Genomic DNA, 56,614 nt, shown 5'->3' on the forward strand with positions numbered 1-56,614 from the left:
GGGCGAATCCACCGCGCCCAGCATGTCGCGCATCTCGATGCGGTAGCGCAGCGTGCGGTAGAGGAAGTCGGTGGCGAGGCGGGAGCGGTCCAGGCCATCGCGCTCGACCACGAGCGCCTGCTTGTCGATGCTCATCGCCTTGATCCCGATGAACACGGCGGCGGCGCCGAACAGCAGCAGCACAAGGCCGAAAGCCAGCAGCAATCTCTTGCCGATCATGATGTTCTTCAAGCTGTTTTCCTTTTTTCCGTTAGGGGGGCCACCGGCGGCCGGCCTTGTCTTTTTGTGTCTCCTGCCCGGAAAACAGACCATGGCGCCAATCGGCAATCCGCGGCATGCCTCCTAAAGCGGGAAGAAGCTTCAAGTGTGAAGTATTAGCGGCAATTTGTGGCGTGAATTAAATCGCCATGAGCGGAAGATGGGCGGATATCCGGGGGGATGCCTTGGGGCGTGCAGCAAGGGTGTGGAGGAGCGGGCGGGCCAGCCTCGGCTATCCGGTGCCGGTGGGGGACGCGCCGCCGTCCGGCGCAGGCGCACAATGGCCGCAAAGGAGGAATCACCATGGCTCTCGTCCTGCGCGCTCTGCACGCCGACATCACCACGCTGGAAGTCCGCGCCATCGTCAATGCCGCCAACAGCTCGCTGCTGGGCGGCGGTGGTGTGGACGGCGCCATCCACCGCGCGGCCGGGCCGCAACTGCTGGAGGCCTGCCGCCAGATCGGCGGCTGCCCCACCGGCGAGGCCCGCATCACTGCCGGCTTCCGTCTGCCGGCGGACTATGTGATCCACACGGTAGGCCCGGTGTGGCGCGGCGGCCGCTCCGGCGAGGCCGCGCTGCTCGCCGCCTGCTACCGCAATGCGCTGGAACTGGCGGCCGCGCATGGCGCGGAGAGTATCGCCTTTCCCTCCATCAGCACCGGCGTCTACGGCTATCCGCCTGAACTGGCGGCGCCGTTGGCGATCGCCACCGTGCGCGAGCATGCAGCCCGGCAGCAGCAGGTGCGGGAAGTATGGTTCTGCTGCTTTTCAGCGGCGGATCACCAGCGCTATCTCGCGCTGCTCGACGCGGCGGACGGCGGCTGAGGCACCTTGTCGAAGCCGGCTTTCCGCCGTCCTGGCCCCTGGACCTGGCACGGATGCTGCTCCGCAACATCCAGCTGCCGACGGGCGATGGGGCGCAGACCCCGCAATCCCGCGGCGCGGGTGGCGGCCCGCTGAAGGCCGCCGGCGGGTATCGCACTCCGCCGGGGCATGGCCGCCGCGATTTGCGCGCTGATGGTGCCCGCCATCCGCCGACAACAGACGAGAGCGAGGTGCGAAATGCGGTTCGAGATCCTGGAAAAAGTGGAGCGCTGGCTGCTGGGCAGCGCGGGCGAGAGCGATCAGGCCCTGCAGGCGCGCGAGGCGGAAGACGACGAGCGTACCGCCCGCGAGCCGGAAGAACTGGACCCGGTGTACTGGCTGCCGCCGTTTCCGCCCTGCTGAGCTTCCAGCACCTGCGGCCGGCGTCGCCCCCGAGCCGCCGCGCTCCTCAGCCGCGCGGCAGCGCACTTTCCTGCGCGGCCCAGATAAAACCCCAGCCCGGGCCCCCGGTGCTTGCCCGGACTGCGTAGCCGCGCCTGCTCGGGTGGCGGCGTGCGCGATGCGGCCACGCCCATGTCGAAGGCTGGCCGCATCGGCAGGAAGGGCGCGGCGGTGCTCGCCGCGCCGCCAGCAGGCCGGGCCGCTGGCGGCGCGGCATGCCGGTTCTCCGGATTGCTTGCTGCGCGAGGGAGCAGGCATCCTGTGGCTTCAAGTCGACTTGAGGCCAAGCATGGCTACGCTGGACATCGGTGAGGTCGCCCGCCGCGCCGGGCTGCCGACCTCCACCCTGCGCTTCTACGAAGAACGCGGCCTGATCGCCGCCACCGGCCGCAACGGCCTGCGCCGCCAGTTCGATGCTGGGGTGCTGCAGCGGCTCGCCCTCATCAGCCTCGGCCGCGCCGCCGGCTTCTCGCTGGACGAGATCGCCGCCATGCTGGGCAGCGACGGCCAGCCCACCATAGACCGCGCCCAGCTCGCCGCCCGCGCCGACGAGCTGGACCACAGCATCCGCCGCCTCACCGCCCTGCGCGACAGCCTTCGCCACGCGGCGGTGTGCCCGGCGGCCAGCCACCTGGAATGTCCGTCGTTCCAGAAGCTGCTGCGGGTGGCGGAGCGCTATCGGCCCAGGAGAAAGAGCAGGAGCTAGCGGGAGTTGCGCTGTGTCTCGCCGGAGGAACGGGCATTCGCGCGGTGGATGTGCTGACGACTCCATTGCTCGATACCCTTCTGACCACCGGAAAAGGCCGGCTCTTACCTGTTGCCCCACAGTGCCGTGAAATCGAACGACAGCTGCCGCTGATGCCGGATGGAGAGCAGATAGACCGTCTGTTTGCCGTGGGTATACAGCAGCAAATAGTTCGCCATCACGTATTCACGGATCTCGCCGTCCGTCGCGATTCCCTTCAGCTGCGCGGTGAGACGCTCCTGGAGTGTCACCGCTTCCACCGAGTTGCCCGGACGTTGCAGAAAAGAGCGTCCCATGGCCGGAAAGCGCTTCAAATTGGGAATGACGGTGCCGCCCAGTTCGTCCAGCAAGGTATCGAAGGCCTGGGGCGCTTCGGCGTCGGCAAGGAAGCGCTCTATTTCCTCCAGATTGCGCTCGAAGTTCGCGGTGAGTTCGACGCGGAGTACGGCGGTCATGGGGCGGGAGGCTGTTCAGCCGGCCGACTTGTTTGCGCGGCGCCGCTTCAGTGCGGCAATTGCCGTCTCCGCATCCTTTGTGCGACCTGCGGCGACGTCGGCCAAGCCCTTGCTGGCCTCGTCGAGAAGAAGCAGGTGAATGCGCTCGCGCTCGAGGCGGTGGTAGTAGTCCAGCCGCTCGGCGTCGATCAGCGCGACATAGCTCTCGCCATTCTTGGTGATGATCTTCTCGGCACCAGCCTTCACTTGGTCGGCCAGGTCGGAGAGGTTCGCCCGGGCCTGGGAAAGCGGGATGACATCGCGGGCCGAAATGGCCATGGAGATCTCTCCGATGTACAGAATTCTGCACATATTACGCGCTTGAGGGACGGCCTAACAGCCCTATGATCTCGTCGACCACCGCGGCAATAGGCCGATCCGTCAGGACCTTGCGCGTGGGCAGCCCGGCATGGACAGGGAAGCGCACCCGGATGACTTCCTCTTCGCGTTGAGGGCTGCGTGCAAAAGGACGCTGCAATTGCCGGCGGACAACTTCGGCAACGCAGGTTTCCTGATCGAGCGAGGGCAGCAACACGAAGGTAAGTGGGCTGGCCAGGATCTGTTGGCGCAAGACGACGTAGTCAGGATGGACTTCTTCGCGGTAGGTCATGAACCCGGAAGAGAGTGTCATGACCTGTAGGGAGGAGGCATCGTCGAGCAGTGCCCGGTAGGAGGTCACGTTCTGTCTCGCATAGGTATCGTAGCCATGGCTGGCGATGAAGATCGAGAGGTCGCCATTTCTGGCGATGAACTCGGTGTCCAGATCGACGAATGCGGTATTGAGACGTTGCGCCAAGGCAAGGCCGGTGGCGCTTTTTCCCGCGCCGCCAGGGCCTGTCAGCTGGATCATTCCTGCTCCCGGTATATGGCGGGGGCGCTCTGTGAGTCTTTTTTCCTTGTCCAACTTTGCTGACCTCAGGCAGGCGCGATCATGTCCATGCGCACGGCATGGTGCCCCGCTTTCCCTCGCCCCTGGAAGGCGTTCAGTGCATCCGTAAGCTCATCTGTCGCCCAGGGCCTTCAGAACGTATTCGATGAAGACGCGCACTTTCAATGGCATGTGTCGGTTGCCGGGGTAGATCAACGAGAAGGGGCGCGAGCGCCCGGCAAATGGCGTGAGCAATTCGACGAGCGCGCCGCTCCGCAGGTCGTCCTCGACGATGAAGCGGTAGGTCTGCACCAGGCCGGCTCCCGCACGCGCCAGGGTGGCGACACCCAGCAGATCTTCGGAACAGGTGTAGCTGCCATCGGTGACGACATCGAGGTCCTGCCCGTCCTGGCGGAATGCCCAAGGCACGCGCTGGCCAGTGCTGGGCAAGACGAACTGTATGCACTCATGCCGCGCCAGATCCTCCAGGGCAGCGGGTGTCCCGGCATGGGCCAGGTATCCCGGCGCGGCCACCACCACCAGTGGGGCATCCATCAGCTTGCGCGCGACCAGGCCCGAGTCGGGCTGCGCGCGAGCGCGCACCGCCAGGTCGAAGCCCTCCGCGGTGAAGTCGATATTGCGATTGCTCAGCTGCACGTCGATCCGCACCTGCGGGTATTGCTTGCGAAAGCCCGGAAGCAGGCGCAGCAATCCATGGTGCCCCAGCGTGGTGGGGACGCTGATGCGAACCACGCCTGCCGGCGCGGCCTGCCGCCCTGTCAGTTCGCGTTCGGCCTCAAGCAACTGGTCGAGGGCTTGCTTGCACTGCGCGAAATAGGCGCGCCCGCCGTCCGTCAGGCGGACCTTGCGCGTGTTGCGCACGAACAGCCGCACTTGCAGACGCTCCTCCAGCCGGCCGATTGCCCGGCTGACGGCTGCCGGTGTCAGGCCCGCCTGGGCCGCGGCGCCGGTGAAGCTCTCCAGCTCCGCTGCCAGGCAGAACAGCTCGATGCTGCCGATCATCACATCGCTGAATTGCCTGGCCATTTTTACCTTGTGTAATTTATGAAGTTCATCCCGCTCAGTTTATCAATCAAGGTGACGTAAATATCCTCTGACTCCTGCCAGTTCAATCAGGAGTCCATCCAAATGACATCTTCCGTTTCGATCGTCTTTCATAGTGGCCATGGTCATACGGCGAAAGTCGCCCAGGCCGTAGCCGAAGGCTGCGACGCCACGCTGCTCGCCATAGACGAGCATGGCTGCCTGCCACCCGCAGGCTGGGAGCAACTGGCCGCGGCGCGCGCCATCGTGTTCGGCTCGCCCACCTACATGGGCAGCGTGAGCTGGCAGTTCAAGAAATTCATGGACGCCAGTTCGTCCGTCTGGGCAAGGCAAGGCTGGAAGGACAAGCTCGCCGCGGGTTTCACCAACAGTGCGGGCATCAACGGCGACAAGCTCGCCACGCTGCACACGTTTTTCACCCTGTCGCAGCAGCACGGCATGCTTTGGGCGGGCACCGGCATGATGCCGAGCAACGCGAAGGCGGCGCGGCGGGGTGACGTCAATTACCTGGCTTCATTTGCGGGATTGATGACCGCCACTCCGGTGGACGCCACGCCTGACGAGATGATCGCTGGCGACCTGGACACCGCGCGGCTGTTTGGCCGGCGGATTGCCGACGTTGTCCGTCGCATGAACTGACGAAAGCGCCATGCCCTACGTGAACATCAAAGTGACGCGAGAAGGCGTCACGCGCGAGCAGAAGGCGGCGCTGATAGCCGGCGTGACGGAGCTGCTGCTCCAGGTGCTGGGAAAGAGCCCCGCGCTGACGCATGTCGTGATCGAGGAGGTGGAACTCGACAACTGGGGACTGGGCGGTTTGTCCGTTACAGCGTTCCGGGAGCAAAACCGATGACGACCAGAAGCGATTTTGCCGATGTGGCTGCGGTGCTCGGCGATTACTTCGCCGGCCTGCACCACAGCGACACCGCCCTCCTGAAACGTGCGTTTCACCCCGAGGCACACTATTTCTGCGCCACCACGGGGACTTTGCAGCATCTGGACATGGCCCGGTATTTCCCCATCGTCGACAACCGGCCCTCACCGGCCAGCCAGGGGCACCCGCCGGCTGACCGCATCCTCGCCATCGAGTTTGCGGGTCCGGTCACCGCCTTCGTGAAGGCGGAATGCGCCATCCCGCCCAGGTTCTTCACCGACTTTCTGACCTTGGTCAAGCTCGGTGGCCGCTGGCAGATCATCAGCAAGGTCTTCCACTACGAGCTTGAAAACGGCTAGGAGGCGCGGAAAGCGTCCGTGCGTCAAGCGCGCAGGTTTGAGCTTGTTTCAGGGCCCTCCATCCGGGCGTCGAAGAGCGGGGGGCTGGGCGACTTCCCGCTTCACACCCCCCGGGTGCCACCGTTCAGTGGACGCCGCCTTTCCGCAAGCGCGCCACCGTTTCCGCCAGCCCCTGCCAGGCCGGCTTGTCCGGCGCGAAGCGGGCGCGCAGGTAGGCGCTGAGGTCGGCGATCTGGCGGTCGTCCAGGCTGGCGGCGAAGCCGGGCATGTAGCCGAGGTCGCCGTGGGCGGGGGACTGGATGCCGTGCAGGATGATCTGCACCAGGTTGTCCGGGTGCGGGCTGTGCAGGTTGCTGTTGAGCGCCAGCTCGGGTTTCACGCCGAACAGGTCCGGGCCGTTCTCCTGGTGGCAGGCGGCGCAGGCGCCGTCATAGAGGCTCTCGGCCGGGCCGGCGAGGGTGAGGGCGGCGGCCTGGGCGCGTTGTTGCAGGGCGTTGGCGTAGCCGCTGGCGGTGGCCGGGGTGGGCGCGGCCTTGGCGTGTGAGGCGAGGTAGGTGGCGATGGCGCGGATGTCGCTGTCCGGCAGGGCGGCGAGGGATTCGACCACCGGCGCCATCGGGCCGGAGGCGACGCCGTGCTGCGGCGAGTAGCCGTGGCGCAGGTAGTCGTAGAGCGCGCTCTCGGTCCACGGCACCGGGGCGTGGGAGAGGGCGTTGAGCGGCGGTGCTTCCCAGCCTTCGGCGAAGGCGCCGGCGTAGCGGTGTTCGCCGCTTTTCTCGGCGCCGAGGGCGTTGCGCGGGGTGTGGCAGGCGCCGCAGTGGCCTGCGCCTTCGACCAGGTAGGCGCCGCGGTTCCATTCGGCGGAGCGCGCCGGGTCGGGCTGGAAGGGGCTGGGGTCGTGGTACAGCAGCTTCCAGCCGGCCAGCGCCGGGCGCAGGCTGTAGGGGAAGGCCAGCCTGGTTTCCGGCGCCTTGGCCTTCACCGCCGGCTGCGCCATCAGCCAGGCGTAGAGCGCCTGCATGTCGTCGGCGCTGAGTTTGGCGTAGGCGGTGTAGGGGAAGGCGGGGTAGAGGTGGCGGCCATCACGGTGGATGCCGTGGCGCATGGCGCGCTCGAAGGCGGCGTAGGACCAGTTGCCGATGCCGGTTTCCGGGTCGGGGGTGATGTTGGTGGTGTAGATGATGCCGAAGGGCGTCTCCAGCGCCAGGCCGCCGGCCAGCGGCGCGCCGTCTGCGGTGGTGTGGCAGACGGCGCAGTCGCCGGCGGCGGCGACCAGTTCGCCACGGGCGAGGGTGGCGGCGGAGTAGAGATCGGCCGCCGGTGGCGCCACCGGGGCGATGGGCGCGCGCCAGGGCAGGGCGGTGGCAAGGGTGGCGGCGGCTGCCGCAGCGGCGGCGCCCAGCCAGCCCAGCTTGCGCTTGTTGCTCGCCTTGACGGCGGCACCGTTGCGCGCTTCCAGCGCGAGGCGGATGCGCTCGGCGGTGAAGGGCGGCGCATCCAGGCGCACGCCGGTGGCGTCGTGAATGGCGTTGGCGACGGCGGCGGCGGCCGGCAGCAGGGTGGCGCCGGTGCCGGCGAGGCGGGGTTCCGGCATGGCGGGCAGGGACTGGGCGGCGGGCGGCTCGGTGCCGAGCAGGGCGGCGTTGAGCAGCGCGATTTCGCCGGGCGCGGCGGGTACGGCGGTGGCCGGCCAGTCGTCGAAAGCGGTGGCTGGCTCGGCGCTGAGCAGGCGGCCGGTGGTGTCGGCGATGGCTTGGCGCATGCCGCCGTGGTCCAGCGCGCCGGCATCGCTGCCGACGAGGACGCGGCTGACGGCGACTTCGCCGCTGCGGGGATCGACGGCGACTTCGGCCATCCAGGCGGCCCAGGCGTCCTTGTGGGCGTCGATGGCGGCGGCGTCCAGCGTGTGCTGCGGATCGTTCTCCCAGGCGGCTTCGCTGACATGGGCGCAGGCATAGCCGCGGCCGCGCAGCAGGGCATCGTCGCTGGCGGGGGCCGGGCCGGCCTGCTCGCCGAGGCGGCGCAGCAGGGTGGCGCCGCGCTCGTCCTCCAGCCGCTGCAGGCGGTATGCCAGCGGATCGGCGCCAGCGGCGCGGGCGGCTTCGTCGATGAAGGATTCCTGGGCGAAGACCTGGCCGGGCAGGCCGGGGTCGTGGGCGGCGGGCGGGCGCGGGCTGACCACGGCCGCGGTGCTGGCGAGGCGCAGGGCGGCGGCGCGGTAGGGCGGCGGCAGCACCGTGGCGGGCTGGGCGGCTTCGGCGGTCGGCGAGCCGACGCCGGCCAGGCGCAGAGCCGGCAGCAGCGGAGTCTGCGCGGGCGGCAGGGTGGTGTGGCGGTAGCTGGCGAAGCGGGCGGCGGCGTCGGGGCCGGCTTCGTCCGCTGCTTCGATGCGGCTTTCCTGCGCGCCGGCGAGGGCGGCGCTCCAGCGCAGTTCGGCTTGGCCCAGCGTGACCAGCACCGGCCGGCCCAGGCGCTGGGCGAGCAGGGCGGCGTCGGCGGCGGCGTGTTCGGTCCAGGGGCTGCGGCCGGCGGGGGCGGGCAGGCCTTGGGGGGCGAGCGCGGCGGGGTCCAGCACCTGCACCCGTGCCGGCGGCAGGCCGGTGAGGGCGGCGATCTCCAGCGTCAGGGCGCGCGGCGCGCGGGCGCGGGCCCAGAGGTGGAGTTCGCCATCCACCAGCGCGGCACAGGCGTTGGCGCTTTCTTCCGCCAGCGGCGGCAGCGCCGGCCAGCGGTAGCTGCGGCTGAGCTTGTTCGCCGCGCTGGCGGCGGCGGTGTCGCCGTGTTCGTAGACCACGTTTTCCCGCGCCGGCAGCGGCTGCGGCGCCGGGCGGCTTTCCCAGCGCGCCTTGAGCTGGCGGGCGGCGCGGGTGGCGGCCTCGGTGGTGGTGGCGACCACGGCGACGAAATCGCCGCGCGCCACCACGTCGACCACGCCTTCAATGGCGGCGACCGAGGCCGCCTCCACCGCCAGCAGGCGGCGCGGCCGCAGGCTGGCGCCTTCGCCATCCAGTGGTGGGCGGACGACGCGGGCATGGAGCAGGCCGCTTCCGCCGACGTGCTCCGCGCTCCCGCCGGCAAAGGGGATGGCCGCAATGGCGGCGCCGGGGCTGCCGGCAACGAGGGCGGATGCGGCGGTGCCCGCGTTCGCGGCGGATTCGTCCGGGGGGCTGGCCGTGGCGGGGGGCGGGGTGGTCACGGGGCGGGTTCTCTCGTCGGCGGCCGGGCGGCGTCTTTGCGCCGCGCCATTATCGTTGGGGTGTGCGGGGCTTGCTGTTGCAGGCGGGATGCGCTGCTGGCGCGGTCATCGCGGGGAACGGTATTACGCGCGCCATCGCCGGTTCAACCGCGGATCAGGGGGCCCGCCAGCACGGTATCCACCGTGGCTGTCGTTGCCGTTTCCGGCACTGGCGCGCGGGCTGCGTCCGCCGTCGCACAGCCGGTGGAGGCAGGGCTAGGCGCGGCGGCGGACGCACGGGCGGCGCGGCGCTGGCCTTCCAGTTCCACCGCGCGGCGGGCGGAGGCGAGGATTTCGAGGTGGGTGCCGCAGCGGCACAGGTTGCCGCGCAGCTCGCGGCGGATGTCGGCTTCGTCCGCCTCGGGTTTGCGGTTGAGCAGGGCGCGCACCGTCATGATCATGCCGTTGAGGCAGTAGCCGCACTGGGCGCCCTGGCATTCGATGAAGGCTTGCTGCACCGGGTCGGGCGCGGCGAGGTCGCCCAGGCCTTCCAGGGTGGTGATCTCGCGCTGGCCGAGGCCGCCCACCGGCAGGATGCAGGCACGCGCGGCGCGGCCATCCACCAGCACGGTACAGGCGCCGCATTCACCCAGGCCACAGCCGTACTTCGGGCCGTTGAGGCCAAGGTCGTTACGCAGGGCGTAGAGCAGCGGGGCGTCCGGGCTCAGCAGCAACTGGTGTTCGCTGCCGTTGACCCGCAGGGCGATCTGCTTTGGGGCGGACATGCGGATGCGTCTCCCGGTAGAAACGAAGGCCGGCGGCCGGTGGGCGGGCGCCGGCGTGCAGCGGGCGGCCGGCGCATCCGCCGGCCGGGCCAGGAGGCGGATCAGGCGGCCTTGGTGCTTGCCTTGGCGGGGATGTCGACCAGCGGCACGGTGAAGACATCGTACCCGAAGCACCATTCCGGATCTTCGTTGCTCATCAGCCAGGTGTTGTCGTGCGACACCTTCTGCACCTTGCTGGCGCGCTCGGTACGGTTGGCTTCGTAGAGGGCGAAGGCGGTGTGGTAGTCATCCAGGCCGACGGCGTCGAAGCAGCGCAGCATCATCGCCGCGTCCTCGATCGCCATGGCGGCGCCCTGGGCCATGTGCGGCTTCATCGGGTGGCAGGCGTCGCCCAGCATCACCAGGCGGCCGCGGCTCCACAGCGGCAGCGGGTCGCGTTCCAGCAGCGACCACTTGGTGACTTCCACGGTGTTGTCGATCAGCGCCTGCACGGCGGGGTGCCAGCCGGCGAAGGCTTCGCGCATCTCGTCCTTGCTGCTGGGCAGCCAGCGGTGGTTGAGGTCCCAGGTCTGCTGCGGCACGCCGGTGACGTAGTAGATCTCCTTCTTCGCCCGGTCGAGGTAATACACCATCATGTGGCGGTCGTCGGACCACCACTTGCAGCACAGGTCCTGCGCGTACTTCAGGGTGTCGGCATTGGCCACCGCGCGGTGGGCGATGAAGCCGGTGTAGATGGGCAGCTCGGCGCCCAGCAGCACTTCGCGCACCTTGGAGTTCACGCCGTCGGCGCCGATCACGATGTCGGCGGTGGCGGTGCTGCCGTCGGCGAAGCTCAGCACCACTTCGCTGCCGGTGTCTTCGACGTTGGTGAGGTTCTTGCCGTATTCCAGGGTGCCGGCCTGGATGCCCTGCACCATCAGCGCGTGCAGGTCGCCGCGGTGCACCGTGAGGTAGGGCGCGCCGTAGCGCTTCTCGGCGTAGTCGGCCAGCGGAATGCGGGCCATCTCGGCGCCGGTGTTCCATTCGCGGCTGTACCAGGCGTCAGGGTAGCAGCCGATGTCGCACAGCGCCTTTTCCAGGCCGACCTTGCGCAGCACCTTCATCAGGTTGGGGCCCAGGTGGATGCCCGCGCCCAGGCGGGAGAACTCCGGCGCCTGCTCGTACACGCGCACCTTGTAGCCCGCTTGCTGCAGCAGCAGCGCCGCGGCCGCGCCGCCCAGGCCCGCGCCTATCACTGCAATTCTCTGTTGTGCTTTCACCTTGCTTCTCCTGACGCTGGGGGTTGGATTGAACGACGTCGCCGTCGTCTTGTTCATTAGAGTGCATACACTATAAAAATAAATCTGGAGGCGATGTCAACAGATGTTGCATGAAAGGCAGTCATGGTACCCGGAGTTCATTGTTAAATTCAGTGTTTACAAGGGATTCATGCACCAATTGAGGGGCGCGCCGCACGCATTCGGTGCATCTTTCGGGTGCCAGCATTTCTGCTGCAAAAAATAATGTATGCACTATAATCAGTCCTGCCTGGGGGATGCTTTTGCGGCATGCCCGGGCATGGAGATCGGGGCACGTTCCGGTGATTCGCGGCTGTGGCCGGCGGATGGCGGAGACGATGTAATCAGCTGTCATCCCCTGGTGGATGGCGCCAAAACCCCCGGCCCGGCGCCTGAAGCGCACTCAACCCAACAGACGGAGTCCGCAGTGAAGAAGACCAGCTATCGCATCGGCCAGATCGTGCCGAGCTCCAACACCACCATGGAAACCGAGATCCCGGCGATGCTGATGGCGCGCCAGGCCGTGCGCCCGGAGCGCTTCACCTTCCACTCCAGCCGCATGCGGATGAAGACGGTGAAGAAGGAAGAGTTGGCGGCGATGGATGCCGAGTCCGACCGCTGCGCAGTGGAGCTTTCCGACGCCCGCGTCGACGTGCTGGGCTACGCCTGCCTGGTGGCCATCATGTCCATGGGCAAGGGCTACCACTGCGTGTCCGAAAAGCGTTTGAAGGAACGCACCGCCGACAACGGCGGCCTGGCCCCGGTGGTGACCAGCGCCGGGGCGCTGGTGGATGCGCTGAAGGTGATGGGCGCGAAGAAGATCGCGCTGGTGGCGCCCTACATGAAGCCGCTCACCGAACTGGTGGTGGATTACATCGCCGACCAGGGCTTCGAGGTGATCGACTACCGCGCGCTGGAAATCGCCGACAACCTGGAAGTCGGTCTGCACGACCCGGCCAGGCTGCCGGACATCGTCGCTGGCATGAACTACCAGGATGCGGACGTGATCGTGCTCTCCGCCTGCGTGCAGATGCCCTCGCTGCCGGCGGTGCCCAAGGTGGAAGCGATGACTGGCAAGCCGGTGGTCACCGCCGCCATCGCCACCACCTACGCCATGCTGAACAAGCTGGAGCTGGAGCCCTTCGTGCCGGGCGCCGGCGCGCTGCTCTCCGGCGCCTACTGAGCGGGGGCGCAACGATGAGCACCTTCCAGTACGGCGGCAACGTGTTCGCCAATGGCATCCGCCAGCACTACCTGCGCTACGGCGGCGCCGGCGAGGGCAGGGCGGCGCGTCCGCCGGTCATCATCATCCCCGGCATCACCAGCCCGGCCATCACCTGGGGCTTCGTCGGCGAGCGCTTCGGCCGGACCTACGACACCTACATCCTCGACGTGCGCGGCCGCGGCCTGTCCGAAGCCTCGGCCACGCTGAACTACAGCCTGGACGCCCAGGCCGACGACGTGCTCGCCTTCGCCGCCGCGCTCGGCCTCAGCAACTACATCCTGGTCGGCCACTCCATGGGCGGGCGCATCGCCTTCCGCGCCGCCCGCAGCCGGCCGGCGGCGCTGGCCAAGGTGGTGGCGGTGGATCCGCCGGTGTCCGGCCCCGGCCGCCGCGCCTACCCGGCCAAGCTGCCGTGGTACGTGGATTCCATCGCGCTGGCCAGCCGCGGCACCGACAAGGAAGGCATGCGCGCCTTCTGCCCGACCTGGACCGACGAGCAACTGCAGCTGCGCGCCGAGTGGCTGCACACCTGCGACGAGCGTGCCATCCGCGAGAGCTTCGACGGCTTCCACACCGACGACATCCACCAGGATCTGCCGGAGATCACCGTGCCGGTGCTGCTGCTGCTCGCCGGCCGCGGCGACGTGGTGCTGGATGCCGACGTGGAAGAGATCCGCGGCCTGCTGCCGGACGTGCAGGCTGTGCGCGTGCCCAACGCCGGCCACATGATTCCCTGGGACGACGAAGAAGGCTTCTACCGCGCCTTCGGCGACTTCCTCGGCCAGCCGCTGTAAGGCCAGGGGCGCGGCGGCGCCTGTCTGCGCCGCGCCCCGCCGCTCGCCCACAAGCAAGCTCCAACTCCACCCGCCTTCCTCCAACCCCAACGGAGAACCGCCATGGCAATCAGCGACCACGAACTGATCCAGGCCTGGAAAGAAGTGCTGACGCTGTCGAAGCTGGAACCCGGCCAGACCGTCACCGTGCTCACCAGCGCCGCTACCCACCCGCAGACGCTGTCCACCGCGCTTACCGCCGCCGCCATGCTGGGCGCGGTGGTCAACCGGCTGGACCTGCAACCGGTCAACGGCGAAAAGGCGCTGAGCCGCGATTCCCTCGCCTACCTCGGCACCACCCCGCTCACCGGCAACAAGGCGGCCATCGCCGCGCTCAAGGCCAGCGACCTGGTGCTGGACCTGATGACCCTGCTGTTCTCGCCGGAGCAGCACGAAATCCTCGCCGCTGGCACCAAGATCCTGCTCGCCGTCGAGCCGCCGGAAGTGCTCGCCCGCATGGTGCCCACGCTGGCCGACCGCGCCCGCGTGCTGCGCGCCACCGCGAAGATCGAGAAGGCGAAGACGATGCGGGTGGTTTCCGCCGCCGGCACCGAGCTCACCTGCCCCATGGGCGAATTCCCCGCCATCGCCGAATACGGCTTCTGCGACACCCCGGGGCGCTGGGACCACTGGCCCAGCGGCTTCGCCCTCACTTGGCCGAACGAGAAGCAGACCCAGGGGACCATCGTCATCGACCGCGGCGACATCCTGCTGCCGATGAAGCGCTACGTCGCCGAGCCCATCACCATCACGGTGAAGGACGGCTTCGCCCAATCCATCACCGGCGGTGTGGATGCCGAGCTGCTGGCCGAGTACATGGAGTCCTTCAAGGATCCCGAGGCCTACGCCATTTCCCACATCGGCTGGGGCCTGCAGCCGCGTGCCAGCTGGACCACGCTGGCGCTGTACGACCGCGAAGCCACCATAGGCATGGACGCGCGCGCCTTCGAGGGCAACTTCCTGTTCTCGCTCGGCCCCAACAACGAGGCCGGCGGCAGCCGCAGCACCACCTGCCACATCGACATCCCGCTGCGCAAATGCACCGTGAGCCTGGACGGCGAAGAGGTGGTGCGCGTCGGCAAGGTGCTGGACCAGGGCCAGGAGTAAGAGCATGAGCGACGAAATCCGCACCTACGAGAAGCAGGGCTTTGGCAACACCCTGGAGCCCAAGCCGCCCTACGGCCTGCTCATCATCGACTTCGTGAATGGCTTCGCCGACCCGGAGGTGTTCGGCGGCGGCAACATTCCGCAGGCCATAGAACGCACCAAGGAGGCGCTGGCGCTGGCGCGCGAGCGCGGCTGGCCGGTGGCGCACAGCCGCATCGTCTTCGCCGACGACGCCGCCGACCGCAACATCTTCGCCCTCAAGGTGCCGGGCATGGCCACGCTGTCGGAAGACAACCCCAATAGCGCCATCGTCCCCGAACTGGCGCCGGCCGCCGGTGAGCTGGTGGTGCGCAAGACCGTGCCCTCCGCCTTCTTCGCCACCGGCCTTGCGCCCTGGCTCACCCAGAAGGGCGTGCAGACCCTGCTGGTGGCCGGCTGCGTCACCAGCGGCTGCGTGCGCGCCAGCGTGGTGGATGCCATGTGCTGGGGCTTCCGCCCGCTGGTGCTGGAAGACTGCGTGGGCGACCGCGCCCTCGGCCCGCACGAAGCCAACCTGTTCGACATGCGGCAGAAGTACGCCGCGGTGATGACGCTGGACGAGGCGCGGCGGGCGATTGGGTGAGTTTCGGGCTGGGGCGCCGCCTGGGTCTGGCTAACGGTTTCAGCAAACAGGGGTCGAGTTCACCTTACCGTTCGGGCTGAGCGTGTCGAAGCCTCGTCGCCGGTAACGCTTCAGGTTTTCTGCCGCCGGGCGGCAGAAAACGCCCCGCCCGAAACCAGCTACCCGGCTCAGGCCCGGCACTACCGCCCGGCTTCACCCCTAGAATGATCTCCCGGCCGGCTCGTTCCGGCCGCTCCTCCGGATCGCAAGCGACATGATCGAACACGGCCCCACGCCCAAGGATTTCCGCCAGGCCCTGCTGGACTCGGACGACAGCCTGCTGGTGCTGCGTCCGCCCCAGGCGGCGGCGCGGCCTGCGCCCGGGCAACCCGGCGTGGTGTCGGACTACGTGCCCGCCCTGCCGGACATCTTCATCGCGGTGCGCGGCGATGGCAGCGTGCTGGCCTTCAACGGCCACGTCGATCTCGGCACCGGCATCCGCACCGCCCTCGGCCAGCTGGTGGCGGAGGAGCTGGACGCGGAGCTCGGCCGCGTCAGCGTCATGCTCGGCCATACGGAGGCGGCGCCCAACCAGGGGCCGACCATCGCCAGCTCCACCATACAGATCAGCGCCATGCCGCTGCGCCGCGCCGCCGCCCAGGCGCGCGCCTGGCTGCTGGCGCGCGCGGCGCAGCGCCTGGGCGTGGCGGAAGAAGCGGTGGCGGTGGCGGACGGCGCCTTCTTCTGCCCGGCCGAGCCCGGCCGCCGCCTGGGCTACGCCGAGCTGCTGGCCGGCGAGCGGGTGCGGCTGGAGGTGGCGGCGGAATTCCCGCTCAAGCCCGCCAGCGCCCACAAGCTGGTCGGCCGCAGCACGCCGCGGGTGGACATCCCGGCCAAGGCCACCGGCGCGCTTACCTTCGTGCATGACATGCGCCTGCCCGGCATGCTGCACGGCCGGGTGGTGCGACCGCCCTATGCCGGCATCGACTGCGGCGATTTCGTCGGCCGCAGCCTGGTGAAGGTGGACCGCGACTCGGTGCGCGGCCTGCCGGGGCTGGTGGACGTGGTGGTGATCGGCGACTTCGTCGGCGTCGTCGCCGAGCGCGAGGAGCAGGCCATCGCCGCGATGAAGGCGCTGAAGGTGGAATGGCGGCTGCCGGCGCTGCCGGCGCTGGACGACGTCGAAGCCGCCATCCGCGCCATTCCGGCGGTGCGCCGGCCGCTGCGGGAAGAGGGCGACACCGATGCCGCCCTCGCCGCCGCGCCGGCGGTGCTGGCGCGCAGCTACGTCTGGCCCTACCAGATGCACGGCTCCATCGGCCCCTCCTGTGCGCTGGCCGACTACCGCGAGGGCGGGCTCACCGTCTGGTCCGGCACGCAGAACCCGCACATGCTGCGGGTGGACCTCGCCCGCCTGCTGCAGGTGGACGAGGGCGGCATCGAGGTGGTGCGGATGGAAGCCGCCGGCTGCTACGGCCGCAACTGCGCCGACGACGTGGGGGCCGACGCCGCGCTGCTGTCGCGCGCGGTCGGCCGGCCGGTGCGGGTGCAGCTGAGCCGCGAGCAGGAGCACGCCTGGGAACCCAAGGGCGCCGGCCAGCTGATGGACGTGAAGGGCGCGGTGGATGCCGCCGGCAATCTCGCCGCCTATGACTTCGTTGCCCGCTACCCCTCCAACGATGCGCCGCTGCTGGCGCTGCTGCTCACCGGCGCCCTGGACCCCGCGCCACGCATGCTGGAGATGGGCGACCGCACCGCGGTGCCGCCCTACGCCTATCCCAACATGCGCATCGCCTGCGACGACGTGCCCGCCATCGTCCGCGCCGGCTGGCTGCGCGGCGTCTCCGCGCTGCCCAATTCCTTCGCCCACGACTCTTTCATCGACGAACTGGCGGTGGCGGCCGGCGCCGACCGGGTGGAATTCCGCCTGCGCCACCTGCCGGACAGCCGCGCCGCCGACCTGCTGCGCGCGGTGGCCGAACAGGCCGGCTGGCAGCCCGGCTGCCGCGGCAGCCGCGGCACGCCGGACGCCGACGGCCTGCTGCGCGGCCGTGGCGCTTCCTACGCGCGTTATGTGCACAGCAAGTTCCCCGGCTTCGGCGCGGCGTGGTCGGCCTGGATCATCGACCTCGCCGTCGATCCCGCCAGCGGCGCGGTCACCGTGGAGCGGCTGGTGGTGGGCCAGGACACCGGGATGATGGTGAACCCGGACGGCGTGCGCCACCAGATCCACGGCAACGTGCTGCAGACCCTGAGCCGCATGTTCAAGGAAGAAGTGCGCTTCGCCGACGGCCGCGTCGCCGCGCTGGAGTGGGGCGCCTACCCCATCCTCGGCTTCGCCGAAGTGCCACCGGTGGAAGTGCTGCTGATGCCCCGGCAGGACGAGCCGCCGCTGGGCGCCGGCGAGTCCGCCTCGGTACCGGGCGCGGCGGCGGTGGCGAATGCGCTGTTCGATGCCACCGGCCTGCGCTTCCGCCGGCCGCCGTTCACCCGGGCGCGTATCGGTGAGGCGCTGGCCGGGGTTTGTGACGTGGTGGGGTGAGGGGCTGCGGCGGGTGGGTGCGCATGAGTGGCACGCGAGGGCCGCCCGCCGGCTGGCCGCAATGCGGTTCAGGTAGCCGGATGCGGCTCAGCTGGTCGAGCGCGGTTCAGTCAGTCGGATGCGGCTTCAGGTAGCCGGATGCGCTTCAGATAGTCGAGCAGCGTGGTTTTCTCCCCTCTCCCCTCGCGGGAGAGGGAGAGACCGCGGTGCCTGCGGTGTGATCGAGTTACCTGAACCGTCTGCCTGGCGGCTGTGGCGGCTTCAGCCCCTCACTCCGCCGCCACACTCTCCTCCGCATCCAGCAGATCCGAGTGCCACCCCCCGCCCAGCGCCACCACCAGCTGGGCGCTGGCGATGAGGCGGCTTTGCAGCAGGGTGAGGGCGCTGCGTTCGTTGCTGAGCGCGGTGGCCTGCACGCTCACCACGTCCAGGTAGCTGATGAGCCCGGCCTTGTACTGGTTGGTGGTCAGGCGCAGGGATTCGCGGGCGGCATCCAGGGCCTCGCGCTGCACCGCGGCTTCTTCCTCCAGCACTTTCAGCTGCACCAGGTAGTCCTCCACTTCGCGGAAGCCGTCCAGCACGGTCTGGCGGTACTGGGCGACGGTCTGGTCGTAGGCGGCGACGCGGCGGTCCACTTCGGCGCTGCGCTGGCCGGCGTCGAACAGGGTGAGGGCCAGCTGCGGGCCCAGGGACCAGAAGCGGTTGGGCACGCTGATCCAGTCGCGGAAGGAATTGCTGCTGTAGCCGCCGCTGGCGCTCAGGGTGAGATCGGGGAACCAGGCGGCTTCGGCGACGCCGATCTCGGCGTTGGCGGCGATCACCGAGCGCTCGGCGCTGGCGATGTCAGGCCGCCGTTCCAGCAGCTGCGAGGGCAGGGCGAGCGGGATGTCCGGCAGCGGCGGCACCGCCTCGCGCACCGCCAGCGAGAAGTCCGCCGGCGGCACGCCCAGCAGCACCGCGATGGCGTTTTCCAGCTGGGCGCGCTGCCAGCGCAGGTCCACCAGGCTGGCCTCGGTGCTCTTCAGTTGCGTCTGCGCCTGGGCGACGTCGGCGCGGGCGGCGACGCCGGCCTTGTACTGGTTCTGCGTCATCTGCAGCGAGCGGCGGTAGGCCTCCACCGTGGCCTGCAGCAGGCGCTGCTGTTCGTCCATCACCCGCAGCTGCAGGTAGTTCTGCACCAGTTCGGATTGCAGGCTGAGGCGGATGGCGGCGAGCTCGGCCAGGCTGGCGGCGGTGCTGGCGTTTTCCGCTTCCACGGTGCGGCGCAGCTTGCCCCACAGGTCCAGCTCCCAGCTGGCGCTGAGCTGGGCATCGTAGTTGTTGCGCACGCTGCCGGCGCCGGTGCTGCTGCTGGAGCTGCCGGAGCGGGTGCGGCCGACGCTGGCGTTGACGCTGGGGAAGAGGGCGCCGCGTGCACTGCGCGCCAGGGCGCGGGCCTGGCGGTACTGGGCTTCGTACTGGGCGACGGTCTGGTTGGCGCCGTTCAGGCGGTCTACCAGGGCGTTGAGTTCGGCGTCGCCGTACAGCTCCCACCAGGCGCCGCGGGCCAGCGCGTCGGCCGGCGCGGCCTGGCGCCAGCCGTCGGCCTGCTTGAACTGGGCCGGAGTGGCGATTTCCGGGCGGCGGTAGTCGGGGCCGATGGCGCAGCCGGCGAGGACGGTGCCGGCGAGCAGGGCGAGGGCGAGGGGCCGCAGGCGGCGGACGGGGTGGCTGGCGTGGGGTGAAGCGAAGGCGGTCATAGATGCTCCAGCGGGGCGTCGGTGGTGACGCCGCGGCGGCGGTTCGTCCAGTGGCGCAGGCGGTCGAGGTAGAGATAGACCACCGGCGTGGTGTAGAGGGTGAGCAGTTGGCTGACGGCCAGGCCGCCGACGATGGCGATGCCCAGCGGCCGCCGCAGCGGCGCGTCGCCGCCGGTGCCCAGCAGCAGCGGCAGCGCGCCCAGCAGGGCGGCCAGCGTGGTCATCATGATGGGGCGGAAGCGCTTCACGCCGGCATCGAGGATGGCTTCGCGCGGCGCCATGCCGAGGCGGCGCTCGGCGTCCAGCGCGAAGTCGATCATCAGGATGGCGTTCTTCTTCACGATGCCGATGAGCAGGATGATGCCGATGAGCGCGATCAGGCTCAGCTCGGTCTTGCACGCCATCAGCGCCAGCAGCGCGCCGACGCCGGCCGAGGGCAGGGTGGAGAGGATGGTGAGCGGGTGGATGTAGCTCTCGTACAGCATGCCGAGCACGATGTAGACCGCCACCAGCGCCGCCAGGATGAGCAGCGGCTGCTGGGCCACCACCTTCTGCAGCTCGCCGGCGGTGCCGGCGAAGCCGGCCTGCACGTTGAGCGGCAGGTTCACCGTGCGCAGCGCCTCGCGGATGGCCTGCTGGCCCTGCTCCAGGGTGACGCCGTCCGGCAGGCTGAAGGAGACGGTGGTGGAGGCGAACTGGCCGTCGTGGTTCACCTGCAGCGGCGCGTTGTTGTAGCTGACCGAGGCGATGGACGACAGCGGCACCCGCTCGCCCGCCGAGGTGACCACCTGCAGGCTGCGCAGGGCGTCGGCGCTCTGGCGATAGGCGTCGGCAACGACGAGGACGACGTGGTACTGGTTCTGCGCCTCGTAGATGGTGGACACCTGGCGCTGGGTGTAGGAGTTATTCAGCACCGCGGTGATGGTCTGCACGTTTATGCCCAGGCGGCGGGCGGCGTCGCGGTCGATATGGATGTAGACCTGGATGGCCTTGGCCTGGGAGTCGCTGTTCACATCGGTGATCTGCGACACGTCGCGCATCGCCGCTTCCACCTTGGGCGCCCAGGCGCGCAGGGCGTCGAGGTCGTCGCTCTTCAGCGTCAGCTGGTAGGTGGCGTTGCCGGAGCGGGCGCCGATGCGCAGGTCCTGCATGTTCACCAGGAACATGTTGGCGCCCGGCACATTGCCCAGCTGCATGCGCAGCCGCGTCAGCACCAGGTTCACCGGCTCGCGCTCGGAGAGATCCTTGAGGATGACGATGAACTGGCCGGTGTTGGTGGAGGCGCCGGGGCCGCGGCTGCCGCCGGAAAAGCCCATCACATGTTTCACCGCCGGGTCGGCCATGAGGATGCGGCGGTAGCTTTCCAGCTTCTCCTGCAGCGCCGGGAAGGAGATGCCCTGGTCGGCAATGGCGAAGCCCATCAGGCGGCCGGAATCCTGCTCCGGGAAGAAGCCCTTGGGCACCACCGTGTAGAGGTAGACGTTGAGGCCTATGGTGGCGAGCAGGATCAGCATCATCAGCGGCGAGTGCGCCAGCGCCCAGGCCAGGCTGGCGCGGTAGCGCAGCATGAAGCGGCCGATGAAGCGGTCCGCCGCGTCGTCCGCCACCGCGTCCGGCTTGTGCTTGAGCGGCTTGAGCAGGCGGGCGCACATCATCGGCGTGAGCGTCAGCGACACCACCATGGACACCAGGATGGCGGCCGACAGGGTGACGGAGAACTCGCGGAACAGCCGCCCCATGACGCCGCCCATCAGCAGGATGGGGATGAATACCGCCACCAGCGACAGGCTCATGGACACCACGGTGAAGCCGACATCCCGCGCGCCGGCGAGCGCCGCCTGGAAGGGCGGCTCGCCATCCTCGATGCGGCTGGCGATGTGCTCGACGACGACGATGGCGTCATCCACCACGAAGCCGGTGGCGATGATGAGCGCCATCAGCGACAGGTTGTTGAGCGAGAAGCCGGCGAGATACATCACCGCGAAGGTGCCCACCAGCGAGATCGGCACCGCCAGGCTGGGAATCAGCGTGGCGCGGCCGTTGCGCAGGAACAGGAACACCACCAGGATCACCAGGCCGATGGAGATCACGAGGGTGAACTCGGCCTCGTGCAGCGAGGCGCGCACGCTGGGGCTGCGGTCTTCCACCACCGTCAGCGCCACCTCGTCGCCGAGCGCCGCTTGCAGCGCCGGCACCGCGGCGCGGACGCCGTCGGTGGTCTCGATGATGTTGGCACCGGCCTGGCGCGACACCAGCAGCAGGATGGCGCGCTTGTCGTTGTGGAAGCCGACGTTGCGGGTGTTCTCCACGCCGTCGGTGACGCGGGCGACGTCGCGCAGCCGCACCACGGCGCCATCCTGGTGGCGCACGATCAGCGGCGCGTAGTCGGCGGCCTTGCGGATGCGGTCGTTGGCGTCCACCTGCCAGCTCTGCTCGCCGCGCTCCAGCGTGCCCTTGGGCGTGTTGGCGTTGGCGGCGTCGATGGCGCTGCGCACGTCGTCCAGCGCCAGGCCGTAGTGGGCCAGCGCATCCGGATTCAGCGCCACCCGCACCGCCGGCAGCGAGCTGCCGCCCACCGACACCTGGCCCACGCCCTTCACCTGCGCCAGCTTGCGCGCCACGGTATTGGAGGCGAGGTCGTAGAGTTCGCTCTGGGCGTGCTTGTCGGAGGTGAGGGTGAGCACCATCACCGGCATGTCCGACGGGTTCATCTTGCGGTAGGTGGGGTTGCTGGGCATGCCGCTGGGCAGCATGCTCATCGCCGCGTTGATCGCCGCCTGCACCTCGCGGGCGGCGGTGTCGATGTTCTTTTCCAGCTCGAACTGCAGCATCACCGAGGTGCTGCCCTGCGAGCTGCTGGAGCTCATCTCGGTGATGCCGGCGATGCGGCCCAGCGCGCGCTCCAGCGGCGTCGCCACCGAGGAGGCCATGGTCTCCGGGCTGGCGCCGGGCAGGCTGGCGCTGACGACGATGGTGGGGAAATCCACCTGCGGCAGCGGCGCCACCGGCAGCAGCCGGTAGGACAGCCAGCCGGCCAGCACCAGGGCCAGCGTCAGCAGCACGGTGGCGACCGGGCGGCGGACGAAGGGGGTGGAGATGTTCATCGCCTTCAGCCCGCCTCAACCCCGGTGGAGCCTGCCGGCGCCGCCGGCCGCCAGCGCCGGGCGAGGCGGTCGAAGCAGAGGTAGATCACCGGCGTGGTGAACAGCGTCAGCACCTGGCTGAGCAGCAGGCCGCCGACCATGGCGATGCCCAGCGGCTGGCGCAGTTCGGCGCCGGCGCCGCCGGCCAGCATCAGCGGCAGCGCGCCCAGCAGGGCGGCCATGGTGGTCATCAGGATGGGGCGGAAGCGCAGCAGGCAGGCCTGGTAGATGGCTTCGCGCGGGGGCTTGCCCTCGCTGCGTTCGGCCTCCAGCGCGAAGTCGATCATCATGATGGCGTTCTTCTTGACGATGCCGATCAGCAGGATGATGCCGATCACCGCCACCATGCCGATCTCCTCGCCCGCCACCATCAGCGCCAGCAGCGCGCCGACCGCCGCCGAGGGCAGGGTGGAGAGGATGGTGATGGGGTGGATGAAGCTCTCGTAGAGGATGCCGAGCACGATGTACATCGTCACCACCGCCGCCAGGATCAGCAGCAGGGTGTTGGACAGCGAGGCCTCGAAGGCCATGGCCGCGCCCTGGAAGCGGGTCTGCAGGCTGCCGGGCAACTGCATCTCCGCCTCCACCTTGCGGATGGCCTCGGTGGCCTCGCCCAGCGCCACGCCGGAGGCGAGGTTGAAGGACACGGTGGCGGCGGGGAACTGGCCGACGTGGTTGATCGCCAGCAGGGTGTTGCGCTCTTCCACCGTGGCTACCGCGGACAGCGGCACCTGCACGCCGTCGCTGCCCGGCACGTGCAGCAGCGCCAGCGCATCCGGCCCGGCCTTGAACTGCGCCGGCACCTCCAGCACCACCCGGTACTGGGTGGCCTGGGTGTAGATGGTGGAGATGAGGCGCTGACCATAGGCGTTGTACAGCGCGGCGTCGATGGCCGAGAGCGTCACCCCCAGGCGGGAGGCGGCGTCGCGGTCCACCTTAATGTAGGCCTGGCCGCCCTTGTCCTGCAGGTCGCTGGCGACGTCTTCCAGCTGCGGCAGCTGCTGCAGGCGCTCGACCAGCTGCGGCGTCCATTTGCGCAGCACGTCCACATCCGGGTCGGTGAGCATGAAGCGGTACTGGGTGCGGCTGGTCTTGTCCTCGATGGTGAGGTCCTGCACCGGCTGCAGGTAGAGCTTGATGCCTTGCAGCTCCGCCAGCCGCGGCTTGAGCCGGGCGATGACTTCGCTGGCGCTGGCGTCGCGCTGGCCGTGGGGCTTGAGGTTGATCAGCATGCGGCCGGTGTTGAGCGCCTCGTTGCTGCCATCCACGCCGATGAAGGAGGACAGGCTGTCCACTGCCGGGTCGGCCAGCACCGCGTCGGCCAGCCTTTGCTGGCGTTCCGACATGGCCTGGAAGGAGATGCTCTGCGGCGCTTCGGAAATACCCTGGATCATCCCGGTGTCCTGGACCGGGAAGAAGCCCTTGGGCATCACGATGTAGAGCAGGGCGGTGAGGCCCAGCGTGGCGATGGCCACCAGCAGGGTCAGCGGCTGGTGGTCCAGCACCCAGCTGAGGCCCTTGGCGTAGCGGGCGATGAGGCCATCGATGAAGCCGCCGGCGGCACGGCCGAAGCGGCTCTGCTTTTCTTCCGGGATGTGGCGCAGCAGGCGCGCGGCCATCATCGGCGTCAGCGTCAGCGACACCAGCATGGACACCAGGATGGCGACCGCCAGGGTGATGGCGAACTCGCGGAACAGACGGCCGGCGATGTCGCCCATGAACAGCAGCGGAATCAGCACCGCGATCAGGGAGAAGGTGAGCGAGATGATGGTGAAGCCGATCTGCGCCGAGCCCTTCAGCGCCGCCTGCAGCGGCGATTCGCCTTCCTCCAGGTAGCGGGCGATGTTCTCCACCATGACGATGGCGTCATCCACCACGAAGCCGGTGGCGATGGTGAGCGCCATCAGGCTGAGGTTGTTGATGGAGAAGCCGGCGAGGTACATGACGCCGAAGGTGCCGACCAGCGACAGCGGCACCGCCACGCTGGGAATCACGGTGGCGGAGAAGTTGCGCAGGAACAGGAAGGTGACCATGACCACCAGCGCCACCGCCAGCGCCAGCTCGAACTGCACGTCCTTCACCGAGGCTCGGATGGTGACGGTGCGGTCGCTGAGGATGCGCAGGTCCACGTTCTCCGGCAGGCTTTCCTCCAGCCTGGGCAGCAGCGCCTTGATGCGGTTCACCACCTCGATGACGTTGGCGCCGGGCTGGCGCTGCACGTTGAGGATGACCGCCGGGCTGCGGTCCGCCCAGGCGGCGAGCTTGTCGTTCTCCCCCGCGTCGGTGGCGGTGGCGACATCGCGCAGGCGCACCGGGGCGCCGTTCTTCCAGGCGACGATGAGCTCGCGGTATTCCTCCGCCGACTTCATCTGGTCATTGGCGTCGATGGTGGTGGAGCGGGTGGGGCCGTCGAAGCTGCCCTTGGAGCCGTTGAGGTTGTTGGCGGCGATGGTGGCGCGCAGGTCGTCCAGGCTGAGGCCGTAGGCGGCCAGCGCAGTGGGATTGGCGGCGATGCGCACCGCCGGCTTCTGGCCGCCGCCTAGGCTCACCATGCCGACGCCGGACACCTGGGCGATCTTCTGTGCCAGCCGGGTATCGACCAGGTCCTGGATCTTGGGCAGTGGCAGGCTGCTGGAGGACACCGCCAGGGTGAGAATGGGCACGTCCGCCGGATTCACCTTGCTGTACACCGGCTGGCTGGGCAGGTCATTGGGCAGCAGGCTGGAGGCGGCGTTGATCGCCGCCTGCACTTCCTGCTCGGCGGTGGCGAGGCTGGAGTCCAGGCTGAAGCGCAGGGTGATCACCGAGGCGCCGCCGGCGCTGCTGGCGGAGATTTCGTCCAGCCCGGCGATCTCGCCCAGCTTGCTCTCCAGCGGCGCGGTGATGGAAGAGTTGATGATCTCCGGGCTGGCGCCGGGGTAGAGCGTGCTGACCTGGATGGTGGGGTAGTCCACCTCCGGCAGCGCCGAGATGGCGAGCAGCCGGTAGGCGATGATGCCGGCGATCAGGATGGCCACCATCAGCAAGGTGGTGGCCACCGGCCGCAGGATGAAGGGGCGGGATGGATTCATCGCTCAGGGCCGGGCGGCGGGGGCGTTCTGGCCGGCGGCGGGTGAGGCCGCGGCGTCGTCCGGCCGGCGGCCGGCAGGCGCCGTGCCGTTGGCGGGCGCGCCATTCATCGCCGGCGCGTTGGCGGGCGAACCTGCCGGCGCCGCGCCGGGGGCGCCTTGAGTGTTCGGTGCGCCCGGGGCGCCTGGCGCACTGGCGGCGCCGGGCTTGCCGTTGGCGCCGGCCTCGCCCGACACCCGCACCGCCATGCCGTCGCGCAGGCGGTCGGTGCCTTCGGTGACCACCCGCTCGCCGGCGGCCACGCCTTCGCGCAGCTCCACCTTCTCGCCTTGGCTCTCGCCCACCTTCACCGCGCGCTTGGCCACCTTGTTGCCTTCGCCCAGCACGTACACATAGGTGCCGCTGTCGTCGCGCTGCAGCGCGCTGGTGGGAACCACGATGGCGTCCTTCAGCTGCAGGGCGTGCAGGCGCACGTTGACGAACTGGTTGGGGAAGAGGGCGTTGTCGGCGTTGTCGAACACCGCTTTCAGCTTGAAGGTGCCGGTGGTGGTGTCGATCTGGTTGTCCAGGGTGGCGAGGCGGCCGGTGGCCAGCTTGTTCTGGCGGTTGCGGTCGAAGGCCTGCACCGCCACCTGGCCGCCTTGGTCCAGGCGCCGGCGCACCGTCTGCAATTGGTACTCCGGCAGGCTGAAGACCACGGTGATCGGCTTCGTCTGGGTGATGACCACCAGCGGATCGGTGTCGCTGCTGGTGACCAGGTTGCCGACGTCCACCTTGCGCAGGCCGAGGCGGCCGGAGATGGGGGCGCGCACCTCGGTGAATTCCAGGTTGAGGCGGGCGTCATCCACCTGGGCGCGGCTGTTCTCCACCGTGCCCTGGCGCTGGCGCACCAGCGCCTCCTGGGTGTCCAGCGTCTGCCTGGCCACCGAGTCCTCGGCGTAGAGGCTGCGGTAGCGTTCCACGTCCAGTTGGGCGTTGCGCAGCTGGGCCTCGTTCTCTTTCAGCGTGCCCTCGGCCTGGGCCAGCGCGGCGCGGTAGGGGCGTGGGTCGATCTGCGCCAGCACCTCGCCGGCCTTCACCTCCTGGCCTTCCTCGAACAGCACCTTGGCGAGCTGGCCGCTGACGCGGGTGCGTACGTCCACCGTGTTGTAGGCGGTGACGGTGCCCAGTGCGTCGAAATAGAGGTTGAGGTCGGTCTTCTCGGCGGCGGTCGCGCTCACCAGGAAGCTCATGCCCATCATGCCCATCGGCGGACCGCTGCGGGGGCCACCGGGTCCGCCCGGGCCACCAGGCCCCATCATCTGTGCGCCGCCTCCGGTGGAGCGGGTCACGATCAGGGCGACGGCTAGGGCGACGATGATCAGGATCAGCACGGCGATGAGCCAGCCGCGGCGGGAGGTGCTGGGCGAAGCGGGGATATTCATGGATGGGGAGGCTGGAAAGGCGGCAAAGGGATGGAGGCTGAGGTCGGCGGCCACGTTAATTGGGCTTTTGGCGCCGCGCCAAGCGGATTAACTGTTATTTACCCGGCGCCGCATGGTACTGCCGCCCGCAGCTGCATGACACCGCGGCCTTGTACCGCTGTGTAGCGGTATCATGGAGACCGCATTGCAACATAGGCGGGCGACAGCCCCGCCCGACGGAGAGCAATTCATGGGCGAGATCGATTCCCGGCGGCAGGCCTTCCGCAACGCCATGGCGCGTCTGGCGGCGGCGGTGAACGTGGTCGTCACCAACGGCCCGGCCGGCCGCTGCGGGCTGACCGCCACCGCGGTGTGCTCGGTCAGCGACGATCCTCCCACGCTGCTGGTGTGCATCAACCGCGACAGCGCGCTCAACGCGGTGTTCAAGGCCAACGGCGTGGTGGGGGTGAACGTGCTGAGCCACGAGCATGAACAGACCGCCAAGGTCTTCGCCGGCATGACCGGCGTGCCGATGGAGGAGCGCTTCGACCGCGCCCACTGGAGCGAGGACGTGGAAGCCGGCCTGCCGGTGCTGCGCGGCGCGCTGGCGACGCTGGAAGGCCGGGTGTCGCAGGTGGCCGAGGTGGGCACCCACTCGGTGCTGTTCATCGAGATCGAGCGCATAGACACCGGCCCGGCCGGCGACGCGCTGGTGTATTTCGAACGCAGCTTCCTGTCGCCCCAGCCCATCGTGCTGGCGGCCTGAGCGAGAACCGCCGCGGCGGATCCAGCGGCGCACGCAGTACGAGACGTATCCCGGGGAAGCGGGGCCATGCTTTGACTGCAGCCGGAGCAGCGGCACCGCGCGGTCCCCGCCGCTTCCCCGGCAGCCCCCAATACCAATAACGCCGGCGGCCCCAGGCCGCAGCGGCTTGAGCAGGAGACAGCTTGGCTTCCCCGCCCCCCGATGCTTCCCTCGCCGGCACCCGCCCCTGGCCGGCGCCTGTGCGTGCGCTCGCCCACCCGAATTTCCGCTTCTACTTTTTCGGCCAGGCGATCTCCATCCTCGGCTCCTGGATACAGCAGGTGGCGCTGGCCTGGCTGGTCTACCGGCTGACCGGCTCGGCTGCGCTGCTGGGCCTCACCACCTTCGCCGCGCTGGTGCCGCAGTTGGTCGTCGGGCCTTTCGCCGGCGCCTGGATAGACCGCCACGACAAGCGCCGGGTGCTGATCGCGGTGCAGGGCATCCTCGGCCTGCAGGCGCTGGTGCTGGCGGTGCTGACGGCGATGGACGCCATCGGCCCGACGCTGATCATCGCCATGTCGGTCGCGCTCGGGGTACTCAACGCCTTCGACACGCCGCTGCGGCAGTCGTTGATCAACAGCTTCGTCGGCAGCAAGGCGGACCTGCCCAACGCGCTGGCGCTCAACGCCATGCTGTTCAACTCCGGCCGCTTCATCGGCCCGCCGGTGGCCGGCCTGCTGCTGGCGTTGAGCTCCGAAGCGGTGTGCTTTGCCCTCAACGGCGTCTCCTTCCTGGCGCTGATGGCCGGCGTGGCGGCGACGCGGCCGGCGCCCACCGCTCGCGCCAGCGGTTCGGTCGGCCGGGTGTTCCGCGAGGGGCTGGAGTACGCCTGGAGCAACTGGTCGGTGCGCATGCTGATCTTCGCGCTGGCGATGGTGAATCTCACCGCCTCCAGCTACGCGGTGCTGCTGCCCATCTTCGCCAAGGACGTGTTCGGCGGCGACGCCCAGACCCTGGGCTGGCTATGGGGCGCGGCCGGCGCCGGCGCCTTCGCTGCTACCTTGTTCATGGCGGTGCGGCGCAGCGTGCCGGGGCTGGTCAAGGTCATCATCGTCGGCGGCGCCGGCCTGAGTGCGCTGGCGGTGCTGGCCTTCGCCTGGAACCGGGAGGTGCCGCTGGCGATGCTGGCGATGGCGGGCGTCGGCTTCGGCATCTCGCTGTGCAACGTCGGTGTAAACGTCTTGCTGCAGAGTCGGGCGCCGGACCATCTGCGCGGCCGGGTGGTGTCCTTCTTCAGCTCCACCCGCTACGGCGCGGATGCCATCGGCGGCCTGCTGGCCGGCCTGCTGGCGGCCCAGGTCGGCGCGCGGGCGACGATGCTGGTGGAGGGCGTGGTGCTGGTGTTGTTCTTCCTGTGGGCGCTGCGCTTAATCCCGCGGCTGCGCAGCGAGGTGGCCGCCAGCCTGCCGGTGCACTGAACGCGCACTCGCGGTAGCATCGACCCGGTGTGCCTGATGCCGGGCATGCCGCCACGAGGCCCACGAAGCCTTCCCGTTTTTCCTTTTCACCCCGATACCGGAGCTCCGCATGAAGTACGGCGAATTCGATTCCGCCTCCCTGATGTACATCACCAACCGCCCCGAGATCCTGTTCGAGCGAGGCGAGGGATCCTGGCTGTTCGATTCGCAGGGCAAGGCCTATCTCGACTTCGTGCAGGGCTGGGCGGTGAACTGCCTGGGCCACTCGCCGGCGGTGATCCGCGACGCGGTGGTGAAGCAGGTGAATACCCTGATCAACCCCAGCCCGGCCTTCTACAACGGCCCAATGATAGAGCTGGCCGGCCTGCTGACCGCCCATTGCTCGCTGGACCGGGTGTTCTTCGCCAACAGCGGCGCCGAGGCCAATGAGGGGGCGATCAAGCTGGCGCGCAAGTGGGGCCGGCTGCACCGCGACGGCGCCTACGAGATCATCACCTTCGACCACGCCTTCCACGGCCGCACGCTGGCGACCATGTCCGCCTCCGGCAAGGCCGGCTGGGACACGCTGTTCGCGCCGCAGGTGCCGGGCTTCCCGAAGGCGGCGCTGAACGATATCGACTCGGTGGCGGCGCTGATCGGCCCGAACACGGTGGCGGTGATGCTGGAGCCGGTGCAGGGCGAGGGCGGTGTGATTCCGGCGACGCCGGAATTCCTGCAGGCGCTGCGCAAGCTCACCCGCGAGAACAACATCCTGCTGATCGTGGACGAGGTGCAGTCCGGCATGGGCCGCACCGGCCGCCTGTTCGCCCATCAGCATGCCGGCATCGAGCCGGACATCATGACGCTGGGCAAGGGCATAGGCGGCGGCGTGCCGCTGTCCGCGCTGCTCGCCACCGAGGCGGTGAGCTGCTTCGAGCCCGGCGACCAGGGCGGCACCTACAACGGCAACCCGTTGATGAGCGCGGCCGGCGTGGCGGTGATGCGTACGCTGATCGCTCCGGGTTTCATGGACGAAGTGCTGGCCCGCGGCGAGTACCTGGCCGCCCGCCTGCGCGAACTGGTGGCCCGCCACGGCCTGGCGGGCGAGCGGGGTTTTGGCCTGCTGCGTGCCTTGGTGCTGGACAGCGACCGCGCCCCGGCCATCGTCAAGGCGGCGTTGGAAGGTTCGCCCACCGGCCTGCTGCTGAACGCGCCGCGTCCCAACCTGCTGCGCTTCATGCCTTCGCTGACGGTGAGCGAGGCGGAGATCGACCAGATGACTGCCATGCTGGATGCGCTGCTGAAGGCCTGAGGCGCTGCGACCGTCGCTCGCGGACGGGCGAAGAAAGAAAAAGCCCCGCGGACCATCACGGTCCGCGGGGCTTTTTGCCTGGGTGCCGGCAGGACTCAGTCCTGCAGCGCGGCGGCGTGGTGCCGCAGGTGGTCCTCGATGAAGCTGGCGATGAAGTAGTAGCTGTGGTCGTAGCCCGGCTGCAGCCGCAGCGTCAGCGGATGGCCGGCTTCGGCGCAGGCGGCTTCGAGATCGGCCGGCTTCAGCTGTTCGGCGAGGAAGCCGTCCGCTTCGCCCTGGTCCACCAGCAGCGGCAGCCGCTCCACGCCTTCCGGCAAGGCGGCGATCAGCTCGCAGGCATCCCAGGCCTTCCAGCTCTGCCGGTCGGCGCCGAGATAGCGCGAGAAGGCCTTCTCGCCCCAGGGGCAGGTGGTGGGGTGGCTGATGGGCGCGAAGGCGGACACCGAGCGGTAGCGGCCCGGGTTCTTCAGCGCCGACACCAGCGCGCCGTGGCCGCCCATGGAGTGGCCGGCAATGGCGCGGGCGTCGGTGACCGGGAAGTTGGCCTCCACCAGCGAGGGCAGCTCGGCGACCACATAGTCGTACATGCGGTAATGGACGTTCCACGGTGCCTGGGTGGCGTTGACGTAGAAGCCGGCGCCGTGGCCGAAGTCCCAGCTGCCGTCCGGATCGCCCGGCACGTCGGTGCCGCGCGGGCTGGTGTCCGGCGCGACGATGGCGATGCCGAGCTCAGCCGCCACCCGCTGCGCGCCGGCCTTCTGCATGAAGTTCTCGTCGCTGCAGGTGAGGCCGGAGAGCCAGTACAGCACCGGCACCGGGCCATCCTCCGCCTGCGGCGGCAGGTAGATGGCGAACACCATGTCGCAGCCCAGGGCGGCGGAGCGGTGGCGGAAGCGCTTGTGCCAGCCGCCGAAGCTGCGGTTGACGGCGATCTGTTCGAGGGAAGCGGACAGCGTCATGGCCGGGCTCAGTAGATGATGACCGAGCGGATGCTCTTGCCTTCGTGCATCAGGTCGAAGGCGTGGTTGATGTCTTCCAGCCCCATGCGGTGGGTGATGAAGGTGTCGAGCGGGATTTCGCCCGTCTGCGCCTTGGCGACGTAGCTGGGCAGCTCGGTGCGGCCACGCACGCCGCCGAAGGCGGAGCCGCGCCACACCCGGCCGGTGACCAGCTGGAACGGGCGGGTGGAGATCTCCTGGCCGGCGCCGGCCACACCGATGATGATGGATTCGCCCCAGCCCTTGTGGCAGCACTCCAGTGCGGAACGCATCACCTGGGTGTTGCCGATGCATTCGAAGGAGTAATCCACACCGCCGTCGGTGAGGTCGACGATGACCTCCTGGATGGGGCGGTCGTAGTCCTTCGGGTTGACGAAGTCGGTGGCGCCCAGCTGCTTGGCGATTTCGAACTTGGCCGGATTCACATCCACCGCGACGATGCGCGAGGCCTTGGCCATCACCGCGCCGATGATGGCCGACAGGCCGATGCCGCCGAGGCCGAACACGGCGACCGTGGCGCCGGCTTCGACCTTGGCGGTGTTCAGCACCGCGCCGATGCCGGTGGTGACGCCGCAACCCAGCAGGCAGACCTTGTCCAGCGGCGCTTCCTTCTGGATCTTGGCCACCGAGATTTCCGGCAGCACGGTGTATTCGGAGAAGGTGGAGGTGCCCATGTAGTGGTAGATGGGCTGGCCGTCCTTGGAGAAGCGGCTGCTGCCGTCCGGCATCAAGCCCTTGCCCTGGGTGCTGCGGATGGCCTGGCACAGGTTGGTCTTGCCGGACAGGCAGAACTTGCACTTGCCGCATTCGGGCGTGTACAGCGGAATGACGTGATCGCCGACCGCGACCGAGGTCACGCCCTCGCCGATGGCCTCGACGATGCCGCCGCCTTCGTGGCCGAGGATGGACGGGAAGATGCCTTCCGGATCGGCGCCGGACAAGGTGAAGGCGTCGGTATGGCAGACGCCGGTGGCGACGATGCGCACCAGCACCTCGCCCGCCTTGGGCGGGGCGACATCGACTTCGGTGATTTCGAGCGGCTTGCCAGCGGCCCAGGCGACGGCGGCGCGGGATTTGATCATGTCTGGTTCTCCTTGGAATCGAGCAGGCTGGTTAGCGGGCGGGGCCGAGCCGTATGGCAGCGCGGCGGGGCGAAAGTTTGTCCGGGTTGCGGGAGGACGAGGAAGCTCCCCCGGAATCCGGAAGCCAGCCCGGCATTCTAGAAAAACGCCGAGGCTGGGATAATCCGGGCTTCGGAAAAATATTGTTGTTCATTGGCAATAATGAGCCTGGATCGCTGGGAAGGCCTGGATGCCTTCGTCGCCGTGGCCGACTGCGGCCGCTTCGCCACCGCCGCCGAGCGGCTGGGGGTTTCGACCTCGCACATCAGCCGCCAGATCGCCCGCCTGGAAGAGCGGCTGCAGACGCGGCTGTTCTACCGCAGCACCCGGCGGGTGACGCTGACCGAAACCGGCCAGACTTTCCTGCTGCACTGCCGCCGCCTGCAGGACGGCTTCGACGAGGCCCGGCGGGCGGTGCAGGATCTTGGCGGCACGCCGAAGGGTCTGCTGCGCCTGACCTGTGCGGTAACCTACGGCGAGCGCTTCGTCGTGCCGCTGGTGAACGATTTCGTCGAGCGTTATCCCGAGCTGAAGGTGGAGATGGACCTCACCAACCGGGCGCTGGACATCGTGCATGAGGGCTACGATCTCGCCATCCGCCTCGGCCGGCTGGCCGACTCCAGCCTGGTGGCGACCCGGATCGCGCCGCGGGTGATGTATCTGTGCGCTGCGCCGTCCTACCTCGCGCGTCGCGGCGAACCGCAACAGCCGGCAGACTTGGGCGCCCACAACTGCCTCATCGGCAGTTCGGATACCTGGAGTTTCCTGGTCGATGGCAAGGAACAGTTCGTCCGGGTGCAGGGCAACTGGCGCTGCAACAGTGGCCAGGCGGTGCTGGACGCGGCCCTGCGCGGCTTCGGCCTCGCCCAACTGCCGGATTACTACGTGCTGGAGCATTTCCGCCGCGGCAATCTGCGCATCCTGCTACCTGCTTTCCAGCCGCCGCACACCGCGGTGTGGGCCTTGTTCCCGCAGCAGCGCCACCTCTCGCCCAAGGTGCGGCTGCTGGTGGATCACCTGCGGGAAGGGCTGGCGGGGCGCCCGGAGTACCGGGAAGGCGGTGGGGTGGCCTGACGCTGTCGGCGCTCCCCTGTCTATTGATGATAAAGCGACGGCACTTGCGCCATCCCTCCGACGTTGACGTTAACGTCAACATTGCTATGTTGCTTCTAAGCTGATGGCGATAGGGGAGAGCGGCATATGGACATCGATGGTCGGGTAATCGTGGTGACCGGTGCAGGCTCCGGCCTTGGGGCTGCAACGGCGAGCTCGCTGGCACGGGCGGGGGCGCGCCTGCTGCTGGCGGACGTCGACCGTGAGCGGGGCGAAGCGGTGGCGGCCGAACTGGGGCGGGGGGCGCGCTTCGTCCGGGTGGATGTCAGCGACGAGGACAGCGCCCGTAGCGCCTTCGAGCAGGCGCGCCAGCATTTCGGCGCGGTGCATGGACTGGTGAACTGCGCCGGCATCGCGCCGGCGGAGAAGGTGCTGGGGCGCGAGGGGCCGCATGGACTGGCGTCGTTCGCGCGCACGCTGTCTGTCAACCTCGTCGGCAGCTTCAACATGCTGCGGCTCGCCGCGGAGGCGATGTCCGTCAATGAGCCGGATGAGGGTGGAGAGCGTGGCGTCGTCGTCAATACCGCTTCGGTCGCGGCCTACGACGGCCAGGTCGGACAGGTGGCTTATGCGGCGTCCAAGGCCGGCATCGTCGGCCTCACGCTGCCGGCGGCGCGGGAGCTATCGCGCTTCGGCATCCGGGTGATGACCATCGCGCCGGGCATCATGGAAACGCCCATGCTGACCGGCATGCCGGAGGAGGTGCAGGCCTCGCTGGGCCGCATGGTGCCCTTCCCGCAGCGCCTCGGGCGGCCGGCGGAATTCGCAGCGCTGGTGCGGCACATCTTCGAGAACGCCTATCTCAACGGCGAGGTGATCCGCCTGGATGGCGCCATCCGGATGGCTCCGAAGTAGGCCGGGCGATTGCGGCGGGGCTTGTCCTCGCGCAATTGGTGGGCTAGGGGAAATGTGCTACAAGAGCGCCTTCCTACGCACCACCGGGCGGGCGTCCCTGCCCGCCGCGGGCCCTGGCGATGACCACAGCCGAACTCTCACCCGTCGCGGCCGACCGCGATTGCTATCACTGCGGCCTCCCCATTCCGGAGGAGACCCATCACTACGTGAAGATCGAAGGCCGGGAACGGCGCATGTGCTGCGTCGGCTGCGAGGCGGTGGCGCAGTCCATCGTCGACAACGGCCTCACCGACTACTACCGCCACCGCGACGCCATGCCGGAAAGCCGGCGCGAGGCAATGCCGCAGGAACTGCAGGAACTCGGTCTATTCGATCACCCGGATTTCCAGAAGAGCTTCGTGCGGCCGGTGGGCGAGCATGAACGGGAGGCATCGCTGATCCTGGAAGGCATCACCTGTGCGGCCTGTGTATGGCTGAACGAGCGCCATGTGGCGAAGCAGCCCGGCGTGTCTGCCATCGAGATCAACTACGCGACGCGCCGCGCGCGGGTGCGCTGGGACGAACGCCGGATCAAGCTGTCGGACATCCTGGGCGCAGTGCAGGCCATCGGCTACCGCGCCTATCCCTACGACGCCGAGCGTTCCGAGCAGGTCGCCCACCGCGAGCGCCGCTCCATGCTGTGGCGGGTGTTCGTCGCCGGCTTCGGCATGATGCAGGTGATGATGTACGCCATTCCCGCCTATCTGGCGGGCGAGGGCGACATGACGGCGGACATCGCCCTGATGATGCGCTGGGCCAGCCTGCTGCTGACCCTGCCGGTGGTGTTCTACTCCGCGGCCCCCTTCTTCCAGCGCGCGCTGCGCGACATTCGCCTGCGCCGCTTGGGCATGGATGTGCCGGTCGCATTGGGCGTGGGCAGCGCCTTCGCCGCCAGCGTCTGGGCGACGCTGACGGACGGCCCCGAGGTCTATTTCGACTCGGTGACCATGTTCGTCTTCTTCCTCCTCGGCGGCCGCTACCTGGAGATGCTGGCGCGGCAGAAGGCCGTGCGCGGGGTCGAGGAGATGGGGAAGGTGCTGCCGGCCTTCGCCGAGCGGCTCACGACCTGGCCGGCGGCGACGGCAGAGCGGGTACCGGTGTCGCAGCTGACTCCAGGCGATCTGGTGCGAGTGCGCCCCGGCGAGGTGATTCCGGCCGATGGCGTCGTGGTGGACGGGCGCGGCTCGGTCAACGAGGCCCTGCTCACCGGCGAGAGCCGGCCGGTGACGAAGGAGGTCGATGCGCTGCTGACCGGTGGCAGCATCAACGTTTCCAGTCCGCTGGTATTCCGGGTGGAGCAGGTCGGCGAGGAAACCCGCTTGGCGGCGATACGGCGCTTGATGGAACGGGCGGCCACGGAGAAGCCGAGGATTGCGGCGGCCTCGGACAGGGTCGCGGTGGTATTTATCATCGCCCTGCTGCTGCTGGCTGCGGTGACTGGTGTGAGCTGGTATTTCATCGATCCGCAGCGGGCTCTGTGGGTCTTTGTCTCGGTGCTGGTGGTGGCCTGCCCCTGCGCGCTGTCTCTGGCGACGCCGACTGCGCTGACGGTAGGCACCGATGCTCTGGCGCGGCTGGGCGTGCTGGTGACCCGGGGCCATGCCATCGAGACCTTGGCCAAGGCCAACCACTTCGTGTTCGACAAGACCGGAACACTGACCTACGGCCGAATGACCCTGGAGGAGGTGCTGCCCCTTGGTTTTCATGGGGAGGCGGAACTCAAGCTATGGGCCGCGGCGCTGGAGCAGGGTTCGGAGCATCCGGTGGCGGAAGGCCTGCGCCAGGCCGTGGAGGCGATGGCCTTGCCCGCGGTGCGCTCCTCCGAAGCGCATACCGGCGGAGGCGTCTATGGTGAGATCGACAGCCAGTCACTATGGTTGGGACGGCCGGATTTCGTCGCAGGCCGTATAGGTCTCCCCATTCCCGTCGAGCTGAATGCGATGGCGCAAAAGGGCGGAACCGTGGTGGCGTTGGGGGCCACTGGTCAATGGCAGGCGCTGTTCCGGCTGGCGGATGTCGCCCGGGTCGAGGCTGCGGGCCTCGTACGCCAATTAGTAGCAGATCACGCCGGAGTCACAGTGCTTTCCGGCGATGCGCCAGCTGTCGCGCGGGTGGTGGCCAGCAGCATAGGTATAGACGACGCCCATGGCGGCATGACACCCCAGGGCAAACAGGATTATCTGGCCGCCCTGCAACAGAGACCAGGGGCGATAGTCGCAATGGTCGGCGATGGTGTGAATGACGCTCCTGTCCTGGCGCAAGCACATGTCTCGGTAGCTATGGGCGGTGGTACCGATCTCGCGCGGAACCAAGCAGACATCGTATTGTTGAACGAGAACCTGCAGCAACTGGGGTGCGGCATCCTGCTCGCGCGGAAGACACTGCGCATCATTCGGCAGAACCTGTGGTGGTCCTTTGCCTACAACTTCACGTCAGTGCCCTTGGCAATGCTCGGCTTGGTAACACCCTGGATGGCCGGCATCGGCATGGCCGGCAGTTCCCTCCTCGTCGTGCTCAACGCTATGAGACTTCAGCGATTGCCGCGCAAGGGGTCATAAGAGAGACAACAATGGAAAGCCTTTACCTTCTCGTACCCCTGTCCGTCGTGCTCGTGTTCGTCATCGGCGTGCTGTTCTGGTGGTCTCTGCGGCATGGCCAGTTCGATGATCTTGAAGGCCCGGCTTATCGCCTGCTGCTGGATGATAAGGATGAGTTTCCTGTGGACTCAAACCGGCAGAGCAGCGAGAATACCCCTTTGCCCAAAATTGGTGCATCCCAGGACGACAGGGAAAACCAGTGAGACAGGGGACTGGAAAGTTGTTTGATCTAAGTCAAAGCGTTTTCCAGCCACGACGTCATACTGCACACATGGTTTTCGACGGACCCAAAGTGCTCAGCACCGCGGGGGCGTCAGCAAGGTATCAAGTCTCTCTGTTGGGGTTGGGGGTGCGTCACAAGCGCACCCTTTTTTTTGTTTACTCGTCGCCCCCGTACCTGCTTTCCAATATCTTCAAAAGCCAATATCGGCGCGCTTTTCTGCACTGTGACGGTGCAATACAATGTTGATCTGTATCAAATTGAGTAGCCTGCCGCGGCGTATTCTTGCCGCGACGATGCCGGGGCTGCGCCTCGAGGTCGAAAAGGCTTTAAGCAGGGGTTTTTAAACTAAGAGGTGACTCACATGCAATCGCAAGCGACTTATAACTACAAAGTCGTGCGCCAGTTCGCCATCATGACGGTGGTGTGGGGCATTGTGGGCATGCTGGTCGGCGTCATTGCCGCAGCACAGCTCGTGTGGCCTGAACTGAACGTTCTCGAGTGGTTAGGCTATGGGCGGCTTCGTCCGCTGCATACCAATGCTGTAATTTTCGCTTTCGGCGGCTGTGCGCTGTTTGCGACTTCTTATTATGTCGTTCAGCGTACCAGCCATACATCGCTGTTTGCCCCATGGCTGGCAAGTCTCACCTTCTGGGGGTGGCAACTTGTCATCCTGCTTGCTGTCGTTACGCTTCCGCTCGGCCTGACGTCCGGTAAGGAGTATGCGGAACTGGAATGGCCGATTGACATCCTGATCGCGGTGGTCTGGGTGTCCTACGCAGTTGTCTTCTTTGGCACGATCGCAAAGCGCAAGGTCTCCCATATCTATGTGGCGAACTGGTTCTACGGCGCTTTCATTCTTGCCGTCGCCCTGCTCCATATCGTCAATAGTGCTGCGATTCCCGTCAGCCTGACCAAGTCCTACTCGGCTTACGCTGGTGTGCAGGACGCGATGATCCAGTGGTGGTACGGCCACAACGCGGTGGGTTTCTTCCTGACTGCGGGCTTCCTCGGGATGATGTATTACTTCGTTCCGAAACAGGCTGAGCGCCCTGTCTATTCCTATCGTCTGTCAGTGGTCCACTTTTGGGCGCTGATCTTCACCTACATGTGGGCGGGTCCGCACCACCTGCACTACACCGCGCTGCCCGATTGGACCCAGTCCGTGGGCATGTTGTTCTCCTTGATTCTGCTGGCTCCGTCCTGGGGGGGCATGATCAATGGCATCATGACGCTGTCTGGTGCTTGGCACAAACTGCGTACCGACCCGATCCTGAAGTTCCTGATCACCGCGTTGTCGTTCTACGGCATGTCGACCTTCGAAGGCCCGATGATGTCGGTCAAGACGGTGAATGCCCTGTCCCACTACACCGACTGGACGGTGGGCCACGTGCACTCTGGCGCGCTTGGCTGGGTGGCGATGATCTCGATCGGTTCGGTGTATTTCCTGCTGCCGCGTCTCTACGGCAAGACTGAGATGTACAGCGTCAAACTCATCAATGCGCATTTCTGGGTGGCGACCATTGGTGTGGTGCTCTACATCGCTTCCATGTGGATTGCGGGCGTGATGCAGGGCCTGATGTGGCGTGCGACCAATGCCGACGGCACCTTGACCTACTCTTTCGTGGAAGGCGTGAAGGCAAGCTACCCGTTCTGGACGATCCGTTTGGTCGGCGGTCTGCTCTTCCTCGCCGGTATGCTGATCATGTTCTACAACATGGTGAAGACCATCGCCGGCCAAAAGGCGTACGACGCGCCCGTTCTGACCCCCGCGCACGCCTAACCGGAGATATTGAAGATGGCTGCAAACACGAAGCATGAGCTCATCGAGCGCAGCGTTTTCCTGATGATCGTCCTGACGCTGCTCACTATCAGCGTTGGGGGGCTGGTGGAAATCGTTCCTCTGTTCTTCCAGAAGTCCACCACCAGTGCGATCGACCAGAAGGGCAACCAACTGGACGTGAAGCCGTATGAGCCGCTGCGCCTGGTTGGGCGGGACATCTACATCCGCGAAGGTTGCTACAACTGTCATTCGCAGATGGTCCGCCCATTCCGTGCGGAGACGGAGCGCTACGGTCATTATTCGGTCGCCGGTGAGTCGATTTACGACCATCCGTTCCAGTGGGGCTCCAAGCGTACCGGCCCCGACCTGGCCCGCGTTGGTGGCCGCTACTCCGATGAGTGGCAGCGCGCCCACCTGCGTAATCCTCGTGACGTCGTGCCGGAATCTAACATGCCAGCTTATCCTTGGCTGGATCGTCCGGCCAAGGTGGATGACATCGAAGCGAAGATGCGTGCGCTCAACAAGGTTGGTCTGCACAAGTACAGCGAAGAGGAGATTGCCGGTGCTCGTGCGGCGGTCGAGGGCAAGACCGAGTTGGATGCGGTGGTTGCCTATCTGCAGGGCCTGGGCCTGGCGCTGAAGAACGTTAGGTAAAGACTCTGAAGGGGAATGTGCGGTGGAACATATCAACGAGTTCCGTAGCCTGCTTACTGTGTTGGGCTTTCTCTGCTTCCTGGGAATTTGTGTATGGGCTTACAGCAAACATGCCAAGTCCGGGTTTGATGAGGCCGCACGTCTACCCCTGACCGATGACGATCCGCCGGCCGAGAACGGCCGGCAAGGACAAGAAGGGAAAACAAATGGCTGACTTTGTTAGCGGTTTCTGGAACGTGTATGTGATGGGCCTCGTGGCCTTGAGCTTGCTGTTCTGTGTATTCATCCTCGCTTCGAATATGACCCAGCGGGAAGAGGGGCCTGTACAGTTGCACGGCCACGTTTGGGACGAGACGATTGCCGAGTACAACAACCCTCTACCTAAGTGGTGGCTCTATCTCGCTTGGGCGACAGTGATTTTTTCCATTGGCTACTTGGTCGTGTTCCCTGGTTTTGGTAATCGCCAAGGCATTTTCCAGTGGAGCGCAATTGGCCAGTATGAAAGCGAGGTCGCCAAGGCCGAAGAGCGTTACGCGCCCATTTTCAATAAGTACTTGGAGCAGGACTTGCTGACGGTGGCTGCGGATCCGGAGGCCAACGCAATGGGGCAGCGTATGTTCTTGACCTATTGCGCACAGTGCCACGGCTCTGCTGCCCAAGGCGCCAAGGGATTCCCCAATCTGACCGATGACGAGTGGCTACACGGTGGTGAGCCGGATACGGTCAAGACAACGATTCTCGGTGGTCGCATGGGCGTGATGCCGCCGTTCGGCCCAGCGTTAGGGGCTGAGGGCGTCAAGGACGTTGCGAACTATGTGCGTTCGCTCTCCGGTCTGGCGAGCGATTCGCTGCGGGCGCAGCGGGGGCAAGAACTCTTCGCTCAGAACTGCGTGGCTTGCCATGGAGCAGAGGGCAAGGGTAATCAGGCCTTGGGTGCTCCGGACCTGACAAACAAGTCTTGGCTGTATGGCTCATCTGAAGCCACCATCATCGAGACGGTGACTAATGGCCGGGTGAACCAAATGCCTGCTTTCAAGGAATTCTTGGGTGATGCGAAGGTCCATTTGCTTGCTGCTTATGTGCTCAGCCTGAACAAGAAGTAACGCTGTCTTGGGCCCCCGGGGGAAACCCCGGGGTCTTTCTTGATTAAATAATAAGAATCTACTAATAAGCCGATTATGACCAGTACAACGCCTGATGTGAAGCCAGGGCAGGCCCCTGAGTCCCCCTCTTCCGGCTCCTCGCTGTTTGCCGCCCGGCAAAAGGTCTATGCCCGTGCCGTTAGCGGAAACTTTGCGCGCTGGCGTTGGGCTCTGGTCTGGTTTACGCAACTCCTGTTTTACGGTCTGCCGTGGCTCACTTGGAATGATCGGCAGGCTGTGCTGTTCCATCTTAGCGAACGTAAGTTCTACATCTTTGGCTGGATATTCTGGCCTCAGGATGTTTTCTTTTTGGCGATACTGCTGATCATTTCGGCGTATGCACTGTTTTTCTTTACCGCGATCGCTGGTCGTCTATGGTGTGGTTACGCCTGTCCTCAGACTGTGTACACAGAGATATTCATGTGGATAGAGGAGAAGATCGAGGGTGACCGCGCGAAAAGGATGAAACTGGATAAGCAGCCATTGAATCCGCGGAAGTTTGCGATCAAGGCTGTGAAGTATCTGGTGTGGGGGGGAGTCGCGCTTTGGACGGGCTTCACTTTCGTTTCCTACTTCTCGCCGCTGAATGAGTTGCTAGGATCCGTTGCAACCTTCGCATTCGGTCCGTGGGAACTGTTCTGGATTCTCTTTTATGGCGGTTTTACCTACCTCTTTGCGGGAGTAATGCGGGAGCAGGTGTGCAAATATATGTGCCCCTATGCACGCTTTCAGGGGGTCATGTTCGATCCGGACACCTTGGTCATTACCTATGATGAAGAGCGTGGTGAGCCTCGTGGCTCCCGACGAAAGGGGGTTGAACCGCGCTCTGTCGGAAAGGGCGATTGCGTCGACTGTGGCATTTGTGTCCAAGTCTGCCCAACTGGTATCGACATCCGACATGGTCTTCAATATGAGTGCATCGGTTGTGCTGCCTGTATTGACGCCTGTAACGACGTCATGGACAAGATGAGCTATCCGCGTGGCTTGATCCGCTACTCCACGGAGAACGCAGTGAAGCTGCACTGGGGAAGAAAGGACATCTTCAGCCATGTGCTGCGGCCGCGGACTCTGATTTATGGTGGAATCCTTGCAGCGGTGTCGCTGGCTTTCGTCTGGGGTCTGGCAACCCGGGAACCGTTAAGGGTGGACGTGATCCGAGATCGTGCATCTCTCGCACGAGAAGTGGAGGATGGGGAGATCGAGAATGTGTACCGCCTCCAGGTCATGAATATGACGGAGCGCAGTCGCGTTTTCGATTTTGAGGCCACCGGCTTGAAGGGCGTCCGGATCGAAGGTACGCGTAAGGTCGAAGTGGGGCCAGCGGCGATCCAGTCGGTCACCTTGCAGATTCGGGCACCAGCGGAGTCGGGCAAGCCTGGCGCGAACGAGATGTATTTTGAGATTCATGCGGAAGATGATCCCGGGCTTCGACTGCGTGAGAAATCCACCTTTCTGTTTCCGGATTGACGAATGAGCGCAGCGTTGAACGATAAGTCACACGCCCCTTGGTACAAGCAGGGGTGGCCATGGTTTCTGATAGCTTTACCTGCTACCGCAGTTGTGGCTGGGGTGATCACTCTTGTGATCGCGGTCAAAACTTGGGACGGACTTGTGGTGGATGATTACTACAAGGAAGGTCGGACTATTGTGAAGACCATAGGGCGTACAGAGCGCGCCAAGGAGTTAGGGCTGTCTGCGAAGCTGAACATCCGTACCGACGTCTTGAGGATTGAGATCAATGACACCGATCTTAAAGATATACCTCAGCAGATCCTGGTTTCCATTACGCATCCGACGCGAGAGGGCGCGGACCAGCACTTGGTGCTAAGTGGGCATGGAGGCGTTTTCGAGGGGGCGATGTCGCCTCTATCGACAGGGCGCTGGTTGTTTCAAATAGAAGACGAGTCCCGCACTTGGCGTTTGAACGGGGCCGCTTATCTCCCGACAGAGACGGAAGTAAGGATAGATCCATCCGATTCCTAATTTGTCCCTAGAAGGAGGTTCACCATGGCTTGGAGTGAATTGCTGAGTACCGATATCGGCTTGCTCAGTCTCTTTACGATTGGCTTCGTAGTGGTCATGGGTGTCTATATCTATCGCTTTGCTTCACGGCATATCGCGGAAGACGAGGAGAGAGCGAAAGCCAGTCATCAATGACTCTCTAGAGGGGGTGGTGATGCTCAAGTGCTTGCAGGTGTTGTGGCCGTCATTCATGGTGGCTGCGCTAGCAGAGATAGGGTTCTTCATGGTCATCGACCCCCAAGAACTGTTTCTCTTCGGCGAGCCGGTTCGTTACTCGCCGCTGGCGACATACTCGATCGGTTTTTTGGGTTTCTGGCTGATTTGTGCTGCGTCAAGCGTAACGACTGTTTTTCTCCAGCGTAGTGCTGCGGAGTTGAATCATCACTCGGAACAACTGTAGGAAGAATGCTATTCAAAGGAAGGCCACCCGCTGCCGGGGTGGCCTTTTTTTGTTCAGGCTGGCTCGCATTGTCTGCCCCGATGTTGGCTCGGGCAGAGCGCTCCCGCTGCGTGTGGGTTTTCACTCTAGTGACTGGAGTGCTTCGCTTCTAATCTTACTGTGTCACTAAAATGGAGGGTCAATTTCCGGCTCTTTTCTGTGCGTAGCATGGGCATCGCTGAAGGCTATTGGTCAGCGTCTGAGCGACGATCCACCGTAATGTCGAGATCGAATTGGGAACGTGCCGCTGGGTGCGTTGAACTGCCCCGCGGCATGTAATTTTCGGGTAAGGCAGGTTGCGGGCCGAATAAGGCATTTTTTGGTGTCTTTGTGACGCAGCCGTTCGGCTACCAGAAAGCCATAGGCTGCGATGCACAAGGTCGCGTGATGGTGGAAACCACGCCAGCCCCGCGAAATGGAGCGAGCCCGACCCGGGTGGCGTGACCGTCTTGGAGCTGACTTTAAGAAAATCGGGTTGGCGCGGCCCGTATCAAACAGGGGCACAACTCCACGACGAGCTTCTTGATCGTCGATGCGCAGAGCGTCAAGAACACCGACAGCGCCCCAGCGTAAAGGCTACGACGCTGGGAAGAAAGTATCGGGCATCAAGTGCCACATTGCCGTCGATACCCTGGGACTGCCGCATGCGATCGCAGTCACCACGGCCGAAGTCGCAGATCGAAAGGGGGGCGCTCTTGCGTTGGCACACCGGGCGCAGGAACTGAGCTACGACGTCCTGGCGGTGCTGGCGCGATGGCGGCTATACGTCGGACATCCATTTGTTCAGGCCGTCAAGCGCCTGCTTGGCGCACGGGTACAAATTGCAAGCGCATTATGCCCAAGCGCTGGATCGTTGAAGTCTCTTTCGCCTGGATCGACAAGTGCCGGCGGCTATGGAAGAACTGCGAGCGAAGCCTCAACACCAGCCTGCAGTTCATCCATTCTCGCCTTCTTGGTCTGCTACTCAGAAGACCGTGACCAGGCTCTAACGTCAGCGATAGACGAGGACGGGCGTCTTACTGTGCGTCAGCACCTTCTGCGTCTCGCTGCCGAGAAGTAGGCCAGCGATACCTTTGCGGCCGTGGGAGGCCATAAAGATCAAGTCGCAGCCATGTCGGTCTGCTGCCTCGATGATGGCTTCATAGGGAACCTCACTGACTACGGTGTCGGTAGCGCTGGTGACGCCGTCAGCGGCAGCCGCGGCAGCCGCGCGCTCAAGAATCCGAGCCGCTTCTTGACCGGCCGCCTTGGCGAACTGTTCTGGAGTGGTGGGGTCGATCAAAGCGCCCTCCCCGTAAATGGGCATGGGGAAGTCTGGTTGGGCGTAGAAGAAGGTGATCCGGGCTCCAGCATCTTTGGCAAAAGAAACAGCCCGTGAAACGGTGCCTTCGGAGAGTGGAGAGCCGTCTGTAGGTACGAGGAGATGCTTGAACATTTCGATACTCCCTTGGGGTGACCACGGAGACTAATTATAACGACCCAGGGCGTGCCTTGCGCTGACGGAGGTCAAAAGGCTCAGGCGAACTCCTTGGCGGGACTTGCTAGAATGGTTTTGCATCTCGCATTGCTGCTGAAATTCAAAGTCCAATGGTGGGCATTGGCCGAACCGGGATACAGTCTGTCAAAGCCCCCTAATTGCTCTGGAGGTGTCATGGAAGGCTTGAGCGCTGACAATGCAACTAAGTTGGGAGACCGCGTTTCCCCAGGTAATGACATCCCTGAAAATCCCGTGGGGGTTTTTCATCGGACGCTAGGCGAGTACCACCGATTGCTAGAGGGTAGCTGGGACCCCTTGGGCATGATGGCACCCATCGTCCATGCCCAGCTGGCATGGCTTGCCCATCCCCAGGAACTCGCCGAGCGGAGCATCCGGCTTTCTTCCGATCTCTGGGGTTTGCAGTGGCATACCCTCGCGAGAGTAATGGGGCAGGTAAGCCAGGATCCCGTGAAGCCGAATCCGGATGACAACCGCTTCGCCGATCCTGTCTGGACTGAATCGCCCACTTGGGATTTGACCAAGGAGTGGTATCTCGCTTTTACTCACCATATGCAGGACATGCTTTACGGTACCCCTGGCTTAGGAAGCCAGGAGCGCCGAAAAGCAGCATTCTGGTGGCGGAAATGGCTGAATGCGGTGGCGCCGACGAATTCCCTTTGGACCAACCCGGTTGCGCTCCGTAAGGCGGTCGAATCCAGGGGTGAGAGCCTCGCCCGCGGTTACCGGAACTTTCTGGATGACATGCAAGCCGGCGATATCCGGATGACGGATCCCGAGGACTTCAATGTGGGGGGGAACCTGGCAACGACGCCGGGCGCGGTGGTCTTCCGCAACCAACTTCTTGAAGTGATCCACTACGCGCCGACTCAAGCAAAAGTTCATGCTGAGCCGGTCGTTATCGTGACGCCGTGGATCAACAAGTTCTATGTATTGGATTTGACTCAGAAGAAGAGCATGGTCCGCTTTCTGTTGGATCAGGGGCTGGATGTCTTCATTACCAGTTGGAAGAACCCGGATGCATCCATGCATGATGTGTCGTTCGACGATTATCTAAGCAGAGGCATTCATGAACTGGTGGAGACGGCTAGGAGGCTTGCTGGTGCAAAACGGGTCCACGCGGTAGGTTACTGCATAGGTGGTACTGCGCTGTCGATGTACATGGCCTGGTCAGCGCGTCGTTTTCCGCAGGAGGCGCAGGCCGTTGCTGATTGGACCCTGTTTGCCACCTTGGTGGACTTCCGTAAACCGGGCGATATTGAGGTTTTTATCGACGAGAACAGCATCCGTTATTTGACCGAGAGTATGAAGCGGACGGGCTATCTGGATGGTAAGCAGATGGCTGCGGCCTTCAGGCTGCTACGGTCGAACAGTCTGATTTGGCACTACGTCGTGCATGGCTGGCTGTATGGCGAGAAGCCGCAACCTTTTGATGTCCTCTACTGGAACATGGATACCACTCGTATGCCGCAGGCCATGCATGCTTGGTATTTGAGCGAGTTGTATCTGCACAACCGGCTGATAAAAAAGGACTCTCTATCTGTCGCCGGTGAGAGGCTAGATTTGGCTCAGATCAAGCAACCGCTTTATGCGGTGGGAGCTGAGGATGATCATATTGCCCCTTGGCAGGAGACTTTCCGAATCAATAATCACGTCTCCGGCTCAAGGCGGTATGTGCTCTCCAGTTCGGGGCACATCCTAGGGATTGTTAACCCTGTAGTCACTCCCCCGAAGCGGCATTTTCGGGTCGCGAACGTTGATCGTGGCGAGACAGTGGACGAATGGAGTACGAAGGCGGCAAAACAGGAGGGGAGTTGGTGGGAGGACTGGATGGCTTGGCTAAAGCCGAAGGCCGGAGGGCTGGTGGATGCCCGCCCCGCTGCGACGAGAGAGTTCCCGGCACTGGCGGCGGCTCCTGGCATCTACGTGCAAGAGAGGTAGCGCCTATCAGCCGACGGGATTGCCGATCGTGTGGAGAAGAGCTTTGCAGAGAGGATTCTCGGCTCGGGTCATGAATATGATCCAAGACTGAATAGATATCCCTTGTTCGTGAGGAAATGTGCTCAGTTATTTTGCAGTCAAGCATATGCACGTCACTTGTGTCGTGCTGAGTGGGGCAGGCTTTGCCTTAAGAGGCTTTTGGATGATGGTTGACAGCCCCCTGTTGCAATGCCGCCGGGGCCGCGTCATTCCCCACCTCGTCGATACGGTTTTGCTTGCTAGTGCCATGTGGCTGGCGTTTACTAGTCATCAATATCCCTTCAAGGACGACTGGCTAACCGCAAAGCTAGGTGGTTTGGTGCTGTACATTTTCTTGGGGGCGCTTGCTCTTCGCCATGGACGAACAAAGAGCCAGCGCGTGCTGGCTTTTGTCACTGCCCTAGCGGTTTTTGGTTGGATCGTTTCAGTGGCTGTGAGCCGCCAGCCTCAGGGCTTTTTACGCACCCTGCTATAAGCAGCCCTACAGGACGTTGGCTCGCCATTTATCAGCGTCCGCAGGGCTGATGCTGGATCAACCGCTTGAGCCCTGCACTATCCAGAATACGAATATGTTTCTGTTGCACGGCAACGAAGCCCTCGTCCTGGAAGCGCGAGAATGCGCGGGAAACAGTTTCTAGCTTCAAGCCCAGATATGAGCCAATCTCCTCCCGCGTCATTCGCAAATGGAACTCTGCAGCGGAGAAACCCCTGGCAGTGAAACGCTGAGACATATTGAGCAGGAAGGCGGCCAGCCGTTCTTCCGCCCGCATTGAGCCGAGCAGCATCATGACACCGTGGTCGCGCACGATCTCGCGGCTCATCACTTTGTGAAACTGATGCTGTAGCCCTTCGACTTCGCGCGACAACTCTTCCAGCTTGGCATAGGCAATCACGCAGACTTCACTGTCTTCAAGCGCGATCGCATTGCAGGAATGCAGTTCGGTGCTTATGCCGTCCAGGCCGAGAATCTCGCCCGTCATCTGGAAGCCCGTCACTTGCTCACGACCGTCTTCGAGCAACACATCGGTCTTGAACGAACCGGCGCGGATCGCATAGATGGCTTCGAAGGGGTCGCCGGCGCGGTACAGATTCTGCTGCCGTTTGATCTTGCGGCGGGCACCGACCAGCTCGTCCAGCCGGTCGAGCTCGTTCTCCGACATGCCGAAGGGCAGACAGAGCTCAACCAGATTGCACTGGGAGCATGCTGTCTTTAGCCCGGCTACCGTTACCGGTACCGTTGCCTTCATTTGCACAATAAACTCGCTCCGTCTCCGGCTAGCGGATCGTGGGGCTACCGTTGATCCACGTCAAACACACAATCAGGGCTTTCTGCCATCTTTTGTCAGAAATCGCCTGTATACGACCATGACTACTAAGAACCTAATTTTCGATCCCCAACTGATCCGCCGGTTCGATATAAACGGACCGCGTTACACGTCGTATCCCACTGCAGACCGCTTCGTCGAGGCTTTCGATGCTAGCGCCCTGCAGGACTGGCTCGGCAAGCGGGCCGTGGGAGGGATGAGCAGGCCGCTTTCATTATACTTCCACATCCCTTTCTGTAACACGATCTGCTACTACTGCGCCTGCAACAAGATCATCACCAAGGATCACGCCCGCTCGAGCAAGTATCTCAAGTACCTGGCGAAAGAAATAGAGATGCAGGCGGCCAGGCTCGGGGGAACCAAGCAGGTTACCCAACTGCACCTAGGTGGTGGCACGCCGACCTTCCTGTCGCACGAGGAAATGCAGCAGCTGTTGGATTCTGTGCGCGCTCACTTCAATCTGGTGCCGAACGGCGAGTATTCCATCGAAGTGGACCCCCGCAAGGTCGGCTACGACACGATCGCCTTCCTATCGGATCTCGGCTTCAACCGCATGAGCGTTGGGGTCCAGGATTTTGCGGAGGATGTACAGGAGGCAGTGAACCGCATCCAGAGCTTCGAGGAAACCAAGCTGGTCATTGATGCAGCGCGAACAACCGGTTTCCGTTCCATCAGCCTGGACCTCATCTACGGCCTGCCCAAGCAGAACGTCATCAGTTTCAATCGCACCATCGAGCAGGTGCTGGAACTGGCGCCTGATCGCATCTCCCTATACAGCTATGCTCATCTTCCGGGTTTGTTCAAGCCTCAGCGGCGCATCATCCCGATTCAGTTGCCTTCCGCGGACTCCAAGCTGCAGATCCTGCAACTGGCTATTCGTCGTCTGACCGAGGCGGGTTACGTTTACATTGGAATGGACCACTTCGCCAAGCCGGACGACGAACTCACTGTGGCGCAACGGCAAGGCCGCCTGCACCGTAATTTTCAGGGCTATTCCACGCAGGCGGAGTGCGATCTGCTCGCCTTCGGCGTGTCAGCGATCGGCAAGATCGGTCCCGTCTATTCACAGAACGTCAAGACGCTGGATGAGTACTACGATGCTCTCGATCAGGATGAACTGCCGGTGCTGCGGGGGATAGAGCTGACTGCAGACGACCTGTTGCGCCGCTCCATCATCCAGGCACTGATGTGCCACTTCGAGCTCTCGATTCAGTCCATCGAGATCGCGCACCTGATTGACTTCCGCAGCTACTTTGCGGAGGAATTGGCCGATCTGGCGGAAATGGAGGCGGCCGGTCTGGTCAAGATGGACGGCGACTGGATCAGCGTGATGCCGGCCGGACGCTTGCTGGTTCGCGGGATCGCAATGATCTTTGACCGTTATCTTCGGGCTGACCGCGAGCGTGCGCGTTACTCCAGGGTGATCTGACACGAGGGGCGGCCGGGTAGAATGGCCGGCCCTGTGATAGTTGCACTTTCTCGTGTCCTTGAACTTCATCCATGCCTGAAACCGGCTATTTCGCCGTCTTCCTGATAGGCCTCCTTGGCGGTACCCACTGCGTCAGCATGTGCGGTGGCATCGTCGGGGCGCTTAGCGTGCAGGTCAAGCTGCCGTCCGAGCAGACCCGTCAGTGGCCTATCCATCTGGCGTACAACCTCGGCCGCATCACCACCTACACGGTGGTGGGGGCGCTGCTGGGTGCAATTGGTTCGGTTGGCTTGCTGTATAGCGGGGTTTTGCCGGTACAGATCACCTTGTATGTATTGGCCAATCTGATGCTGGTGGCCCTCGGGTTGTATCTCACCGGTTTTACTCGTGTGTTGGCGCCGGTGGAGCGTATGGGGCATCGGCTCTGGCGCACGGTGCAGCCGGCGACGCGGCGCTTCCTGCCGGCGCGTTCGCCCAAGCAGGCTTTTCCGCTCGGATTGCTTTGGGGGTTTTTGCCCTGCGGCCTGGTGTACAGCGTGCTCGCGGCGGCATTGGTGACGGGGTCTGCGAGCCGGGGCGCCGGCCTGATGCTGGCTTTTGGCCTGGGAACCCTACCGAACCTGTTGCTCGCCGGGCTGCTGTTCAAGCGCTTTCGGGATATCACCCGGAACAGTCGGGTTCGTTTGGCCGCAGGGCTGATGGTGATGGGCTTCGGCGTTTTCGGCCTCATCAATGCCCCTTCGCTTGGCGGCAGCCTGTGGAATGGCGTGCTTTGCGTGGTTTGAGCCGCCGCTTCAGGCGCTGAGGGCGCGGAGGATGGGGCAGGGGGCTGCGGTATCGCCGTGGCGGCAGCAATCCACCAGTTCTGCCAGCGCATTGCGCATTTCCTGCAACTGGGCGATCCGGGCGTCGATCAGGCTCACCTTGTCCTGAGCCAGAGTGCGCGCCTTCACTCGATCCGTCTCCTCATTCAGCGACAGCAGCGTTTCGATCTCTTCCAGCGAGAAACCCAGATGCTGTGCGCGCTTGATGGCCCGCAGCCGGGCGAGTTCCGTTTCGCTGTATGTACGATAGCCGCCGCCGACCGCTTCTGGCTGAGGCAGCAGGCCGCGCCGCTGGTAGTAGCGTATGGTTTCCACATTGACCTGCGCTGCTCTTGCGAGGGTGCCTATGGTGTAGCTGGGGGAAGGGGCTGCCATGATGGTGTTGACTCCGTACTTGAGTACGGTGTTTAGACTGCATCCTGACTGCTTTATCCGCAAGAGGATCACCATGGCAAGCCACACCCTGGCTGCTGGCCCGCAAGGGGCTGCTGACAATACGCGTACGCTGGATCTGCCGGTTGCCGGCATGACCTGCGCTGCCTGCGCCACTCGCATCGAGAAAGTGCTCAACCGCTTGCCCGGGGTTGCGGCGACGGTGAACCTCGCCACCGAGAAAGCCCATGTGACGCTGGAGGGCGGACAGACCGACGCCGAAGCGGTGATCGGCAGTATCCGCAAGGCGGGCTTTCAGGTGCCGGAGGCTGATCTGGAGTTGGCGATAGCCGGAATGAGCTGTGCCGCGTGTGCGACCCGACTCGAGAAGGTGCTGAACCGGCTTCCGGGCGTGCAGGCCAGCGTCAGCTTCGCTAGGGAACGGGCCAGCCTGCATTACACCCCCGGGCTGTCGACCGTGGATAGTATCAAGGCCGCGGTCGCGCATGCAGGATTCGAGGCGCACGAGACCGGCGCTGCCCAGCGGGAACAAGAGCGGGACCGCCAGAGGCAGGCCTGGAATGCGGAACTGAGGCGCTTCTGGATTGCGGCGCTGTTGTCGCTGCCTTTGCTGGCGCAGATGCCAGCCATGTTCGGCGCCGGTTGGGGCGGAGAGGGGCATCACGACATCGTGCCACGCTGGCTGCAGCTGATTCTCGCCACGCCCGTCCAATTCTGGATTGGTGCCCGTTTCTATCGCGGCGCCTGGTCGGCGCTTCGCGGGGGCGGGGCCAACATGGACGTACTGGTGGCGCTGGGTACCAGCATGGCCTACTTCTACAGCCTGGCAGTGACGCTGGGCGGCTGGCACGAGCTCCATGTGTATTTCGAGGCCTCGGCCACCATCATCACCCTGGTGTTGCTGGGAAAGCTGCTGGAGGCGCGCGCGAAGGCGCGTACTGGCGCGGCGCTGGACGCGCTGCTGCGCCTGCAGCCGCGGCAGGCCTGGGTAGAGCGGGACGGCGTGGTCGTGGAGGTGCCGGTGGACAGCCTGCAGCCCGGGGACGAATTCATCCTCCGCCCTGGCGACGCAGTGCCGGTCGATGGCGTCGTCGTCTCGGGCCGTTCGGCGGTCAATGAGGCCATGCTCACCGGCGAAAGCCTGCCGGTGGACAAGCAGGTGGATGATGAGGTCTATGCCGCCACCTTGAATGGCGAGGGAGTATTGCGCTGCCGCGCCACCGGCGTCGGCGCGGCGACCCTGCTGGCCGGCATTATCCGGCTGGTGGAGCAGGCGCAAGGCTCCAAGGCGCCGGTGCAGCGCTTGGCCGACCGCATCTCGGCGATATTCGTGCCGGTGGTCGTCGGTATCGCATTGCTCACCTTCATTGGCTGGTGGCTGTATGCCGGCGATTTCTCCCAGGCCTTGATCAATGCGGTGGCGGTGCTGGTGATTGCCTGCCCCTGCGCACTCGGGCTGGCTACGCCGACCGCCATCATGGTCGGGACCGGGCAGGGTGCGCGCGCCGGCATGCTGGTGAAGAACGCGACTGCGCTGGAACTGGCGGAACGCATCTCGGTGCTCGCGGTAGACAAGACCGGCACCCTCACCGAAGGTGCGCCGCGAGTAGTGGACGTCCGCCCGGCGGCAGGCTGGACGCGGGACGGGTTGCTGGCCCTGGCGGCCGCGCTGGAGCGGACCAGCAGCCATCCCATTGCCCAGGCCATCCTGGCCGCCGTTGAAGGAGTGACCGTGCCAGCGGATGAATTGCGGGATGTTCGTGCCGTGGGCGGACGCGGCATCGAAGGGCGTCTGGCGGAGCAAATAGTGCTGGTCGGCTCGCCTGCCTTCCTCGAGGAGCGCGCGATTGCGCTGCCAGCCGCTGAGGTGGCGGCTTTGGCAGCCCAGGGGCAGACCCTGGTGGCGGTGGCGATGGATGGCGCCTACGCCGGGGTGATCGGCGTTGCCGACCGCCTGAGGCCGGATTCGGCGGCGGCGGTGAGGCGCCTGCGCGAGCTTGGCCTGCGGGTGGTGATGCTGACTGGCGACCATGAAGCCACCGCGCGGGCAATCGCCGCCGAAGCGGGCGTCGACGAGTGGCAGGCCAATGTGCTGCCGGGCGACAAGGCAGTGGTGGTCGAGGCGCTGAAGCAGGGCGGCGAGAGGGTCGGCATGGCGGGCGATGGCATCAACGATGCGCCTGCGCTGGTAGCGGCGGACGTGTCCTTCGCGGTGGGCGTGGGCGCCGACATTGCGGTGGAGGCGGCCGACATCACGCTGGTGCGGAACAGCCTCGCTGGCGTGGCGGATGCGATCTCGCTGTCGCGGGCGACGCTGCGGCGCATTAGGCTGAACCTGTTCTTCGCCTTCATCTACAACGTGGTGGGCATCCCGCTGGCGGTGCTGGGACTGCTGAATCCGGTGATTGCCGGCGCCGCCATGGCGATGAGTTCGGTTTCCGTGGTGAGCAATTCCCTGCTGCTGCGTCGCTGGCGGCCACGGGCCTGATTTCTTTATCCAGAAGGAGTGGTGCAATGAGTGAAGTGACGATCAAGGTCGCCGGTATGAGCTGCGGCGGCTGCGTGCGTAACGTGACTGGCGTGCTGCAGGCGCTGCCCGGGGTGGAGCGGGCTGAGGTGTCGCTGGAGGCCGGAGAGGCCAAGGTGGTGTTCGATCCGGCCAAGGTCTCGGTGGAGGGCCTGTGCCAGGCAGTGGATGACGCCGGCTTCGAGGCTGCCAGCGCTTGATCTTTCCCTGCCCTGCGAGCTAGGCGCCGCCGCGGGTGCCGGTCGCCCGCAGCAGGGCTTCCATGCTTCCGGCTGGCAAGGGGCGGGAGAACAGGTAACCCTGGCCTTCGTCGCAGCCATGCTCCAGCAGGAACTGATGCTGTGCCGGGGTTTCCACCCCTTCGGCCAGCACGCTCAGGCCGAGGTTGCGGGCGATGCCGACGATGGTGCGGGTGATGTTGGCATCGTCCTTATCGGCGGGCAGATCGTTGATGAAGGAGCGGTCTATTTTCAGCCGATCCAGCTGGAAGCGCTTCAGGTAGGCGAGGCTGGAGTAACCCGTGCCGAAGTCGTCGATGGCAAGGCCCACGCCCAGCACCTTCAAGGCTCTGAGCGTGGCGGCCGCGCTGTCGGCGTCGGTCATCAGGGTGCTTTCCGTCAGCTCGATTTCCAGCAGATCAGGCGGCAGGCCGGTTTCCGCCAGCACCGTCGCCACCGTCTCGACGAAGTCGCCGTGGTGCAGCTGTACCGCCGAGGCGTTCACCGCCACCTGGAGGTCGCCGAGCCCTGCCTGTCGCCAGGCCTGGGCCTGGGCGCAGGCGGTTTTCAGGATCCAGCGGCCGATGGGAACGATGAGGCCGGTATCCTCCGCCACCGGGATGAAGCGGTCGGGCGGGATGTTGCCGCGTTCGCCCGCGTGCCAGCGCAGCAGCGCTTCGCAGCCGATCAAGCGGCCACCGGCGAGCTCTACCTGGGGCTGGTAGTGCACCGAGAGTTCATTACGGGCTTCGGCTTGGCGCAGCAGGTTTTCCAGCTCCAGCCGTTCCCTGACCTGGAGGTTCATCTCCGCGGTGAAGAACTTGTAGGTGTTACGGCCGGCGGACTTGGCGTGGTACATGGCCGCATCCGCGTTGCGCAGCAGCGTTTCCGCGTCTTCGCCGTCCTGCGGCCACACGGCAATGCCTATGCTGGGCGTGACCGAGAGCTCATAGCGGCCGATCAGGAAGGGCGCGGCGAACTGGCGGACGATGCGCTCGGCGTGGCTGGCGATTTCGGTTGCTGCGCCGGTATGGCGCAGCACCAGGATGAACTCGTCGCCGCCGGAGCGACCCACCGTGTCGCCGTCGCCGGCGAGGGTGCGTAGCCGGGCGGCGACTTGCTGCAGCAGGGCGTCGCCCACGCCGTGACCAAGGGAGTCGTTCACATTCTTGAAGCGGTCGAGATCGATGAACAGCAGGGCTGCCGGTGTGCCGTCCTGGCGGGCGGCTTCGATGGCCTCGTCCATCCGCTGCCGCAGCAGGGCGCGATTGGGCAGCTCGGTCAGCGGGTCGAACTCGGCCAGCCGGCGTAGCCGCGCCTCTGCTTCCTTGCGGGCGCTGATGTCCGCCAGTGCGCCGACGTAGTGGGCGACCTGGCCCTCTTCGTTGGCGACCGCATTGATAGAGAGTTGTACCGGCAGCATGCTCTGCATGCCCAGGCGCAGGGTGGCTTCGCCGTTCCAGGCGCCGGCCTGGGCCAGGGCATGCTGCACCGGGGCGAGGCCCTGATCGCCGACGCTGATGAGGTCCGCAGCGCAGGTGCCGGGGCCAGCCAATTCGGGCTGGTTGCCGATGAGCCGGAGGAAGGCGGGATTGACGGAGAGGAAGCGGAAGTGCTCGTCCAGCACCATCATCGCCTCGTTGCCGGATTCGAACACCCGGGAGGAGAGCTGCAACTGGCGATTGCTCTCCCGCAGGGCCGCGCTGCTCAGGGCCAGTTCGTTGTGATACATGGCGAAGCGCCCGGACAGCCAGCGCGACAGCAGTACCCCGAGCAGCAAGGTGGTGGCGGTACACAGGCCCAGCGCGATCAGCGCCAGCCGCAGCCGCTGATGGGCGCTCTGCTGCAGGGCTATGCGCTCGCGGTCGAGGATGTCGTCCAGTTCATTCAGGCCGATGCTGGCCACGAGGTACCAGCCCCAGGGCTCATGTTGGCTGACGTAGGCGAGGCGGTGCTGGCTGCCGTGGGCGGTGCTCTGAACCAGCTCCAGCTTGCCGCCGCCGTGCCGGGCGGTGTCGAGGGCCTGCTTGGTCCAGTCGGCGGCGGGGCCGAGGGCTGCGGGGCGCAGTCCGCTCTTCTCGGTGGGCAGGCGGGGCTCGAGCAGAACCTCGCCATCCAGCGTCAGCACGCCAACCACCCCGTCCGGGTGGAAGCGCAGCGCCGCGATGCGGGCCAGCGCTTCACGCTGCAGGTCGGCCTCCACCTCGTGCAGATATTCGCCAGCGCCTATCACCCATCCCAGTGGTTCGAAGCGGCGTACGTAGGCCAGCTTGTCTGCCATCTCGTTCGGGTGGTCGGGGCGATACCAGCGGTAGCGGGAGTAGCCGCGGCCTTCGGGATTCTTTGTCGCGTCCAGCAGCCCGCGCATGATGTAGTGGCCGGTGTCGTCGCGATTGTTCCATAGCGGGCTGCCCTCCCGCTCCGGGTTGGTGGGCAGCAGCACGCAATTGCCGTGGAGATCGTCGATGAAGTAGTAGCCGCGGCCGTGGAGGAAGCGCATCGGCCGTAAGGCTTCTACGATGAGGGTGCGGAGGCGCTCAGGTGGTAAACGGTCCTTTTCCCGCTCGTACAGGTGTTCGATCATATCGATGACCTGATCAACATGCTCCCGCAGCGCGGTCTTGGCCTTTTCCTCCCGGCTGGCACGCTGAAATTCCAGATAGTTGGCAAGTGCCGCCAGTTCGTCGCGCAGATGGGCTTCGTGGGCGGCCAGCGTTTCCTCCTCCTGGCTGGCAAGGCGGGTTTCCAGCTCCCTGCTGTCGTGGAGGATGGAGAGAATGCCTATCGTGCCCGCCATGGCGACGACCAAGCACAGCATGCCTGCCGTCAACAGGTGGGGCAGGCTGCGTTCATCGAGGCGGAACAGGCGGCTGAGGAGCAATTTGGAGGTGGCGCAGCCGGCGGAGGGGAGTGGTCGTGCAGAATAAGACTTTTGATATATGCAAGCCAGCCGTTCGCGAGCGCTTCGTGACCCGATTCACAGTGAGTAGGAAGGATGGATGGCGCGACTGCCTGTTGCGATGGAGGTAGGGCGGCCCGCGGTCCCGCCGCCGACACGGGGCGGAGGTGCTCTGGCGAGACAGGGTGGGGCGCGGGAT

50 protein-coding genes and 2 pseudogenes (1 of these 52 only partly in view) are annotated in these 56,614 nt (G+C 65.7%); 33 read left to right on the plus strand and 19 right to left on the minus strand.

What is annotated here, in order from left to right; genetic code table 11:
• Positions 1-231: the 5' portion of a methyl-accepting chemotaxis protein gene (locus C7389_RS12960; RefSeq protein WP_162851732.1), read on the minus strand. The gene continues 1,392 nt to the left of window position 1, outside the view; 231 of the gene's 1,623 nt are visible here — the first part of the coding sequence; it begins with the start codon at positions 229-231; its stop codon lies beyond the left edge, outside the window.
• A gap of 330 nt (positions 232-561) precedes the next feature.
• Here C7389_RS12960 and C7389_RS12965 point away from each other — a divergent pair, with 330 nt between their 5' ends.
• The 3 genes from C7389_RS12965 to C7389_RS12975 all read left to right on the plus strand — a co-directional run bounded on the left by C7389_RS12965 (position 562) and on the right by C7389_RS12975 (position 2,230).
• Positions 562-1,083 carry an O-acetyl-ADP-ribose deacetylase gene (locus C7389_RS12965; RefSeq protein WP_133592054.1) on the plus strand — a complete coding sequence of 174 codons (522 nt, stop codon included), beginning with the start codon at positions 562-564 and terminating at the stop codon, positions 1,081-1,083.
• Between the two features lie 237 nt (positions 1,084-1,320).
• On the plus strand, positions 1,321-1,485 hold the full coding sequence (locus tag C7389_RS25460) for a hypothetical protein (RefSeq protein WP_246034745.1): 165 nt from the start codon (positions 1,321-1,323) through the stop codon (positions 1,483-1,485).
• A gap of 328 nt (positions 1,486-1,813) precedes the next feature.
• A complete protein-coding gene (locus C7389_RS12975; protein ID WP_133592058.1) occupies positions 1,814-2,230 on the plus strand; it encodes a helix-turn-helix domain-containing protein in 417 nt (138 codons plus the stop codon).
• A gap of 104 nt (positions 2,231-2,334) precedes the next feature.
• On the opposite strand, the gene C7389_RS12980 is transcribed toward C7389_RS12975, so the two are convergent.
• The 4 genes from C7389_RS12980 to C7389_RS12995 all read right to left on the minus strand — a co-directional run bounded on the left by C7389_RS12980 (position 2,335) and on the right by C7389_RS12995 (position 4,678).
• A complete protein-coding gene (locus C7389_RS12980; RefSeq protein WP_133592060.1) occupies positions 2,335-2,724 on the minus strand; it encodes a type II toxin-antitoxin system RelE/ParE family toxin in 390 nt (129 codons plus the stop codon).
• 15 nt (positions 2,725-2,739) lie between these two features.
• Entirely contained in the window at positions 2,740-3,042 is a 303-nt protein-coding gene (locus tag C7389_RS12985; RefSeq protein WP_133592062.1) for a type II toxin-antitoxin system Phd/YefM family antitoxin, read from the minus strand.
• Between the two features lie 34 nt (positions 3,043-3,076).
• On the minus strand, positions 3,077-3,613 hold the full coding sequence (locus tag C7389_RS12990; protein WP_133592064.1) for a shikimate kinase: 537 nt from the start codon (positions 3,611-3,613) through the stop codon (positions 3,077-3,079).
• Between the two features lie 150 nt (positions 3,614-3,763).
• Positions 3,764-4,678, minus strand: coding sequence for a LysR family transcriptional regulator (locus tag C7389_RS12995; protein WP_133592066.1), 915 nt, complete (start codon positions 4,676-4,678; stop codon positions 3,764-3,766).
• A gap of 102 nt (positions 4,679-4,780) precedes the next feature.
• Here C7389_RS12995 and C7389_RS13000 point away from each other — a divergent pair, with 102 nt between their 5' ends.
• From C7389_RS13000 to C7389_RS13010, 3 genes are read left to right on the plus strand one after another with little or no spacing between them, the layout of a single operon-like run.
• Positions 4,781-5,335 carry a flavodoxin family protein gene (locus C7389_RS13000; RefSeq protein WP_133592068.1) on the plus strand — a complete coding sequence of 185 codons (555 nt, stop codon included), beginning with the start codon at positions 4,781-4,783 and terminating at the stop codon, positions 5,333-5,335.
• 10 nt (positions 5,336-5,345) lie between these two features.
• Positions 5,346-5,549 (plus strand): tautomerase family protein, encoded by a 204-nt coding sequence (locus C7389_RS13005; protein ID WP_133592070.1) that lies wholly within the window; start codon positions 5,346-5,348, stop codon positions 5,547-5,549.
• A complete protein-coding gene (locus C7389_RS13010; RefSeq protein ID WP_133592072.1) occupies positions 5,546-5,929 on the plus strand; it encodes a nuclear transport factor 2 family protein in 384 nt (127 codons plus the stop codon). Before C7389_RS13005 ends, C7389_RS13010 begins: the two co-directional genes overlap by 4 nt.
• Positions 5,930-6,053: 124 nt before the next feature.
• Here the strand turns inward: C7389_RS13010 and C7389_RS25710 are convergent, their stop codons facing one another.
• The 3 genes from C7389_RS25710 to C7389_RS13025 form a co-directional block, all read right to left on the minus strand.
• A complete protein-coding gene (locus tag C7389_RS25710; protein ID WP_133592075.1) occupies positions 6,054-9,125 on the minus strand; it encodes a c-type cytochrome in 3,072 nt (1,023 codons plus the stop codon).
• A 143-nt stretch (positions 9,126-9,268) separates the two neighbouring features.
• Positions 9,269-9,889 carry a (2Fe-2S)-binding protein gene (locus C7389_RS13020; protein WP_133592077.1) on the minus strand — a complete coding sequence of 207 codons (621 nt, stop codon included), beginning with the start codon at positions 9,887-9,889 and terminating at the stop codon, positions 9,269-9,271.
• A gap of 101 nt (positions 9,890-9,990) precedes the next feature.
• A complete protein-coding gene (locus C7389_RS13025; protein ID WP_211342513.1) occupies positions 9,991-11,148 on the minus strand; it encodes an FAD-dependent monooxygenase in 1,158 nt (385 codons plus the stop codon).
• A gap of 445 nt (positions 11,149-11,593) precedes the next feature.
• Here C7389_RS13025 and C7389_RS13030 point away from each other — a divergent pair, with 445 nt between their 5' ends.
• The 5 genes from C7389_RS13030 to C7389_RS13050 all read left to right on the plus strand — a co-directional run bounded on the left by C7389_RS13030 (position 11,594) and on the right by C7389_RS13050 (position 17,474).
• Complete coding sequence (locus C7389_RS13030) at positions 11,594-12,349, plus strand: maleate cis-trans isomerase family protein (protein WP_133592080.1); 756 nt, start codon at positions 11,594-11,596, stop codon at positions 12,347-12,349.
• 14 nt (positions 12,350-12,363) lie between these two features.
• Complete coding sequence (locus C7389_RS13035; protein WP_133592082.1) at positions 12,364-13,185, plus strand: alpha/beta fold hydrolase; 822 nt, start codon at positions 12,364-12,366, stop codon at positions 13,183-13,185.
• A 102-nt stretch (positions 13,186-13,287) separates the two neighbouring features.
• On the plus strand, positions 13,288-14,331 hold the full coding sequence (locus C7389_RS13040; RefSeq protein WP_133592084.1) for a 2,5-dihydroxypyridine 5,6-dioxygenase NicX family protein: 1,044 nt from the start codon (positions 13,288-13,290) through the stop codon (positions 14,329-14,331).
• 4 nt (positions 14,332-14,335) lie between these two features.
• Entirely contained in the window at positions 14,336-14,953 is a 618-nt protein-coding gene (locus C7389_RS13045) for an N-carbamoylsarcosine amidohydrolase (RefSeq protein WP_133592086.1), read from the plus strand.
• 253 nt (positions 14,954-15,206) lie between these two features.
• Positions 15,207-17,474: a xanthine dehydrogenase family protein molybdopterin-binding subunit gene (locus C7389_RS13050; protein WP_133592088.1), complete on the plus strand. Its 2,268-nt coding sequence runs from the start codon at positions 15,207-15,209 to the stop codon at positions 17,472-17,474.
• A gap of 269 nt (positions 17,475-17,743) precedes the next feature.
• Here C7389_RS13050 and C7389_RS13055 read toward each other — a convergent pair whose 3' ends face one another.
• From C7389_RS13055 to C7389_RS13070, 4 genes are read right to left on the minus strand one after another with little or no spacing between them, the layout of a single operon-like run.
• The gene (locus C7389_RS13055; RefSeq protein WP_133592091.1) at positions 17,744-19,213 is read right to left on the minus strand and encodes an efflux transporter outer membrane subunit; all 1,470 of its coding nucleotides are present in this window, start codon (positions 19,211-19,213) and stop codon (positions 17,744-17,746) included.
• A complete protein-coding gene (locus tag C7389_RS13060) occupies positions 19,210-22,317 on the minus strand; it encodes a multidrug efflux RND transporter permease subunit (protein ID WP_133592093.1) in 3,108 nt (1,035 codons plus the stop codon). Before C7389_RS13060 ends, C7389_RS13055 begins: the two co-directional genes overlap by 4 nt.
• A gap of 5 nt (positions 22,318-22,322) precedes the next feature.
• On the minus strand, positions 22,323-25,427 hold the full coding sequence (locus C7389_RS13065; RefSeq protein ID WP_133592095.1) for an MdtB/MuxB family multidrug efflux RND transporter permease subunit: 3,105 nt from the start codon (positions 25,425-25,427) through the stop codon (positions 22,323-22,325).
• A 3-nt stretch (positions 25,428-25,430) separates the two neighbouring features.
• Entirely contained in the window at positions 25,431-26,849 is a 1,419-nt protein-coding gene (locus C7389_RS13070; protein WP_133592097.1) for an MdtA/MuxA family multidrug efflux RND transporter periplasmic adaptor subunit, read from the minus strand.
• A 229-nt stretch (positions 26,850-27,078) separates the two neighbouring features.
• Between C7389_RS13070 and C7389_RS13075 the strand changes: the two genes are divergently transcribed.
• From C7389_RS13075 to C7389_RS13085, 3 genes are all read left to right on the plus strand, one after another.
• Positions 27,079-27,594, plus strand: coding sequence for a flavin reductase (locus C7389_RS13075; RefSeq protein WP_133592099.1), 516 nt, complete (start codon positions 27,079-27,081; stop codon positions 27,592-27,594).
• 182 nt (positions 27,595-27,776) lie between these two features.
• Positions 27,777-29,051, plus strand: a complete 1,275-nt coding sequence (locus tag C7389_RS13080) for an MFS transporter (protein WP_211168360.1) — start codon at positions 27,777-27,779, stop codon at positions 29,049-29,051.
• Between the two features lie 109 nt (positions 29,052-29,160).
• A complete protein-coding gene (locus C7389_RS13085; RefSeq protein ID WP_133592101.1) occupies positions 29,161-30,342 on the plus strand; it encodes an acetylornithine transaminase in 1,182 nt (393 codons plus the stop codon).
• Positions 30,343-30,437: 95 nt separating this feature from the next.
• Here C7389_RS13085 and fghA read toward each other — a convergent pair whose 3' ends face one another.
• Together fghA and C7389_RS13095 are read right to left on the minus strand one after the other, a co-directional pair.
• Positions 30,438-31,301: an S-formylglutathione hydrolase gene (gene fghA, locus C7389_RS13090; protein ID WP_133592103.1), complete on the minus strand. Its 864-nt coding sequence runs from the start codon at positions 31,299-31,301 to the stop codon at positions 30,438-30,440.
• Between the two features lie 8 nt (positions 31,302-31,309).
• Positions 31,310-32,422 (minus strand): S-(hydroxymethyl)glutathione dehydrogenase/class III alcohol dehydrogenase, encoded by a 1,113-nt coding sequence (locus C7389_RS13095; protein WP_133592105.1) that lies wholly within the window; start codon positions 32,420-32,422, stop codon positions 31,310-31,312.
• A 201-nt stretch (positions 32,423-32,623) separates the two neighbouring features.
• On the opposite strand from C7389_RS13095, the gene C7389_RS13100 reads away from it, so the two are divergent.
• The 12 genes from C7389_RS13100 (at position 32,624) to C7389_RS13155 (ending at position 43,286) form a co-directional block, all read left to right on the plus strand.
• On the plus strand, positions 32,624-33,535 hold the full coding sequence (locus C7389_RS13100; RefSeq protein ID WP_133592107.1) for a LysR family transcriptional regulator: 912 nt from the start codon (positions 32,624-32,626) through the stop codon (positions 33,533-33,535).
• A 126-nt stretch (positions 33,536-33,661) separates the two neighbouring features.
• Complete coding sequence (locus C7389_RS13105) at positions 33,662-34,429, plus strand: 3-hydroxyacyl-CoA dehydrogenase (protein WP_133592109.1); 768 nt, start codon at positions 33,662-33,664, stop codon at positions 34,427-34,429.
• A gap of 119 nt (positions 34,430-34,548) precedes the next feature.
• The gene (locus C7389_RS13110) at positions 34,549-37,026 is read left to right on the plus strand and encodes a heavy metal translocating P-type ATPase (protein WP_133592111.1); all 2,478 of its coding nucleotides are present in this window, start codon (positions 34,549-34,551) and stop codon (positions 37,024-37,026) included.
• 11 nt (positions 37,027-37,037) lie between these two features.
• Positions 37,038-37,268 (plus strand): cbb3-type cytochrome oxidase assembly protein CcoS, encoded by a 231-nt coding sequence (ccoS, locus tag C7389_RS13115; protein WP_133592113.1) that lies wholly within the window; start codon positions 37,038-37,040, stop codon positions 37,266-37,268.
• A gap of 381 nt (positions 37,269-37,649) precedes the next feature.
• Entirely contained in the window at positions 37,650-39,068 is a 1,419-nt protein-coding gene (gene ccoN / locus C7389_RS13120) for a cytochrome-c oxidase, cbb3-type subunit I (protein WP_133592115.1), read from the plus strand.
• Positions 39,069-39,083: 15 nt separating this feature from the next.
• Positions 39,084-39,722, plus strand: coding sequence for a cytochrome-c oxidase, cbb3-type subunit II (ccoO, locus tag C7389_RS13125; protein WP_133592117.1), 639 nt, complete (start codon positions 39,084-39,086; stop codon positions 39,720-39,722).
• A 22-nt stretch (positions 39,723-39,744) separates the two neighbouring features.
• Complete coding sequence (locus C7389_RS13130; protein WP_246034746.1) at positions 39,745-39,936, plus strand: cbb3-type cytochrome oxidase subunit 3; 192 nt, start codon at positions 39,745-39,747, stop codon at positions 39,934-39,936.
• Entirely contained in the window at positions 39,929-40,825 is an 897-nt protein-coding gene (gene ccoP / locus C7389_RS13135; protein ID WP_133592119.1) for a cytochrome-c oxidase, cbb3-type subunit III, read from the plus strand. Before C7389_RS13130 ends, ccoP begins: the two co-directional genes overlap by 8 nt.
• 75 nt (positions 40,826-40,900) lie before the next feature.
• Positions 40,901-42,331 carry a cytochrome c oxidase accessory protein CcoG gene (gene ccoG, locus C7389_RS13140; protein WP_133592122.1) on the plus strand — a complete coding sequence of 477 codons (1,431 nt, stop codon included), beginning with the start codon at positions 40,901-40,903 and terminating at the stop codon, positions 42,329-42,331.
• Positions 42,332-42,334: 3 nt separating this feature from the next.
• Positions 42,335-42,847, plus strand: coding sequence for a FixH family protein (locus C7389_RS13145; protein ID WP_133592124.1), 513 nt, complete (start codon positions 42,335-42,337; stop codon positions 42,845-42,847).
• A 24-nt stretch (positions 42,848-42,871) separates the two neighbouring features.
• Complete coding sequence (locus C7389_RS13150; RefSeq protein WP_133592126.1) at positions 42,872-43,021, plus strand: DUF3149 domain-containing protein; 150 nt, start codon at positions 42,872-42,874, stop codon at positions 43,019-43,021.
• Positions 43,022-43,040: 19 nt separating this feature from the next.
• Positions 43,041-43,286 carry a hypothetical protein gene (locus C7389_RS13155; protein ID WP_133592219.1) on the plus strand — a complete coding sequence of 82 codons (246 nt, stop codon included), beginning with the start codon at positions 43,041-43,043 and terminating at the stop codon, positions 43,284-43,286.
• A 224-nt stretch (positions 43,287-43,510) separates the two neighbouring features.
• Here C7389_RS13155 and C7389_RS25475 read toward each other — a convergent pair.
• Positions 43,511-43,736, minus strand: a pseudogene (locus C7389_RS25475) (IS701 family transposase); the annotation flags it as partial.
• On the opposite strand from C7389_RS25475, the pseudogene C7389_RS13165 reads away from it, so the two are divergent.
• Positions 43,724-44,303, plus strand: a pseudogene (locus C7389_RS13165) (transposase); the annotation flags it as partial. The pseudogenes C7389_RS25475 and C7389_RS13165 sit on opposite strands and share 13 nt — an antisense overlap.
• A 13-nt stretch (positions 44,304-44,316) precedes the next feature.
• Here C7389_RS13165 and C7389_RS13170 read toward each other — a convergent pair.
• Positions 44,317-44,760 carry a universal stress protein gene (locus C7389_RS13170; RefSeq protein ID WP_133592132.1) on the minus strand — a complete coding sequence of 148 codons (444 nt, stop codon included), beginning with the start codon at positions 44,758-44,760 and terminating at the stop codon, positions 44,317-44,319.
• A gap of 363 nt (positions 44,761-45,123) precedes the next feature.
• On the opposite strand from C7389_RS13170, the gene C7389_RS13175 reads away from it, so the two are divergent.
• The gene (locus tag C7389_RS13175; RefSeq protein WP_133592221.1) at positions 45,124-46,761 is read left to right on the plus strand and encodes a PHA/PHB synthase family protein; all 1,638 of its coding nucleotides are present in this window, start codon (positions 45,124-45,126) and stop codon (positions 46,759-46,761) included.
• A 118-nt stretch (positions 46,762-46,879) separates the two neighbouring features.
• Positions 46,880-47,275, plus strand: a complete 396-nt coding sequence (locus tag C7389_RS13180; RefSeq protein ID WP_281275383.1) for a SirB2 family protein — start codon at positions 46,880-46,882, stop codon at positions 47,273-47,275.
• 31 nt (positions 47,276-47,306) lie between these two features.
• Here C7389_RS13180 and fnr read toward each other — a convergent pair whose 3' ends face one another.
• Positions 47,307-48,047, minus strand: a complete 741-nt coding sequence (fnr, locus tag C7389_RS13185) for a fumarate/nitrate reduction transcriptional regulator Fnr (RefSeq protein ID WP_133592223.1) — start codon at positions 48,045-48,047, stop codon at positions 47,307-47,309.
• A gap of 118 nt (positions 48,048-48,165) precedes the next feature.
• Between fnr and hemN the strand changes: the two genes are divergently transcribed.
• Complete coding sequence (gene hemN, locus C7389_RS13190; protein WP_133592136.1) at positions 48,166-49,554, plus strand: oxygen-independent coproporphyrinogen III oxidase; 1,389 nt, start codon at positions 48,166-48,168, stop codon at positions 49,552-49,554.
• A gap of 71 nt (positions 49,555-49,625) precedes the next feature.
• Positions 49,626-50,339 (plus strand): sulfite exporter TauE/SafE family protein, encoded by a 714-nt coding sequence (locus tag C7389_RS13195; RefSeq protein ID WP_133592137.1) that lies wholly within the window; start codon positions 49,626-49,628, stop codon positions 50,337-50,339.
• Positions 50,340-50,348: 9 nt separating this feature from the next.
• Here C7389_RS13195 and C7389_RS13200 read toward each other — a convergent pair whose 3' ends face one another.
• Positions 50,349-50,753 (minus strand): MerR family transcriptional regulator, encoded by a 405-nt coding sequence (locus C7389_RS13200; protein ID WP_133592139.1) that lies wholly within the window; start codon positions 50,751-50,753, stop codon positions 50,349-50,351.
• A 73-nt stretch (positions 50,754-50,826) separates the two neighbouring features.
• On the opposite strand from C7389_RS13200, the gene C7389_RS13205 reads away from it, so the two are divergent.
• Positions 50,827-53,259, plus strand: a complete 2,433-nt coding sequence (locus tag C7389_RS13205) for a heavy metal translocating P-type ATPase (protein WP_246034747.1) — start codon at positions 50,827-50,829, stop codon at positions 53,257-53,259.
• Positions 53,260-53,285: 26 nt separating this feature from the next.
• On the plus strand, positions 53,286-53,498 hold the full coding sequence (locus C7389_RS13210; RefSeq protein WP_133592141.1) for a heavy-metal-associated domain-containing protein: 213 nt from the start codon (positions 53,286-53,288) through the stop codon (positions 53,496-53,498).
• Between the two features lie 19 nt (positions 53,499-53,517).
• Here the strand turns inward: C7389_RS13210 and C7389_RS13215 are convergent, their stop codons facing one another.
• Complete coding sequence (locus tag C7389_RS13215) at positions 53,518-56,397, minus strand: bifunctional diguanylate cyclase/phosphodiesterase (RefSeq protein WP_133592143.1); 2,880 nt, start codon at positions 56,395-56,397, stop codon at positions 53,518-53,520.
• Between the last annotated feature and the right edge of the window lie 217 nt (positions 56,398-56,614).

This window comes from Azoarcus indigens, from assembly GCF_004361735.1.
GTDB lineage: Bacteria > Pseudomonadota > Gammaproteobacteria > Burkholderiales > Rhodocyclaceae > Azoarcus > Azoarcus indigens.

Excerpts from the sequence above, each read along its gene's own strand:
- C7389_RS13055 (WP_133592091.1), bottom strand. The coding sequence starts at position 19,213 with ATGACCGCCTTCGCTTCACCCCACGCCAGCCACCCCGTCCGCCGCCTG.
- C7389_RS12985 (WP_133592062.1), bottom strand. The coding sequence starts at position 3,042 with ATGGCCATTTCGGCCCGCGATGTCATCCCGCTTTCCCAGGCCCGGGCG.
- hemN (WP_133592136.1), top strand. The coding sequence starts at position 48,166 with ATGACTACTAAGAACCTAATTTTCGATCCCCAACTGATCCGCCGGTTC.
- ccoP (WP_133592119.1), top strand. The coding sequence starts at position 39,929 with ATGGCTGACTTTGTTAGCGGTTTCTGGAACGTGTATGTGATGGGCCTC.
- C7389_RS13155 (WP_133592219.1), top strand. The coding sequence starts at position 43,041 with ATGCTCAAGTGCTTGCAGGTGTTGTGGCCGTCATTCATGGTGGCTGCG.
- C7389_RS13050 (WP_133592088.1), top strand. The coding sequence starts at position 15,207 with ATGATCGAACACGGCCCCACGCCCAAGGATTTCCGCCAGGCCCTGCTG.
- C7389_RS13200 (WP_133592139.1), bottom strand. The coding sequence starts at position 50,753 with ATGGCAGCCCCTTCCCCCAGCTACACCATAGGCACCCTCGCAAGAGCA.
- C7389_RS25460 (WP_246034745.1), top strand. The coding sequence starts at position 1,321 with ATGCGGTTCGAGATCCTGGAAAAAGTGGAGCGCTGGCTGCTGGGCAGC.
- C7389_RS12990 (WP_133592064.1), bottom strand. The coding sequence starts at position 3,613 with ATGATCCAGCTGACAGGCCCTGGCGGCGCGGGAAAAAGCGCCACCGGC.
- C7389_RS13000 (WP_133592068.1), top strand. The coding sequence starts at position 4,781 with ATGACATCTTCCGTTTCGATCGTCTTTCATAGTGGCCATGGTCATACG.
- C7389_RS12980 (WP_133592060.1), bottom strand. The coding sequence starts at position 2,724 with ATGACCGCCGTACTCCGCGTCGAACTCACCGCGAACTTCGAGCGCAAT.
- C7389_RS13085 (WP_133592101.1), top strand. The coding sequence starts at position 29,161 with ATGAAGTACGGCGAATTCGATTCCGCCTCCCTGATGTACATCACCAAC.
- C7389_RS13010 (WP_133592072.1), top strand. The coding sequence starts at position 5,546 with ATGACGACCAGAAGCGATTTTGCCGATGTGGCTGCGGTGCTCGGCGAT.
- C7389_RS12995 (WP_133592066.1), bottom strand. The coding sequence starts at position 4,678 with ATGGCCAGGCAATTCAGCGATGTGATGATCGGCAGCATCGAGCTGTTC.
- C7389_RS13210 (WP_133592141.1), top strand. The coding sequence starts at position 53,286 with ATGAGTGAAGTGACGATCAAGGTCGCCGGTATGAGCTGCGGCGGCTGC.
- fnr (WP_133592223.1), bottom strand. The coding sequence starts at position 48,047 with ATGAAGGCAACGGTACCGGTAACGGTAGCCGGGCTAAAGACAGCATGC.
- C7389_RS13005 (WP_133592070.1), top strand. The coding sequence starts at position 5,346 with ATGCCCTACGTGAACATCAAAGTGACGCGAGAAGGCGTCACGCGCGAG.
- C7389_RS13175 (WP_133592221.1), top strand. The coding sequence starts at position 45,124 with ATGATGGCACCCATCGTCCATGCCCAGCTGGCATGGCTTGCCCATCCC.
- C7389_RS13100 (WP_133592107.1), top strand. The coding sequence starts at position 32,624 with ATGAGCCTGGATCGCTGGGAAGGCCTGGATGCCTTCGTCGCCGTGGCC.
- C7389_RS13195 (WP_133592137.1), top strand. The coding sequence starts at position 49,626 with ATGCCTGAAACCGGCTATTTCGCCGTCTTCCTGATAGGCCTCCTTGGC.
- C7389_RS13170 (WP_133592132.1), bottom strand. The coding sequence starts at position 44,760 with ATGTTCAAGCATCTCCTCGTACCTACAGACGGCTCTCCACTCTCCGAA.
- C7389_RS13065 (WP_133592095.1), bottom strand. The coding sequence starts at position 25,427 with ATGAATCCATCCCGCCCCTTCATCCTGCGGCCGGTGGCCACCACCTTG.
- C7389_RS13045 (WP_133592086.1), top strand. The coding sequence starts at position 14,336 with ATGAGCGACGAAATCCGCACCTACGAGAAGCAGGGCTTTGGCAACACC.
- C7389_RS13060 (WP_133592093.1), bottom strand. The coding sequence starts at position 22,317 with ATGAACATCTCCACCCCCTTCGTCCGCCGCCCGGTCGCCACCGTGCTG.
- C7389_RS13095 (WP_133592105.1), bottom strand. The coding sequence starts at position 32,422 with ATGATCAAATCCCGCGCCGCCGTCGCCTGGGCCGCTGGCAAGCCGCTC.
- C7389_RS13145 (WP_133592124.1), top strand. The coding sequence starts at position 42,335 with ATGAGCGCAGCGTTGAACGATAAGTCACACGCCCCTTGGTACAAGCAG.
- C7389_RS13070 (WP_133592097.1), bottom strand. The coding sequence starts at position 26,849 with ATGAATATCCCCGCTTCGCCCAGCACCTCCCGCCGCGGCTGGCTCATC.
- ccoN (WP_133592115.1), top strand. The coding sequence starts at position 37,650 with ATGCAATCGCAAGCGACTTATAACTACAAAGTCGTGCGCCAGTTCGCC.
- C7389_RS13150 (WP_133592126.1), top strand. The coding sequence starts at position 42,872 with ATGGCTTGGAGTGAATTGCTGAGTACCGATATCGGCTTGCTCAGTCTC.
- C7389_RS12965 (WP_133592054.1), top strand. The coding sequence starts at position 562 with ATGGCTCTCGTCCTGCGCGCTCTGCACGCCGACATCACCACGCTGGAA.
- C7389_RS13105 (WP_133592109.1), top strand. The coding sequence starts at position 33,662 with ATGGACATCGATGGTCGGGTAATCGTGGTGACCGGTGCAGGCTCCGGC.
- C7389_RS13035 (WP_133592082.1), top strand. The coding sequence starts at position 12,364 with ATGAGCACCTTCCAGTACGGCGGCAACGTGTTCGCCAATGGCATCCGC.
- ccoG (WP_133592122.1), top strand. The coding sequence starts at position 40,901 with ATGACCAGTACAACGCCTGATGTGAAGCCAGGGCAGGCCCCTGAGTCC.
- C7389_RS13075 (WP_133592099.1), top strand. The coding sequence starts at position 27,079 with ATGGGCGAGATCGATTCCCGGCGGCAGGCCTTCCGCAACGCCATGGCG.
- C7389_RS13110 (WP_133592111.1), top strand. The coding sequence starts at position 34,549 with ATGACCACAGCCGAACTCTCACCCGTCGCGGCCGACCGCGATTGCTAT.
- C7389_RS13040 (WP_133592084.1), top strand. The coding sequence starts at position 13,288 with ATGGCAATCAGCGACCACGAACTGATCCAGGCCTGGAAAGAAGTGCTG.
- fghA (WP_133592103.1), bottom strand. The coding sequence starts at position 31,301 with ATGACGCTGTCCGCTTCCCTCGAACAGATCGCCGTCAACCGCAGCTTC.
- C7389_RS13205 (WP_246034747.1), top strand. The coding sequence starts at position 50,827 with ATGGCAAGCCACACCCTGGCTGCTGGCCCGCAAGGGGCTGCTGACAAT.
- ccoS (WP_133592113.1), top strand. The coding sequence starts at position 37,038 with ATGGAAAGCCTTTACCTTCTCGTACCCCTGTCCGTCGTGCTCGTGTTC.
- ccoO (WP_133592117.1), top strand. The coding sequence starts at position 39,084 with ATGGCTGCAAACACGAAGCATGAGCTCATCGAGCGCAGCGTTTTCCTG.
- C7389_RS13020 (WP_133592077.1), bottom strand. The coding sequence starts at position 9,889 with ATGTCCGCCCCAAAGCAGATCGCCCTGCGGGTCAACGGCAGCGAACAC.
- C7389_RS12975 (WP_133592058.1), top strand. The coding sequence starts at position 1,814 with ATGGCTACGCTGGACATCGGTGAGGTCGCCCGCCGCGCCGGGCTGCCG.